We start from the raw sequence: 57,671 nt of genomic DNA on the forward strand, positions 1-57,671 counted from the left end.
TAATACCGCGTTTAATGCCCTGAAGTTCGTCGCCGGCACCGGAAATTTTCAATAATAAGAAAAAATCCACCATGCTGTGAACCGCAGTTTCGCTTTGTCCCACACCAACAGTTTCAATAATTATAGTATCAAAACCTGCCGCTTCGCACAAAATAATAGTTTCTCTTGTTTTGCGGGCAACACCGCCCAAATTTTCTCCAGAAGCACTGGGACGTATAAAAGCATTTTCATCTTTTACCAATTCTTCCATTCGGGTTTTATCACCCAAAATACTTCCATGCGAAATTGAACTGCTTGGATCAACGGCCAAAACCGCCACTTTTTTTCCTGCCTGGGTTAAATGTGTTCCAAAAGCTTCGATAAAAGTACTTTTACCAACTCCGGGAACTCCCGTAATTCCTATACGAATTGATTTATTGGAATGAGCAAGACAGCCGTTAATAATTTCTTGTGCTTTTTCAGCATGTTCAGGATTAGTGCTTTCTACTAAAGTAATCGCACGGCTCAAAGCAGTTCGGTTTCCTTCGAGAATTCCAGATATTAATTCCTGAGTTGTAGGCTGTTGTCTGCGTTTAAATTTAATTTGATTGATAGCCGAAACGTTGGTGATTTCGGGAGGTGAAATTCCAGCTTTTTCAGTTAAACTGCCGGCTTGTTTATTTAAATCTGACAAAACGCATTTTTTAGAATTGTAAAAGTACAGAAAACAAAAACAGTTTCAAAAAGTTAGTTTGCCACGAATTACACGAATTATCACTAATTTGTTATACTCAAAATGAGTAAAAATAAGTTTGCCGCGAATTCAAGAATTTTATTTTTAAAATCTTTGAGATTATTTTTTTCGAGTTAATTCGAATAATATCAGGATAAAGTATTAAAAATAAAATTCGTGAATTCGCGGAAAAAAACTTAGAATCTCAGAACCTTAGCAGCTTAGAATCTCTAAAGATTAATATCCAGCTGTAAATCTAACCTGGTGGTGTTTTGGATTTTCTACTTCGTCAGCAATTACAACTGCTAAATCTTCTACAGATAAAATACTTCTTTGTTCGTCGTTAAAAACTGGATTTTCTAAACCTAAACGGTATTTTCCTGTTCTGCCTGTTTTAGTTCCTGCGTGCATTTCAAAAGCAGGACTAAAGAATGCCCAGTCTAAATCTTTTTCTTCTTTAATAATATTTAAATAATGTCTTGCAGCATTGGCTCCAGGGAAAATTTCTTTTGGAAAATCTGGAGTATCAACCGCTTGTAAATCCGGAGCGACATATAAACTTCCAGCTCCGCCAATTGTAATAAAACGTTTTACGCCCGATTTTTTTACAGCTTCCTGAATTGCTTTTGATCCGTTTAAGAAATCATCATAAATATTAGGATTTGTCCAACCAGGATTATAAGCGTTTACAACAACATCATGTCCTTTTAAAACTTCTGCCAAAGCATCAACATTAAAAATATCGGCAGAAACCCATTTCGCGTTTGCTGTGTCTTTTGGAGTTCTTGCAATAGCAGTAATTTCATGTTTTCTGTCTGCTAATTCGTTTAAAATTGCTGAGCCAACAAATCCTGTAGCTCCAATAAGTGCGATTTTCATAATATATAAATTTATTTAGTAATAAAAAATGTTACAGTTTTGGTTAAAAAAATAGTTTTAAAATTGATTCGAAAAATCTTCCAATGAAATACCTTCCAGCTGTGCGCCCACTTTTTGGTTCATTTCGCTGTATAAAGCTTCTAAATGCTGATTGATGTTTTTTCCAACAGGGCAGTCAGGATTTGGCTGATTTTTAGCAAAACCTAAACCAATCGTTTCAAAAGTCATTTCGAATATTTGTTTTAAAGTCAGTTCAGCAGCGTTTACTGCCAATTTTGTACCGCCATTTTTCCCTTCTTTACTTTCTACAACATGATGTGCTTTTAAGTTGGCAATTTCTTTTCGAACCAAAACAGGATTTAAATTAATACTTCCCGCAATAAACTCCGATGACAAATAATCATTGGGAAATTTATGGAGCAAAGTAAGAATGTGAATCGTTATGGCAAATTTACCTGAAATCATACTGTAATAAAATATGTTACAAATTTACATCTTTTTGTAACACGAAATACTAATTTAACTATTTTTTTTGAAAAGAGTTATTAGTAATTAGTTAAAAGTGATTTGTAACTAATTGTTTGTGAGGTATAAAGTATGAGAGTTTATTTGAATTTAAAAATAAATTTGAATGACTATTTAGCAAATGTTATAGGTTTAACAAAAGAAAATCAGTAGTTACTATTTCGAAAACATGACTAATTACTATTCACTTTTCACTTCTCACTAAATGTAAATAGCTATTTTTGTGATGATCTTATAGTATGAACAACTTTCTTTTAATATTTCTATTTCTTTCGCTGGGTTTAGTTTTACAACATGTAAAACAATTTCCTACTCATATTTATAAGACACTCAATAAAATTGTTATTTATTTCTGTCTTCCGGCGATTACTTTATATCATATCCCAAAAATAAAATGGAGCAGCGAATTACTGTTTCCAATAGGAGCGGGCTGGATTACTTATATTGTGGCTTTTATTTTTTTCCATTTTTTAGGAAAAAGAAATGGCTGGTCTAATAAATTAATAGGATGTTTGATTTTGACAGCGGGATTAAGCAACAGCTCTTTTCTGGGTTATCCAATTATTGAAGCTTTGTTTGGAAAAAAAGGTTTGGAAACCGCCGTTTTGGTAGATCAGCCGGGGACTTTTGTGGTGGTTTCTACGCTTGGTGTTTTTACTGCTGCTTTTTATTCTAAAGGAAGTCCAGACGCATTAGGAATTTTCAAAAAGATAATTTTGTTTCCGCCTTTTATAATGTTCGTTTTAGCGTGTTTGATGAATATTTTCGATTATAATTTAAATGAAAATATCGAATCTGTGCTGCTTAAAATAGGAAGTCTTGTAACGCCTTTAGCGTTACTTTCTGTTGGTTTGCAATTGACTTTTGACCGAAAAAGCCAACATTGGAAATTTTTACGGCTGGGGCTTTTCTTTAAACTGCTTTTAATTCCTTTTATAATTTTTGTTCTGTATGTTTTTATTTTCAATCAGCATTCTGAAGTTATAAAAATCACGATTATGGAAACTGCAATGGCGCCCATGATTACAGGCGCAATCTTAGCTTCAACTTATGGTTTAAAACCAAAATTGAGCAGTATGATGATTGGTTTTGGAATTCCAATATCGTTTGTAACTCTTGCTTTTTGGTATTTTATTTTAAGCTTTATTTAGTTTAAAATAGTAATTACATCGAGAAAGTAGAATTTTAACTTTTTTTAAGAAAATCGATGTTTTCTATGTGCTTTTTTTGGTTAATTTTAGAGGAACTAAAAAAATATAAATTATGTCAACATTAAGATTAGGCGATATAGCACCAGATTTTCACGCAGAAACTACGCAGGGACCAATTAATTTTCATGAATGGTTAGGAGATTCCTGGGGTGTATTATTTTCGCATCCGGCAGATTTTACTCCGGTTTGTACTACTGAATTGGGAACTGTAGCCAATTATGTTCCTGAATTTACAAAAAGAAATACGAAGGTAATTGCTTTGAGTGTAGACGGATTAGATTCTCACAAAGAGTGGATTAAGGACATTAACGAAACTCAAAATACAGAAGTAAATTTTCCAATTATTGCAGATGAAGATAAAAAAGTAGCTAATTTATATGATATGCTTCACCCAAATGCAAGTGATAAATTTACAGTACGTTCTGTTTTTGTTATCGGACCAGATAAAAAAATCAAATTGACATTAACATATCCTGCTTCTACAGGAAGAAATTTTGACGAATTACTTCGTGTAATCGACAGTTTGCAATTAACAGCAAATTATAGTGTTGCAACTCCTGCCAACTGGAAAGATGGTGAAGATGTAGTTATTGCGCCTGCAATTCCAGACAGTGATATTCCGGCAAAATTCCCAAAAGGACACACACCAATTAAGCCTTATTTAAGATTAACACCGCAGCCAAATAAGTAAGCTTCTGAGTTTCTAAGATTCTAGCTTCTAAGTTTTTAAAAATTAAAAAAGCGCTGAGATTATAATTAATCTCAGCGCTTTTTATATAATTAATATTTTAACTGCTTCGTAAAAGCTTCGACTTTACTTAGCCTTTAATAACTAAAAACTTAGCATCTTAGAACCTTATCTGGAAGCTAACAAAGCCGTCATTCTTTTTTTATCTCCTACAACCCACAGAATATCGTTTTTTTCTAAAATTAAACTCGATTCCGGATTTAGGATACGATTTCCATTTCGTTCGATACCTACAACCATTCCGTTTGTTTTGGCTCTGAATTGTCCGATGCTTTTTTGAATAAATTCTTCCTGAGAAACTTCAAGCTGACGAAGTACAATGTCTGTTTCTTCGACTTTTCCGGGTGCTTCGGTTTCATTTTGATTGAGATATTTCGTGAACTCTACAATCTGTGCATCGGTACCAATTACGCAGATTTCATCTCCCGGAAATAGGCGTTCGGTTTTGGTAGGAATTGGGATCGTTACTTCGCCTCGTTTTATGTAGGCAATATTAATTCCTAACTGTTCACGGATTTTTAATTCTTCTAATGTTTTACCAACAAGATTAGATTCTTTTCCAATATCAAAAAATGACATGTGGCCATCCCACGGCATTAAATTGGCATATCTTCGGTCGATTTTTTTGTTTTCACGGTCGTTAAGGTTTTTCAAAAAGTGACTTTCAATTCTATGATATTGTTCGTTTAGTTTCTTTGGAAAAATCTGATACGCTCCAATGGCAATAATCAGGGCTACAAAAGCGACTAACGGCGAGAAGAAAATATTGAGTAAAAATCCAACAAAAAATAATCCAAGGCTCATTCTAATTAAAATAAGCATTAAAAGTGCACCGCGGTATTTACGTTCTTCCCAAAGAGATTCGACTTCATCAACCTTAACACGACGAAGCGAAAGCGCCCACAAAAAGGGAGCAATAACAATTAAAGTTAAAAGAGCAGCAAGAGTATTTCCAAATCGGGTATCGGCAACTAAAGGCGCTACAAATTTAGATGACAATAAAATAATAGCAGTAATAATAATAGTGTGCAGAATAATTTGTGTTATCGAAGATCGTAAAACTATCTGCCAGGTGCTGACAGATTTAATTGCCTGCGCATTCAAACTGTAACGGTTAATGTTTTTAACCCATTTTTTTGGCATTTTTGATTCCAAAAACAAGGCAAACGGTTCAGAGTATTTAATTAAAAATGGTGTTGTAAATGTTGTAACGGCCGAAACTGCTACAATAATTGGGTAAAGAAAATCGCTTGTTACTTTTAAAGTCATTCCCAGCGTTGCAATAATAAACGAGAACTCGCCAATTTGCGCTAAACTCATTCCGGTTTGAACAGACTGTTTTAATGGCTGTCCCGAAATTAAAGCGCCAAGTGAAGAACTGAATGCTTTTCCAAAAATGGTTAAAAGTGTAATTAAAGCAACCGGCAGGGCATAAGTAACCAATGTTTCCGGATTAATTAACATTCCCACAGATACAAAGAAAACGGCTCCGAATAAATCTTTTACAGGCTGAATTAAGTGTTCAATTTTTTCTGCCATGGTAGTTTCGGCAATAATCGATCCCATAATAAAAGCTCCTAAAGCTGGTGAAAATCCAACATTAGCGGCAAAAATGACCATCATTAAACACAAAGCAAGCGAAATTATTAAAAGCATTTCATCGGTTAAAAGATGTTTTGCCTTTTTTAAAATTGTTGGAATGATGAAGATTCCGCCTAAGAACCAAATGATTAAAAAGAAAACCAGTTTAAGAACAGATTGTAATAATTCGCCTCCGGAAACCTGATCGCTTACAGCAATAGTCGAAAGCAATACAAGCATTAAAATCGCAACGATATCTTCAACAATTAAGGCTCCAAATACAATCCCAACGAACTTTTTTCCCTTAACTCCCAATTCGTCAAAAGCGCGAATAATAATGGTTGTAGATGAAATAGAAAGCGTTGCGCCAAGAAAAATACTATCCATTTTTCCCCAGCCCATCCATTGGCCCACGCAATATCCAATAAGTGTCATGAATATAATCTGGGTTATGGCGGTGACGGAAGAAGTGCCTCCAACTTTCATTAGTTTCTTAAAGCTGAATTCGAGTCCCAAACTAAAAAGTAAAAATATAACCCCGATTTCTGCCCAGACTTCAACACTTTTCATGTCGGTTATAGAAGGGAAAAAATCAAAATGGTTTCCGGCTAAAAAACCTGCAATCAGGTAGCCTAAAACCAAAGGCTGTTTCATTTTTTTAAATAATAGAACGGCAATTCCGGCAGTCATCAGGATTAATCCCAAATCACTAATTAAGGGTTGTAAGTGGTGTGTACTTTCTGCAGCGGCATTTAAGGCAATCATAGAGTGGTATTTGTTTCAGGAGCGTAATCCAGCTTTTATTTCTTGTAAAATTCACCAAACCTCGGCTAAATAAAGTTTAGTGAAGTAATCTGGCTACTCCGGGTTAAAAAAAAAGCTATCTCGATAAAGATAGCTTTTTTTGACAAAATATTTTAGGTTTTCTTTAAATTCCTGTGTAATTACTAGGTGTTATTGCTAATAATTCGGTTTTAACAGCGTCAGAAACATCTAAAGTTGCAATAAAGTTGTGAATTGCATTTTTATCAATCGCTTCATTTGTTCTTGTTAAACCTTTTAGAGCTTCGTAAGGATTTGGATAAGCTTCGCGGCGTAAAATGGTCTGAATCGCCTCTGCAACAACTGCCCAGTTTTTCTCTAAATCTTCTGCAAATTTGTTTTCGTTTAAAAGTAATTTGTTTAACCCTTTTAGAGTAGCTTCAAAAGCAATAATCGTATGTCCCATTGGCACACCAACATTACGTAAAACAGTACTGTCAGTTAAATCACGCTGTAATCTTGAAATTGGAAGTTTTGCTGCTAAATGCTCAAAAATAGCATTTGCAATTCCTAAGTTTCCTTCAGAGTTTTCAAAATCAATTGGGTTTACTTTATGCGGCATTGCCGATGATCCAATTTCTCCGGCTTTAATTTTTTGTTTAAAGTAATCCATTGAAACATACGTCCAGATATCACGGTCTAAATCGATAATGATATTGTTGATTCTTTTTAAACCGTCAAAAAATGCTGCAAAATGATCGTAATGTTCAATTTGAGTTGTTGGAAACGAATGGTGTAAACCTAAATCAGTTTCAACAAATTTATCTCCAAATTTTTTCCAGTCAATCTGCGGGTATGCTACATGATGTGCGTTGAAGTTTCCTGTTGCACCGCCAAATTTAGCTGCAAACGGAATATTGAACAACAAACGCATCTGCTCTTCTAAACGCTCTACAAAAACAAGGATTTCTTTTCCTAAACGGGTAGGAGAAGCCGGTTGTCCGTGTGTACGTGCCAGCATTGGAATATCTTTCCATTCAACGCTTAATTCTTTTAATTTAGAAATGAAAGAAATCAGCGATGGCATATAAACCTGCTCAAAAGCTTCTTTTGTAGAAAGCGGAATTGCAGTATTGTTAATATCCTGAGAAGTTAATCCGAAGTGAATGAACTCTTTGTATTGAGATAAACCTAGTTTTTCAAAAGCATCTTTAATAAAATATTCAACTGCTTTTACGTCGTGATTCGTTACTTTCTCTGTTTCTTTAATCCAAAGCGCATCTTCTGTAGAGAAATTTTTATAGATATTTCTTAAACTTTCGAATAAACCAGAATCAATACCTTGTAACTGCGGTAAAGGAATTTCGCATAAAGCGATGAAATATTCAATTTCAACCAGTACGCGGTATTTTATTAAAGCTTCTTCTGAAAAGAAAGGTGCTAAATTTTGAGTTTTATTTCTATATCTTCCGTCAATTGGCGATATAGCATTCAATTCGTTTAGAGTAGTCATTGTTATGTTGTTTTTCGAAAGGTGCAAATATAAGTGATTGTTAAAACTTCTGAAAATTACTGAAGCGTTATTATGGTATAACTTGCAATTTAAATCATGGTTTTGAAGATTTTATCCCAAAAAGTAAAATAAAACCCAAAATTATGCGATTCATTTTTATGATGATCAGCATGAAACTTTGTAGTTGAAATCCATTTTGTGACGTAGCTTTTGTACCAAAACTGTGGAAAAAGATTTTTTTCTAAATGTCCAAAAACGCCGTACATCAAGTTTAAAAACAAATAAATAATTAAACTGATATAATTGAGTTGAAAAACAGAAATTAAAATGAGCCAGATAAAACCAAAACCTAAAGTTTCGATAGGATGAAGCACAAAAAGACTGTAAACACTTGTGTCTACATGTGTGTGATGCAGTTTATGAATAGGATAAAACCATTTTAATGTATGTGCCAGATAATGAAAACAGAACATAAAAAAGTCCATTAAAATAATCAGCAGCAAAGTATCGATTACAACAGAACTTAAAGTAGTAGAAAAATCAATTTTAATAATCTGCATTTGATACAATTCAAAACCCAAAAGTGTAATAAATATGTTGCAGATTAAACAAGCAATTACCCATTTTCGATCTTCTTTATTTAAAACGGTATTTTCCGGTTCAATTATTTTTCCAATTAAAACCGCCATTAGCAAAAGACTTATATTTTCTACAGAAAAAATAAACAGCTGCATAAGGAAGTTTAATTGCGATAATTGTTCCAGAAGGTTTTCTACGATCATGATAATTTTTCGAGTTCCAGTAATTTTGTTCTCATTTCGGCAACGCCTTCGGTTGCAGTTTTGGCAATAACTTCGACTTTGTTTCTAATATTTGGTATTGAAATAGGTTTTGGATCAATATAAAATAAAGGTGTTGTAGATGGCGTGTAGGAAATAAGTCCTGCGGCAGGATAAACCTGAAGCGAGGTTCCTATTACAGCAAAATAATCTGCAGTTTCGGTTATATCAATTGCTTCTTCCAGAGCCGGAACTTCTTCGCCAAACCACACAATATGCGGTCGTAACTGATGTCCGTTTTCGTCTAAATCTCCCGTTAGTAAATCATCTGTCCAGTCTAAAATTGCATTACGATTTCGTGTGCTTCTTACTTTTAAAAGTTCTCCATGCAAATGCAAAACTTTGGTGCTTCCGGCACGTTCGTGTAAATCGTCGACATTTTGAGTGACGATATAAACATCAAAATCTTTTTCTAATTCAGCCAGAATCTGGTGTCCTAAATTTGGACTTACTTCTTTTAACTGCTGGCGTCTTTTATTATAAAAATCTAAAACCAAATCCTGATTTTTGTGCCAGCCTTCGGGAGTTGCGACTTCCATTACGTCGTGGCCTTCCCACAATCCGTCGCTGTCACGAAATGTTTTAATACCGCTTTCGGCACTTATTCCGGCTCCGGTTAAAACCACAAGTTTCTTTTTCATTCGTATTTTAATTAAAAGATAAAAATAGTGATTTCAAAAATGTAAGACTTGCTTGCAGAGGTCTTTTTTTTAGAAGAATAAACCGTAATTCTACTTATTGCCCGGACTTTTTAAATTATTTAGTTTTAAACTCTGATTAAAGAAAAGAAAACTAAATGCTTTTAATACAATTTACAGGTTTATCTGGTTCGGGAAAAACGACATTGGCAGAAAATGTTCGGCAGTTATTAATTGAAAACAATTATAAAGTCGAAATAATTGACGGCGATGTTTACCGAAAAACGATTTGTAAAGATTTAGGATTTTCTAAAGAGGACCGATGCGAAAATGTTAGACGTCTTTTTAATGTGGGACAGCATTTTATAAAAGAAAATACAGTCGTTCTTATGTCTGTTATAAATCCGTATGAAAGTATTCGGAAGGAACTGCGTAATCATGAATTTGTACGGACTGTTTTTTTAGATTGTTCTGTAGCTAATTTAATTGAAAGAGATCCAAAAGGATTGTATAAAAAAGCATTACTTCCAGATGATAATCATAATAAAATTAAAAACTTTACAGGAATAAGCGACGTTTTTGAAATTCCTGAAAATGCGGATTTAACTCTTAAAACTGATTCTGAACCAGTGCAGTTTTCTACCCGTAAACTCTACGATTTTATTATTTCTAATATGTCATAAACCGTGTAAAAATTCGGTCTTTTTACGGTTTGTAAAATTTTGCTTATATATTCATTTTAAGTTCTTATAAATTATATATTTACAAGGCCAAAACCACTATAACAAATTTAATCCTCAGAGCCTATGAATCCTTCATCATGCCAGCTTCCGATTACTTTTTCAATCGAAAAATTACAAAATGATTTAGTGACCTGCGAAACTAATTTATGGACACCGCATTTTAATACAAACCGGTATGAAGGAAAATGGACAAGTGTTTCTTTGCGGTCGCAGTCGGGATTAGAAACAGATATTCTTTCTTTTCCTGATAAAGAATATAAAAATACTCCTTTGCTTGACAAATGCCCATATTTTAAAGAAATCATGGATTGGTTTCAATGCGAAAAAGAAGCCGTTCGATTACTGCGTTTAGGACCAGACAGCGAAATAAAAGAACATGTTGATAATGATACGTCGTATGAAGATGGTTTTTTTAGAATTCATGTTCCTATTATTACCAACTCTGAAGTCTTTTTTTATGTTGATAATAAACTGGTTCCTATGAAAATGGGCGAGTGCTGGTATGCTAATTTTCAGCTGCCTCATAGTGTAGAAAATAAAAGCCATGAACCAAGAATTCACCTAACATTAGACTGTATACGAAATGACTGGTCTGATAAATTATTTGCCGAAATGGGTTTTGATGTAAATTATGTGCCTGAAAAGACATATTCAGAAGAAATGAAACAGCAGATTATTGCTGAGCTCATGAAAAATCCAACAGAAATAAATGCAAAAATTATAGCAGATCTTCAATCAAAATAAATTCTATAAAAATGGAAAACTTACAGCATCCTCTTTCAAATTGGATTCCTTATAAATTAATAGAAAAAGATAATGAAGTTTATTTTGAATGGATTTATCTGTCTAATTTAAATTTTCTTGAGCCTTTTTTTGATGAAACGATGTCAAAATGCAGAAGCCACGAGTATAATTCAAAAAGAATGAAAGTCGTAAGTTCTGTCGAGAATGTAATTGAATGGGCAGACGAATTAGAATCTGTAGAATTAAAATCGCTGGTTTTTCATGTTTCGCGATGCGGGTCTACAATGCTGAGCCAGTCTCTGGCAACTTCATCAGAAAATATTATGATTTCTGAAGGGCCTGTTTTCGACCAGATTTTAAGAAGCGATAATTTTGGTTTAGATAAAAAAGCCACTCTCTTAAAATCAGTTTTAAAGTTTTTAGGACAAAAAAGATTTCCTGAACAAAAGAATTTGATTTTAAAACTCGACGCCTGGCATATTTTTAATGCCGGATATTTAAGAACTATTTTTCCCGATATTCCTTTCGGACTTTTGTATAGAAATCCGGTTGAGGTTTTAAAATCGCATCAAAAATTAATGGGAATGCATATGGTTCCTAATTTAATTCCGCCCACCGTTTTTGGAATCAGCGCTCAGGAAATCGAAGAAATAAGTTTTCAGCAGTACGGCGCTTTGGTTTTAGAAAAATATTTTAAAGGTTTTCTGGACTTTTACGAAACAGACCAAAATGTTATTCTTTTGAATTATAATGAAGGAATGAAAAATGTTATTGAAAATTTCATATCCTTTATTAATGTCGATTACGAAGTCAATGAACGTGAAAAAATGTTTGAGCGTTTAAAAAAACATTCTAAAAACGGAAATGTTGTTTTTGAAGGTGATTCGTTTAAGAAAGAAGCTCTCGAAATTGATTTTGCAAAAGTGAATCTCCTGCATGAAAAACTCAACAATGCTAAGCCAGAGTATTTAGAACACTGAAAATAACTTACAATTTTCTATCTGTTTATTTATATGTATTTTTGCGCCAAATAAATACAAAATGATTGATTTAGATTACCTAGCATTTTTAGAAAATATATTAACAGAGAACAGAAAAAGTAATTTTTTAAAGGTATTAGAAAACCGTACCAAACATTTTACCGTGGCGGTAGAAGATGTTTATCAAATGCATAATACGAGTGCTGTAATGCGCAGTTGTGAGGTTTTTGGAATTCAGGAATTAAATGTAATAGAACAGCGATTTGGTAAACGAATTGATAAAGAAATTGCTTTGGGCGCTCAAAAATGGGTAGACATTAACCGCTTTGATTCGGTTTCAGGGTGTTTATCTGATTTAAAAAGCAAGGGCTACCAAATTATTGCTACAACCCCGCACGAACAGGACTGCATGCTCGAAGATTTTGATATTTCTAAACCAAGTGCTTTATTTTTTGGTACAGAAAAAGAAGGTTTATCAAAAGAAATCATGGACAATGCCGATGGTTTCTTAAAAATACCTATGGTTGGTTTTACAGAAAGTTTAAATATTTCTGTTTCCGCAGCTATTATTATTCAAAGTTTAACCAACAGACTTAGAAGATCTGATATCGACTGGAAATTGTCTGAAGAAGAAATTCTTGTAAAACGTTTAGACTGGGCAAAAAACTCTATAAAAGATATTAAACGAATAGAAGCACGTTATTATCAGGATAATCCACAAGTTTAAAATTCAAAGCTGCTAAGATTCTGAGATACTAAGCTGTTAAGATAAAACGTAGAAGCTTAGAACCTTAGAATCTTAGCACCTCAAAACTATCTTTTCTTTAAAAACAAAATAAAACCTAAAATACTGACAATCAAAATACTCATCGCTGCCAAAACAGTTGAAAGGTCACGAATGTTTTTTCCTGCCCAGTCCATAAATAAGAATTTGTGCAAAAAGGCAAATGAATAACCCTCGACTTTGTCAGAATTTTTAATTACTGCAGCCAGTCTCGATGTTGATGTTTCGATAAAATAAGTTGTTTTCTCCGGAGTGTCATATGCAAGTTTTACAACCGGAAGTCTTTTGTTTACAAAGCCATATTCTCTGCTTTCAAAATCAGTTAAAACTTTTGATTCTAAAAGTTTCACATTTTCTAAATTTACTTCTTCCTCTTCATAAGAACCCATATCTATTTCGCAGCAAGCCAGTTTTGGAGCACCGCCTGTAAAATAATAAGCTAAGAATTCAGCATATTCAAGATCAAGCCCCGGAACAATTTGATTTGTAGAAGCGTTTATGTAAACAATTTCAGAATTTGAATTGTCTTTTTTCTTCCATTTCGAATCTGACTCTGCTATTTTAAATCTCCCTTTTTTCTTCTCTGTCAACTGACAACGGTAATAAATGGTGTCGTTAAACATTATAATTCCAATATTTTGGAAACGGCTCCAGTCTAAATTTAAATCTGTATTGGCAACCTTAGCAATGTCGCTAGTTTTAAATGTCGGTTCATAAACCATTTGCGACAATGTATACGGCGACCATTTTGTAGTAGCGTGATAAGCACCGCTAAAAGCAAAAGTCAAAGTAAAAAGAGAAATCCAAATCCCAATTTGACGATGGTATTTTCTCAATCCTTTTTTGGGCTGCAAATTGTCTGTTTTTTTGAATTGTTTCCATAACAAACCATAAATCAGAATTCCGCTCAAGGCAGAAAATCCAATTATTGTCAACAAAAAAATCATCGTAATAATTCGGATGCTATTGTTCGTAATCGCATCTATAAAAGACCAGTTATGAAAAGTATCAAAAAACCAGATAAAAGCCTGTCTCGAAGTCGGATTATAAGTTGCCAGTTTGCTTGAAGAAGTTTCTACATAAATTTCCATAGCATCAGGACGGTCAAAAGTCAATTTGTAAACGGGTAGATAACGATTTACATATTTGTATTGAGAAGTAAATTCGGTAACAACTTCACTTTGTTTCACAGGACTTTTTTGATCCTCCAGGAAATAACGAGAAAGCCATTCTGCATAAATCTGATCTCCATTTTCGAGTTTTTTTGCTGTCGAAGCATCAAAATACCACAGTTCGCCAAAAATGGTTTTTAACTGGTAATACGTTTTATTATTGAAAGTAACAATTCTAAAATTTTTGAATTGTGTTAATTCATTTTGCTTTAAAACTTCCTGAATCGAAAAATGCAATTGCGATTTATCAATAACCTGATTTTCCAGTTTATCATGAGCAATTTCCGGCTTGAAAAAGTGCGCCATAAACGGATGCGTTAAACCTGATAGTGTCCAGAAAATGACAGGAATAATCGTAATTAAACCAATAACACGATGCCATTTGTACATGTGCTGTTTGATTCTTTTGATAAATTTAGAATCCTTGTTTTTAGAAGTTTTTTTATTTTTTTCTTTACTCATAGTTGTTTTTTTTAAGCCACAGATTAAAAGATTTAAAATGATTTTTTTTAATTTTTTCGTTGATTCTTTAATCTGTGTTAATCATTTTAATCTGTGGCATAATTTTATTTTTTTAATGAAAAATTATATTGAATTCCAAATACAAAAGTTCTTGGAGCAGCAGCTGTATAAGTTGGCTGTGCGCCCGCTGTGTTTGCTCTCGAAACGTTATAAGCATATAATTTATCAGTCAGGTTCATGACATTTCCGTAAATCTCAATTTTTCTCCATTGATAACCCACTCGAGCATTAAATAAATTATATCCGTCATATTTTATCGTATTGATCTGATCCTGATAATAACTGCCAACAAGCTGCCATTCGATTGAAGTTCTTAGATTTGGAAGCCAGTTTGGATAATATGTTATTTCTGAGTTTCCGGACCATTTTGGCGCAGCAGGCATTTCTTTTCCATTTAAATTCTGAACCGGATCTGCAGGCTTGTCTGAAAGTTTAAAATCGATATAAGTATGCTGTGCGTAAGTGCCGCCTAAACGGAAATTGAATTGTTTTGACGGTCTGTAAGAAGCTCCAAACTCAATTCCTTTATGACGTGTTTCTCCGGCAGAACGATAATCGGTTGAATTATCTGCAAGTTTGATGTTTAATAACTCGTTTTTTCCTTCCATGTAATAAAAAGCATAATCGAAGTTTAGTTTATTTTCTAAGAAAGAAAACCATCCGCCTACTTCATAATTGTTAAAAGTTGCAGGTTCAAGATTATAATAAAAATCAGCCGGAACGCCGGTTGTTCCTCCCGTTCCGGGTTTAGTTCTAAAAATTGAAGTAATTCCCGGAGGTGCAAATCCCTGAGAATAATTTCCGTAAAAACCGGCAAATTCAACCGGATTATAATTGGCTCCAACTTTAAAAGTCGCTTTGTCATAAACTTTACTTCCCGAAGAAAGATCCAGTGCATTATCGTAATCCACTTTCATGTTGTCATAACGGCCTCCAACTGTTAAAACTAATTTTTCAAATGGATTAAAACTTATTTGTGCATAAGCAGCAGTGTTAAAAATATCAGCCGAATAATCTGCTAATTTAGTATCCGGATGTTCAGCGATAATTTCATAAGAATCAACAGTTTGTTTTCCTGCTTCTCCCGGATTCAAATTTGCTTTTAAATCAATTACATACGACCAATAGGTTACTGGAGAATAATCATATAAAGCTCCGGCAACAATTTTTGTATTCAGGAAATCAAATTTTTGAGTATGCTGGCCAATTGCTCCGTAACTTTTAAAGTTGTTAGAATTGACCTCGCCTTTTGCTGTTGTTGGGTTTGAAGTTGGACTCCATTTAATTCCGTACGATGGATTTTGTCCCAATTTATTATCACGCAAATAAGCGGTAATGTAACTGCTTGATTTGTCATTCCAGTCATGTTCAAGAGTTAACCGCGTTCTTAAAGCATCAGATTTTCTATAAGTAAAATCAGAAGAGCTTTTGTATGTTCTGTTGTTAAAAGCTTCTTCGTTAACCGTTCCGCTCATGTCCGAATAATATTTTCCGTACATTGTGCTGCTGATCAGTCTGGTTGAAGACGAAATATTATAATCGATTCTGGCATTCAGATTATCTTTATTATAATCAGAATGCGTCATCCAGCCATTTTCCTGAAGACTTGAAATTCCTGCAATATGAAAACCAACTTTTCCAATTGTTGCGCCGCCCGCTGCCTGAAATCTTCTGTAACCATAATTATCTGCCTGAACACCAAACTTAAATTCAGGATCAACAGGCGGTTTTAATGAAATTAAATTAATTGTTCCGCCCACAGCTTCAGGTCCGTATAAAGAAGAAACTGGACCTTTTACAACTTCAATACTCTGAAGGTTAAACTGATTTATTTCTAATAATGCATTGTGATTAAAGATTCCCATGGGACGAATTGGTAATCCATCTTCCAGATATAAATAATAAGCATTAGTAGTCATTGGCTGACGAATAGACATCATGTGCTGTTCGTTTCCTAAATTAACCATTAATACACCAGGAATTTTATTAACGATTTCGTAAACTGCAGTTGCTTTTGCTTCATGAATGGTTTTTGCCGTCAGTTTGCTAATTGCAACCGGAGTTTCTTTTCGCAAAGTAGCCGTACGATTTGCGGTAACAAAAATATTTTCAAGTTCCTGAGATTTGGTTGTGTCTTGCTTTGTTTTATTTTGTGCCAAAACACATTGTCCTATGATTAATAGGACGAAGTATATTTTTTTCATTTTAATTATATAAATTTTAAAAACTAGCCGATATTCTTTAGTTTAAACCAAAGAAGTTACTTTTCAGAATTGCTGAAAAGCGGAATTAAAATTTATATGAAGGATGGAGGATGAAAAATGGAATTTGAAACAGAAACAGGTTTTCCATTCAGAGAAGCAAAAAGTTTTACTTCAGTTTCAATTGGTGTTATTAATTTAAAATCAGCCAGCGTTGTATTTAAGATATAAATGACTTCTGCTTTTTCTTTTAGATTATCCTGCATTCTTTTTTCGTTGTCGGTGTATTTTTTTAAACTTTTCTGAAGTTCACAACGACCGTTACAACTATTAAAAACCATTTTACGTTGTACACAAATGGTTTTTGAAATCTCTTCCTGATTTAATTTGAAAGAAGTATAAACAAAGAAACTGCCAAAAGAGGGAACTAATAGCATACAGGAAAGAAATATGATTAAAAATCTTTTCAAGGAATTTCGTTGTTTAATAAATTTTAAAAGGATATAATTTAAGTATACGCAGTTTTATAATTAATGTAATATTTAAATTTTCCTGTTGGAATTTTAAATAGAAATCAATTTTTCTAAAAATAATTAATGCGTAAGTTTTTTTCATTGCGTATAATGCAATGAAAATTTATTTCAATTGGAATTGAAATACAAATTATATAAAATAGGATGGAGGGTGAAAAATAGTAATAGAAACCGATATAGGTTTCTCATCCAATGAAGTGAAGACTGCTGCTTTTGATTCGACTGGAACTACTAATTTGAAGTTATTTACAACTGTATTCTGGATATAAACAATCTCAGATTTCTCTTTTAGATTGTCCTGCATTTTCTTTTCGTTGTCAGCGTATTTTTTTAAGCTCTTTTGAAGTTCGCAACGTCCGTTACAAGTGTTAAAAACTTGTTTGCGCTGCACACAGATCGTTTTTACAATTTCGTCCTGATTGATTTTAAAAGAAGCATAAACAAAGAAATTGCCAAAAGATGGCACCATAAGGATACAAGAAAGTAATATGATAAAAATCTTCTTCAAGGATGGATTTCGTTGTTTCGAATGCAAAAGTACATTTTAATCGTTTTCAAATGTATTAAATCGTACTATTTTTTTAATTTTTAACCATTACTAAAAAAAGAAACCCGACAGGTTTTTAAAACTTGTCGGGTTTGATATATGTATTTGATTCAGTTTCAGAATAAAAACTGAAATCACAAACTAAAAATTATTAATTAACCAGAACCCAAGTCCCAGCTGCTAATAAACTTTCAGCTTTTTTGTATTTCATTGTTTCTGTTTTACCAGTAGCAACTTCCTGAACTGTTACAGTATCATTACGATTGATTTTTGGCATATCTCTCACGATAGTTTCAGTTACCTGACGTTGTTGCGTTTCTCCGGCTTCACGATTGATGTTTTCGCTGTTTGGAATTTCGTCTTTACTTAACTGTAAGTTTTCTTTTTGACGAACTTCTCTTGCTTCGTGGATTTCAGGAACGTTTTGAGCTGGTAAATCACCTTTAAATAAGAATGAAATAACTTCTTTGTTAACGTTGTCTAACATTCCTCTAAACAAGTTGAAAGCTTCTAATTTGTAAATAAGCAATGGATCTTTTTGCTCGTGAACTGCTAATTGAACTGACTGTTTCAATTCGTCCATTTTACGTAAGTGTTTTTTCCAAGCTTCATCAACAATCGAAAGTGTGATGTTTTTCTCAAAATCAGCAATTAATTGAGCGCCTTCGCTATCGTAAGCTTTTTTCAAGTCAGTAACCACATTTAAAGTTTTGATTCCGTCTGTAAATGGAACTACAATTCTTTCGAAATGGTTGTTTGGCTCTTCGTAAACTCCTTTGATGATTGGGAAAGCTTCTCTAGCGCTTCTTTCTGTTTTTTCAGTGTAGAATGCTAAAGCCTCTTTATACACTTTTCCAGTGATTTCAATATCTGATAATTTCGTGAAATCAGCATCAGAAATTGGAGATGTGATTCCGAAATAACGAATTAAATCAAATTCAAATCCTTTGAAATCATTTGTTACTTTATTATTGCTTACGATTAATTCGCAAGTATCATAAAGCATGTTTGCAATATCCAGTTTTAAACGCTCTCCAAACAATGCATGACGACGACGTTTGTAAACTACTTCACGCTGTGAGTTCATAACGTCATCATATTCTAATAAACGCTTACGAACACCAAAGTTGTTTTCTTCTACTTTTTTCTGAGCACGTTCGATAGATTTAGTCATCATAGAATGCTGAATAACTTCACCTTCTTTTAATCCCATTCTGTCCATTACTTTCGCAACTCTTTCAGAACCAAATAAACGCATTAAGTTATCTTCAAGAGAAACGTAGAACTGAGAACTTCCCGGATCTCCCTGACGACCAGAACGACCGCGTAACTGTCTGTCTACACGACGAGAATCATGACGCTCTGTACCCACGATTGCTAAACCTCCTGCAGCTTTTACTTCTGGAGATAATTTAATATCGGTACCACGACCAGCCATGTTTGTTGCAATTGTTACAACTCCGGCTTTACCAGCTTCTTCAACGATTTGTGCCTCTTGCTTGTGCATTTTAGCATTCAATACATTGTGTGTGATTCCTCTCATTTTAAGCATACGGCTTAATAATTCTGAAATCTCTACAGAAGTTGTTCCAATAAGAACTGGTCTTCCAGCTTGAGATAATTCTGTAACGTCTTCGATTACGGCATTGAATTTCTCACGTGTTGTTTTGTAGATATAATCTTCTTTATCAATTCTTGCAATGCCACGGTTTGTTGGAATTTCAACAACATCTAATTTATAAATCTGCCATAACTCTCCTGCTTCTGTCACAGCTGTACCGGTCATACCAGCCAGTTTGTTGTACATTCTGAAGTAATTCTGTAATGTAACTGTTGCAAAAGTTTGAGTTGCAGCTTCGATTTTTACGTTTTCTTTAGCCTCGATCGCTTGGTGAAGACCGTCAGAGTAACGACGTCCGTCCATGATACGACCAGTTTGCTCATCGACAATCATAATTTTGTTGTCCATGATAACGTACTCTACATCTTTTTCGAATAAAGCGTAAGCTTTTAAAAGCTGAGTAAGAGTGTGGATACGTTCGCTTTTTACACCAAAATCCTGAAATAATCTTTCTTTGGCTTCAGCTTCAGCATCTTTGTCTAATTTTTGTTTTTCAATCGCAGCGATTTCTGTTCCAATGTCTGGTAAAACGAAGAAATCAGCATCAGTATCACCAGAAAGGTATTTAATACCGTTATCTGTTAATTCAACCTGATTGTTTTTTTCTTCAATCACGAAATACAAAGCTTCATCCACTTTGTGCATTTCACGATTGTTGTCCTGCATATATTGATTTTCAGTTTTTTGAAGTAATTGTTTAATTCCTTCTTCACTTAAAAATTTAATTAATGCTTTATTTTTAGGTAAACTTCTGTAAGCTCTTAATAATTGGAAACCTCCATCTTTAGTGTTACCTTCTTTGATTAATCTTTTAGCTTCTGCTAAGAAACCATTCGCTAACTGACGCTGTTGTGCAACTAAGTTTTCGATTTTTGGCTTCAATTCATTAAATTCATGACGATCTCCCTGAGGAACTGGTCCAGAAATAATAAGCGGTGTTCTTGCATCATCAATTAATACAGAATCGACCTCGTCGACAATGGCAAAATTGTGTTTTCTTTGAACTAAATCACTAGGTGAGTGCGCCATGTTATCTCTTAAGTAGTCAAAACCAAACTCGTTGTTAGTTCCGTAAGTGATATCAGCATCGTAAGCTTTTTTTCTAGCTTCAGTACTTGGCTGATGGTTATCGATACAGTCTACAGATAAACCGTGGAATTCAAATAAAGGTGCTTTCCATGTACTGTCACGTTTTGCTAAGTAGTCATTCACCGTTACTAAGTGAACTCCGTTTCCTGTCAAAGCGTTTAAGTAAAGAGGAAGGGTAGCAACTAAAGTTTTACCTTCACCGGTTTGCATTTCGGCAACTTTACCTTCGTGTAGTACCATACCACCAATTAACTGAACATCGTAGTGAATCATGTCCCAAGTGATGTCTTTTCCTGCAGCATTCCATTTGTTAGCCCAAACTGCTTTTTCACCTTCAATTTGAATATATGGTTTTGTTGCAGAGAATTCGCGGTCTTTTGCAGTTGCGCTTACTTCAATATGAGCATTTTCTTTGAAGCGGCGAGCTGTTTCTTTTACAACAGAAAAAGCTTCCGGAAGAATTTCCAATAAAGTTTTCTCAGAGATTTCATAAGCTTCTTTTTCAAGAGCATCTATTGCATCATAAATATCTTCTCTTTTATCGATGTCTTCAATTTTTTCGACGTCGGCTTTAAGAGAAGCGATTTTAGCATCTTTATCTGCTCTTGCTTCTTTAATTCTTTCTTTAAAATATACGGTTCTTGCTCTTAATTCGTCGTGAGACAAACTCATTAAGCTCGTTTCGAAAGTTTTAATTTTGTTTAGGTAAGGCTGCAGGGCTTTTACGTCTTTTTGAGACTTATCGCCTACAAATACCTTAATGATGCTGTTTATGAAACTCATAATTATTGTATTTCTTTATTATATAATGTGTATTTGAACCAAAAAAAAAGTCTCTGTGATGAGACTTTTTCCTTTGGTTTATTTTTTAATATTCATCCTCATTCCAAAGATAATCTTCGTCTGTTGGATAATCAGGCCAAATTTCTTCCATTGATTCATATATCTCCCCTTCATCTTCGATTGACTGAAGGTTCTCTACTACTTCTAATGGAGCACCAGCTCTAATAGCGTAGTCAATAAGTTCGTCTTTGTTAGCAGGCCATGGCGCATCACTTAAATAAGATGCTAATTCTAATGTCCAATACATCTGTTATCTGTTTAGTTTGTGCAAAAATAAATTTTTTACTGAAAAAGACAAGTAAATTTTGATTTATTTTAATAAAATTTAAGAACGTCTCTTGTTAAATTCCAAAAATGAATTAAAAATTCTAATATTTAAATTCCAAATTCCAGCAATACAGCGGGAAATCGCATTAATTCAAATTTTAAATTCATTTACATAATTCGAAAGAATTTAATTTTTTTTCTTTGGAATTTGGGATTTCAAAAAATTGGAATTTAAAGAAAAATTTATTTCCTCGGAATCCACTTTACCTCCTCCGCTTTTAGGTCTGAGGACAACTTTCGTGCCAAGACAAAAAGGTAGTCAGAAAGTCGGTTTAAATACATAATTGCGATTTCCGGAACGTGTTCATTATGGCTTAAATGTACCGCTAATCGTTCGGCACGACGGCATACACAGCGCGCAATGTGACAATATGACACGGTTTGATGACCGCCTGGCAAAACAAAGTGCGTCATTTGCGGAAGACTTTCTTCCATTTTGTCTATTTCGTTTTCAAGCAATTCGATATCAGAATCGATAATTCCGAGGTTTTTTAAGCGTAGTTCGCCGTTTTTTAAAACTTCTTTTTCCTGAGGAGTTGCCAAAATGGCGCCTACTGTAAAAAGGCGATCCTGAATTTCTATTAAAATGGTTTTATAATGTGAATCCATTTCCTGATCGCGGATTAATCCAATGTGTGAATTAAGTTCATCAACAGTTCCGTAACTATCAATGCGAATATGATCTTTAGGAACACGTGTGCCTCCAAAAAGAGCCGTTGTTCCTTTATCACCTGTTTTGGTATATACTTTCATTTTTTTTAAGGTACTAAGTTGCTAAGATGCAAAGGGACTAAGGTTTTTTCTTTCTGAAATTAATTCGAAGAATTAATTTCAGAAAATCTAAAATCTAAAATCTAAAATCTAAAATCTAAAATCTAAAATCTAAAATCTAAAATCTAAAATCTAAAATCTAAAATCTAAAATCTAAAATCTAAAATCTAAAATCTAAAATCTAAAATCTAAAATCTAAAATTATTTACTTGTGTCGCTTTCAATTAAGCCGTCGCGTAAACGAATTATACGATGTGCATACGCTGCAATATCTTCTTCATGGGTTACCAGAATTACAGTGTTGCCTTGTGCATGAATATCGCCAAAAAGCTTCATGATTTCTACAGAAGTTTTACTGTCTAAGTTTCCTGTTGGTTCATCGGCCAAAATAATAGATGGTTTGTTTACCAATGCACGGGCAATGGCCACACGCTGACGCTGACCTCCTGATAACTGATTGGGCTGGTGATCCATTCTGTCGGCAAGATTTACCTGTTTTAAAACCTCAGTCGCTCTGGCATTTCTGTCGGATTTAGAATATCCGGCATAAATCATAGGTAATGCAACATTGTCTAATGCAGTTGTTCTTGGCAGCAAATTAAAAGTTTGAAAAACGAAACCAATTTCGGTATTTCTAATTCCGGCTAATTCGTCGTCTTTCATCTGGCTTACATCTTTTCCATTCAAAACATATCTTCCGGAAGTTGGCGTATCAAGACAGCCTAATAAATTCATTAAAGTTGATTTTCCAGACCCTGACGGCCCCATTAAAGCGACATATTCACCTTTGTTGATTTCTAAATTTATTCCTTTTAAAACATATACGGTTTCATTACCAAGTATAAAATTTCGTCGTATGTCTGTTATTTTAATTAATGGATCTGCCATTTTATTTTACAATTTTGGAATTAAAAGTACAAAACACTTTTCAATAAAAATGATAAGTAGTTTAGAATTGGATTTTGTTACAAAAGCTTTTTTATAGATGTATATTAAAATGGATACGTTTTTTATACCAGAAATGGTTATATGATTTTGAATTAATCTTGCATAATTGTCATTATTTTATGAGTTTTATAATTTTAAAATGTTTTTAATTTTAAAAACGTGATAATAATGTAATTTGTTCGAATAGGTATTTGGTAAATTTGATTAATCAATTAATTAAAACAATCAAGATTATGAAAAATATTAAAATAGCTGCGGCAGTTACACTACTAGTATTAGGTTTAACATCGTGTAAAGATGAAAAACAAGAAAAAGCTCAAAAAACAATCGACTCTTATGTAGCCTACGTCGATTCTGTAAAAAATGTATCTGCAGAAAATTTAAAAGCAGACTGGAAAGCGGTTGATGCTGAGTATGATAGAAGATCTCAGGAAGCCCAAACTGCATTAGCAGATCTTAAAGATAATTCGGCAGCAACAGAAAAAGTAAATGCCAGTAAAATTAAATATGAAGAATTTAAAAATGAGATGACCACCGTTTTTGCCCCTCCGGCGCCAAGTCCAAAACAACAATTAAGAGATGCTTTGTTTGGTGCAGGAAAAATTGGTGATGATATGAATTTTAGCTGGGTAAATGCTCAAAATATTCATAGTGTTTATCAGCAGTTCGTTCACACTGTAGAAAATAATAAGGATAAATATTCCAGAGAAGACTGGGATGAAGTTAAGCTGATGTATGAAGCTCTTGACAGCCGTAAAAATACAGTTGAAAAAGAAGGACTTACAGCAGAAGATAATAGAAAAATTGCAGGTTTAAAAGTGAAATTTGCGCCAATGTACACCGTTAACAGAATGGGTGCTAAATCTGAAGAGAATAAAGACGCTAAAAAATAGAATTTTAAACTGCGTTTGAAATAAAAAAGACGATCATTTTTGATCGTCTTTTTTTTATGTGTGAATGGTAAGATATTCTCATAAAATTTTAATATTAAAAATAATGTCAAAATCAAACGTTCCTACGGAACGTAAACCTTAATTAATATAATTTTTCTACCGACGAAATGTTCCTATGGAACAAAAAAAGTGTAAAGTTGATTTCTTAAATTTTAATAGCATTCCGTTGGGAATGTTTGACGGATGCAATTATTAAAAACGATATCAATAATCCAACGTTCCTACGGAACGTAAACCTCTAATGTCAATACGATTTTCTACCAACGAAATGTTCCTATGGAACAAAACAATATATAAATTGAAAAGAACTGTTTTAACCTTGTTTTATACTCGAATTGTAAAATGTTCCTTTTCCTGTTCGTATCTAAAAAATACAAAACCCCATTGAAAAGTATCAATTGTAACTTTAACCTTTGGATGATTTTTTATAATCTCCCAAGCTTCTTCCATTTCCGGTGACCAATGAATATCATCAAAAATCCAGACAGAATCATTATTAATGGTTGAAAGCAATGTTTCAAAATACGTTAAAGTTGCTTTTTTTGAATGATTTCCATCAAAATATATTAAATCGAAAACAGTAGAGTTTAAGTTTTCAGAAATTAAGAAAGATTCAAATTCAGAAATTATACTTTCAACATTTTTGCAGTCAAATTTGTTTAATTGATTTTTGGCTGTGCCTCCAGTTTGCGGACAGCCTTCAATTGTAATTACGTTTGCATTTGTATTTCCTAGTGCTAGGGCAGAAGTAGCCAAACCTAATGAAGTTCCAATTTCCAGAATATTTTTTGGCTTAAAATATTGCGTTACGCGAAATAGTAGTTCGGCACGTTTTGGTGAAATTCCAGCCGTTTGGGCTATTTTTGAAATTTGTCTTTTATTTGATTTAAAGACTTTTGAACCCGCACCGAAATCTGTTACTTCAATAAAATTTTTGTTTTCAAGAAGTGACTTTCTGTAATTTTTCAGGATTTGATATTCTGGTTTAGGCTTTTTATCGTAAAAACATTTCGTTAGTAGATTAAAAACAAATGGTGAGTGAACACCGTGTTCGTTTGTAGAATTCCAAAGAAAATTTAAATACGATTTGATTTGAAAAAACATGCTGACTTATTACGGATAATCTTAATTAACAGAAACTAATTTTATATCAAATATAAGCACAGATCCGCCTGGAACAGCTTTGACACCCTTGCTTCCGTATCCTAAATGTGCAGGAACGAAAAGCATGCCTTCTCCTCCTGGTTTAAAAAATGGAATTCCTTCTTTCCAGCCTGGTATAAGATTTTTTAAAGCAAACGAAACTCCTTCTTGATTTTCGTCAAAAACTTTACCATTGGTAAAATATCCTTTATAAATAACTGTAACTGTAGAATCAATTGTTGGATGATCGCCTTCACCCTCTTTTGTAATTATATAGTGTAAACCAGATTCTGTTCTTTGCGCTGTTAAATTATTTTGTGCCAGATAATCGACAATTTCTTTCTCATTCTGCGCAGTAAAATCTTTTACTTCATCTTTGTCTCCAGAGCAGGAAATAAAAAGTGTAATGGCTATAACTAGTAAGGCGTAAATAATGTTTTTCATTTTTTATATTTTTAAAATGACTTCTATATTTTGTTTCACAGAGATTCTCAAAGAAAAAAACGCAAAGATTGACAAAAAATTTCAAGCTGGTTTTTGGCGACTTTGAGACTAAAAACTGAGACTAAAAACTTAAAAAAAAGATTACCCTTCAATCTTAGCAGAAAGCTCAAACCAGCGTTCTTCTTTTGTGTCAATTTTGTTAATTATATTTTGAAGCTCATTTGCTTTCTTTTCAATATCGGCATCGGCTACTTTTCCGTCAGAGAATAGTTGTTCGATTTTTGCTTTTTCTATTTCTAAATCTTTAATTTCTCGTTCGATTTTTTGATATTCTTTTTGCTCGTTAAAACTAAGATTTCCAGTTGGATTGTTTTGTTTCCAATCTTTTTTTTCTGCTTTGTTTTCTTCTTTTTGAGTAACATCAGCACTATCTTCATAAGCGCGGAAATCAGAATAGTTTCCAGGGAAATTTTCGATTTCGCCTTCTCCTCTAAAAACAAACAAATGATCAACAATTTTATCCATAAAGTAGCGATCGTGCGATACCACTAATAAACATCCCGGATAATCTAAAAGAAAACTTTCGAGAACGTTAAGTGTTACAATATCTAAATCGTTTGTTGGCTCATCTAGAATTAAAAAGTTTGGGTTTTGAATTAAAACTGTACATAAATACAAACGTTTTAATTCGCCTCCGCTTAATTTTTCGACATAATCGTATTGTTTTTTGGCATCAAAAAGAAAGCGCTCTAATAATTGCGAGGCTGAAATGATTTTCCCTTTTGTAAGCGGAATATATTCTCCATATTCTTTAATGATGTCAATAACACGCTGTCCCGGTTTTGGATTAATTCCTGATTGTGTGTAATAACCCACTTTTATGGTATCTCCTTTTACAACGCGGCCACTATCCGGCGGAATTGTTCCTGTTAAAAGATTTAAGAAAGTTGATTTTCCGGTTCCGTTTTTACCAATAATCCCAATTCTTTCGCCACGCTGAAAATCAAAACTAAAGTTGTCCAGAATAACTTTGTCTTTAAATTTTTTAGAAAGTTTATGAAGCTCAATAATTTTGCTTCCCATTCTTTCCATATTAATTTCAAGCTCGACTTTATTTTCTTTACGTCGGCTTTGTGCTTTTTCCTTAATAATGTAAAAATCGTCCTGACGTGATTTAGATTTGGTTGTTCGCGCTTTTGGCTGGCGGCGCATCCATTCTAATTCTTTTACAAATAAGTTTTTAGCTTTGTCAATGCTCGCATTTTCAGAAGTAATTCTTTCTTCTTTTTTCTGTAAATAATACGAATAATTCCCTTTGTATTGATATAATTTTCCGTTGTCTAATTCGATGATTTCGTTGCACACACGTTCAAGAAAGAAACGGTCGTGAGTTACCATGAACAACGTTATGTTTTCTTTAGCGAAGTAACTTTCAAGCCATTCAATCATTTCAAGATCTAAATGGTTGGTTGGCTCATCCAAAATCAATAAATCCGGACGATTGATAAGAATTATCGCTAATGAAAGACGTTTTTTCTGTCCTCCAGAAAGATTTTTTACTTTTAGTTTAAAATCTTCCAGTTTTAATTTAAAGAGAATTTGCTTGTACTGCGTTTCAAAATCCCATGCGTTATGCTGATCCATAGCGTCAAAAGCTTTTTGATACGCTTCTTCATCAGCAGGATTTTCTAAAGCTTTTTCGTAGGCTTCAATTACTTTAAGTGTTTCATTATCTGAAGCAAAAATACTTTCTTCAATTGTAAGTTCGTCCTGAAGATTGTTGTCCTGCGAAAGAAATGCCATTCTAATGCCTTTTCGTAAAACAACTTGTCCGGTGTCTGGTTCTTCTAAACCATTAATAATACTCATTATGGTTGTTTTACCAGAGCCGTTTTTGGCAATAAAAGCGATTTTTTGATCTTTATTGATTCCAAAAGAAATGTTGTCAAAAAGGACTCTTTCGCCAAATGACTTCGATATATTTTCTACAGATAAGTAATTCACTTTGTAATTATATGTTATAAATTATGAGTTATGAATGTTTTGTAAACATAACTTTTTTTGCAAAAGTAACGCATATCTTCCGATTTACGAATTATTTATGGAGATACAAATCCAGCACAGAGTTTAAGTCTAAATAATGAATTTGCTGCGGATTATTTAAAATCGGTTTTCGAACCAATGATTCATTGGTAATAAAATAATGAATGCCGTCTTTTGTCGTAATTCCTTCTATTTGGTGAAACGGAAGTTTTAAATCAATTTTTCGTTTATTCCCGGATAAAAAATCATGGTTTTTAAAATCATATAAAAGATAAAGAAATGTTTTTCCGGTTTTTGAATAACCACATAACGAGATTAATTTTTTCTTTTCTAAATATACCGCGCCTGTAACTAAGCCATCTGTGGCTAAAGTATTTTTGAACTGCGCAATTTTATTTCCTGATTTGTTGGGCAGAACATAAACATTGGTTTTAGATGATTTCCATTGTTTGCTGAACAAATAAATACTGTCTTTAGAAACAATAAAAGCTTCGCAGTCAAAATTTGTAGTGTTTGGTTTTTGCGCCAATAAATCAGTTTGGTCAGAATAGCTGAAAGAAATTTTTTCAATAACGGGATTTTCTTCTAAAAACGATTTTTTTTCGATTTTTAAGATATTTAAATCCGTTCGGTTTCCTTTTGCATTGTTTCCAAAATCACCAATATACAAGTACAAACTATCTTGCGAAATTTCTTCCCAGTCGTGGTTTATAACATTTTTTAGAACAATTTTCTTTTTTATTTTCCCTAAAGAATCTAAACCATAAATCGTGGTGTCGTGATCATCATTATGTGTCCAAAGCAAATTATCGAAAGCAGTTAAACCCGAAGTTTCTTTTACAGAATCACTAAGCTTTGCAGAATATTCTGGTTTTAGTTTTAGATTTCTATAAATGCAGCTTCCGTTATTTTCTGCTGCATCTGGATTATAATTTTTAGAAAGCGGATCTGTACAGCCTGAAATCTGTGCCTGAACGGAAAAGAATGAAAGAAGAAAAAAGAATAGAATCCGCGGCATTTTGAATTTTAAATTTTGGTTAAGATAAAAGTAAATTTTTAAACATTAGACAAAAAAATAAGATTATTAATATAATTAAAATGTTATTTTGCAGCTGCAAGTTTAAGTTAAACTGAGTTTCCCCCCAAATATGAAAATTTTAGAAGAACTATCCCGTTTTAGAATGTCCCGATATTTCAAACTTTTGTTTGTATGCTGGGATATTATTTTACTGAATACAGCGATAGTGCTTTCTGCGCTGGCCAGATTTGGAAGTTTGGATGAACTTTTAATAAAAGAAGAACGAACAGTTTCTGTTGTTGCCAATTTAATTTGGATAGGATTATTGCTTAATAAAGATTCGTATCGAATGATTCGTATTGAACGAATCGAATCTATTTTAGGGAGAACTATCAGAAAACTGGTTATTCATGCCTCTCTGATTTCAATTTTTGTAGTTTATTTAAAATTCTCAGACATTTCGAGACTTAGACTGTTGTATTTTTATTTGTTCTTTTTTGTTATTTTGTTGATTTCCCGTTACATATCGATGAAAGTTCTAAAAGAAATCAGAGCAAAAGGATATAATTTCAGGAAAATTATTATCGTTGGCGCAAATGAAACCGGCGAAAGAATGCGAAAAATACTGGCTAAGGATCTTACTTACGGCTATAAATTTTTAGGTTTTTTTGATGAAAAAGCAGATTCTGTATTTTCAGATCAGTTAATTGGCGGTTTTGATGAAATTCAGGATTTTATCGTAGAAAAAGGAGTCGACGAAATGTATGTCGCCCTGCATATTGATGATATTGCTGTAATCAATAAGCTTGTAAAAATCTGCGAACAAAATATGGTAAGAATTAAGTTTGTTCCTGATTTTCAGTTATATACTAAATCAAGTAAAGTTGAAATTACATTTTACGAAAATACGCCGGTTTTAATGCTGCGCCGTGAACCTTTAGAGTTTGTAACCAATAAATTAGTTAAAAAAGCATTTGATGTTTGTTTTTCGGCTTTAGTAATTCTGCTCATATTTCCGTGGTTATTTCCCATTGTAATGCTTATAATAAAGCTAGAATCGCCGGGGCCGATTTTCTTTAGACAGAAACGTTCCGGACGAGATAACCGACCTTTTGTTTGTTTAAAATTCAGAAGTATGTATGTTAACGATCTTGCACATGATAAACAAGCAGGAAAAGGAGACAACCGTGTAACGAAATTTGGAGCTTTTATTCGAAAAACCAGTATTGACGAACTGCCGCAGTTTTTTAATGTATTTTGGGGCGATATGTCGGTTGTTGGTCCAAGACCCCACATGATTAATCTTGCAAAAGAATACAGTGAATTGATTAATAATTACTTAGTTCGTCAGTTTGCAAAACCCGGAATCACAGGCTGGGCGCAGGTAAATGGTTACCGCGGCGAAACAAAAGAACTGTCTGATATGGAGAACAGAGTTGAATATGATATTTGGTATATCGAAAATTGGAGTTTACTACTCGATATTAAAATCATCGTAAGAACGATCATAAACGTTGTTAAAGGCGAAGAAAATGCCTATTAGAATTTAAAAAACGCATTATTTGCAATAACTTCTTTTAAACTCGCAGCAGAATCTGATTTGATTTTTTGATGCAAGGCTTCAATATGCTGACTGTGATGTACATCTGTTCCTGTAAAATCATACATTCCTTTTTTTAATAAAAGCTCTGCGGTTTTAGCAATTTCACTTCCGTAATATCCAACTACAGCCAGTAAATTAAGCTGAAATAAGCAGCCTGATTTTTTCAGCTTTTCATATTCTCCAAAATTTTTATGAAAATAAGTATATCTTTCCGGATGTGCCAAAACAGGAATATAACCTGCAAGCTGAATATCAAAAATAGTTTTATATAAGTTTAAAGGCGCGCTTAAATACGATATTTCAACTAAAATATAATTGTCTTTTAAGGTTAAGAGCTTTTCTGTTTTTATGTGATTCTCAAACCAATCGTCCATAAAATATTCAGCAGCTGCTTTAAATGGAATACTAATGTTTTCATCTTTTAATAAGTCTGCAGTTTCTTTTTGATTGCTCAAAATATCCTGCTCAGAATTGTTCCATACATAATGATTAATATGCGGAGTGGTAACAAATTGAGAAATTCCCAATTCCTGAAAAGCCTTTACCAGTTTTGTAGTCTTTTTAATGGTGTTGGCGCCGTCGTCAATTCCCGGAAGCAAATGCGAATGAATATCAACATAATGTCCCGCTAAAAGATCTTTTAAAAATGGTTTTGATTTAAAAAATGCTAACATGCGGCAAAAGTAAAGAATTGATCTTGTTTTTATTTGTGCTTTTACAATTTACTTTAAAATAAAAAATGTAACAATGTAACAACATTTCATAATTATATTATATTTGATAAAAAAGTAATATTTTATGAAAATTAACGAGAATTTGTATAATCAAAGGATTATTTCGATTGACGCTTTGCGCGGAATTACCATTTTTGTAATGATATTTGTAAACGAACTGGCAAGTATACAAAATGTGCCGCAATGGATGAAACACATGCCCGCAGATGCCGATGCGATGACCTTTGTCGATTTAGTTTTCCCAGCCTTTTTATTCATAGTCGGAATGTCGGTTCCATTTGCTTTTAATGCCAGATTAATAAAAGGCGACAGCCCAAAAGTAATCTGGACACATACTTTAAAACGTGCATTGGCCTTACTTATAATTGGCGTTTATATGGTTAACTCAAGTGAAGGTTTCGATTCTTCAAAAATGATAATTGCGCCTGCTGTTTGGGGATTTTTGGCTTATTTAATGCCAATTCCTATTTGGAATAAATATCCTAAAGATTTTTCAACCGGACTTAAATATGTGCTGCAATATGGCGGTATGCTGGTTTTAGTTGCACTTTATTTTTTATATGTTCAGGAAGGAACAGGCAAAACAGGATTTACACCGCAATGGTGGGGAATTCTGGGGTTAATTGGCTGGGCATATCTTATTTCGGTAATTTACTATTGGCTGGTTTCCGGCAGATTGTGGGCTATGATTTTATTTTTGATAATTTGTGTTGCTGCAAATTCGGCTAATTTAACTCAGGGTTTAGTACTTCCGGGATGGCTTAGTTTTATTGCCGGACATTTAACCCATGCTACTTTAGTAACCGCAGGAATCGTAATTTCATTATTATTTTTTGATAGAAAAATCGATAACAAAATCAACTGGCCTGTAATTGGATTTATTGTTCTGTTTTTTGCTGTTGGATTTTTCTTAAGACCGTATTACGGAATTTCAAAAATACACGGAACACCATCGTGGACTTTGCTGTCAGCAGGAATCTGTACCATACTTTTTTACTTTTTGTATTGGTTAATGGAAGTTAAAAAACAAACCAAATGGAGTGAGTTTTTTATGCCCGCAGCGGCAAATCCGTTATTGATTTATATTTTACCGGGTGTTATTTATTATTTCTGCAAAGCGATAAATCTTCATATTATTCCGGGATATTTTAGAGTAGGAGTTCCGGGAATTTTATGGGCGTTAGTGTTCTCGATTATAATGCTGTATGTTATGAAGATCTTTAATAAGTACAAAATTCAGCTGCATCTTTAAGATTAACCGCAAAGCACGCTATGATTTACGCAATCCCGATAGTTATCGGGAGCAAAGTTTTTTTAAATTAAGCTTTGCGAACTTTGTGTTTTTATAAAGTTCATTATTAAATAAATTAGCGTGCTTTGCGGTTAAACTATTACAAAACAGAAAACTTAAAAAGTAACAGATTTTATCTCTAAAACCGTTCCCGAAACCGGATTGTAATTCACAAAATTGAATTTGCAGAGATTGTGAATATCTAAAGTTTTTCCGTTTGGATTTCCGTCCTGTTTAAAATCTGTCCACGGAATTTTTATTGTTGTAAATTTTTCAGAAGATACAGGCAGATCAACTCTTGGGTGAGAACCTCCGTGTATGCATCCCGTTCCTTCCGGATTTCCTTCCCGAGCCTGTAGTTTTATTAAGTGAGAAGATTTGTAAGTAATGCTGAGGTATTTTGAATGAGACAAATTTGTAGGCATTCCATCATTTGAACCAGACTCTGTTAGCATTACATTTAGTTCAATTTCTCCCGTTGGATTATCTTTTGCAGTAACTTTAATCATACCTTTTTCTTTTCGGATTCTATTAATAGTTTCCTGATTTTCTAATGTCGGACCGGCAATATGCCAGGTTGAGCTTTTTACAAGATCAATGTTTTTGTCGTGAAATTCTTCTGCGGAAGCAAAAGCCAATAATATTGAGATAACAAGGAAGAAACCAAATAAAACCAAAATTTTGTTTTTCATCGAAAAAGGAGTTTTTATTTCAATCAAAAATAGAATTTTCTTTTTTATTATTTTAAAAAGACTTCTATTCTGAATAAAATTTTAAATTTGTAAGATATTGTTTTTGAAAAACTTACGCTATGAAAAATGCAAAACTTCTATTGGGTTTATTTTTCTTTTTTCAAATGCATTACGGCTATTGTCAAAACGATTCTGTTTCAAAAAATAAAAAAGATATTCTGGATGTTTTATACAGGGTTTTTCATAAAAACGATTCTCTGCGAAAAAATCAGGATAAAAAAATAGCATTTTCATTACTTCCCGTTCCTATAGATGCAGATAAAAATACTGGATTGGTGGTTTCCTTTTTAACTACCTTTTATTTAGGAGACAGCAATACTACTAAAATGTCTCAGGTTTCTTTTTCTCCTTATTTTAGTTTTACCAAACAATACGTTTTTCCTGTTCAAAGCTATATTTATACAAAAGACAATGATTGGAATTTTATAGGAGATTATCGGTATATGATTTATCCGCAAGATACGTATGGATTGGGCGGGCATAATACAGATAAAAAAATGTCTACTCTCGATTATCAGCAATGGCGCTTTTATCAGTTTGCGACCAGAAGAGTAATTGGTAATTTTCGTCTTGGGCTGGGATTTTTATTCGATAATTATCAAAACATATCTGAAGACTCTTATATTGATGAACAAACCGATTATGTGAAATATATGAATGGTGATTTTTCAGATGAAACTTCTTTTGGAATTGCTATTCAGGGACTTTACGATTCCAGAGAAAACAATGTAAATCCCGAACAAGGTTTATATGTAGAAGCTGATTACCGAATTAATACCAGCGGTGTGGAGGGTAAAAAATGGAAATCTATTTATTTTGATGCCCGAAAATACCATTCGTTTAGTAAATATAAACACAGAGTTTTGGCTTACAGAGCTTTTTATTGGTCGACTTTTGGCGGAAAACCGCATTATCTTGATCTGCCAAGTATAGGCTGGGACCGCGACGGAAGAACCGGACGAGGTTTTACCCGCAACAGATTTCGAAGCAACGCCTTGATTTATTTTGAAACCGAATACAGAACCGACATTTCTAAAAACGGATTTTGGGGCGCCGTATTTTTTACGAATATTTCATCGGTTTCTAATTTAGAGACATATCAATTTAAAAAGTGGAATCCGGCTGTTGGAACCGGACTTCGTATAAAATGGAACAAGAAAAACAACAGTAATTTAATTCTCGATTACGGAATTAGTAAAAACGACTGGTCGCTTCGTTTAGGTTTAGCCGAAAATTTCTAACTTTCCCCCAAATCAAATTTTAAATTTTTCAATGCAGTTATCGGTTATTATTCTTAATTATAATGTGCGTTACTTTCTGGAACAATGCGTTTTAAGTGTTCAGGAAGCAATTGCAGATCTTGATGCCGAAATTATTGTAGTCGATAATAATTCGTCTGACGACAGCTGTTTTATGATGAAAACCCGATTTCCGGAAGTAAAACTCATTGAAAACACAGAAAATTTTGGTTTTCCAAAAGGAAATAATATTGGAGTTGAACAAGCATCAGGAAAATATATCTGTATTCTAAATCCCGATACCGTTGTAGCCGAAGATACTTTTACTAAAATTTTGGCTTTCGCCGAAGAAAAACAAAATCTGGGAATTATTGGTTGTAAATTAATTGACGGAACAGGGGATTTTCTGCCAGAAAGTAAACGCGGTATTCCAACGCCTTGGGTTGCTTTTACCAAAATTTTCGGATTGTATAAATTGTTTCCAAAATCAAAACTTTTTAACCGCTATTATGCACAGCATTTAAACGAAAACCAAACCGGCAAAGTCGATATTCTGGTAGGTGCTTTTATGTTTCTGGAAAAAGATTTGTACCAAAAATTAAATGGTTTCGATGAAGAATGTTTTATGTATGCAGATGATATTGATTTATCGTATCGCGCACTTCTGTTGAAAAAAGATAATTTTTACTTTCATGAAACCACCGTTTTACATTATAAAGGAGAAAGTACAATTAAAGATGAATTATATATGAAGCGCTTTCAGGAAGCCATGAATTTCTTCTATCAAAAACATTTTAAAAAGTCCTGGTTCTTTAGTTTTTTTATTCAAACCGGTTCTTTGGTTTTTTCATTTGTAAAAATGTTTCAGGGAAAACCAAAAGAAAATCCATTGCCGGAAAGTTATATTTTGTACTCTAAAAATGCGAATTTGTTTGAAAAACTGGCTTCGATTTTAGAAAATAAAGTTAGTTTTTTAGATTTCAAAGAGGAAAAAATGGTAAATTCGTGCCTGATTTTAAAGGGTAAAAAGACAGAGATCATTTTGGATAATCACTATGTTTCATTCAAAAAATGTATCAAAATCATAGAAACTCTTAAAGATAAGAACATTACTTTTAAGATTTTCCCTAAAAGAGCAGGTTACATTATTGGAAGTAATTCCAGAAATGGCCGGGGGCAAATCAGAAAAATTAAGTAAAAATTATATTAAGTGTAATTTATATTTAAAAATTTCAGTAATTTCGCAATCAGAAAATCAAAATCACCCTTTAGAATAACAATATGGCAAGATTTGAATTAAAGCTTCCTAAAATGGGAGAGAGCGTCGCTGAAGCAACCATTACCAACTGGTTGAAAGAAGTGGGAGACAAAATTGAAGCTGATGAAGCTGTACTGGAAATTGCAACTGATAAAGTTGACAGCGAAGTACCAAGTGAAGTATCAGGAATTTTAGTTGAACAATTATTTGGCAAAGATGATTTAGTTCAGGTAGGGCAGACTATTGCAATTATCGAAACAGAAGGCGGTGATGCACCTGCTGCAACTCCATCTGCAGAAGTTGCTGCGCCGGCAGAAGCAGTAGAGATTGAAAAAACAATCGAAGCAGTAAAAGAATCTGCTGCGACTCCGCAGGATTTTTCAGGATCTGAAAAATTCTTTTCACCTTTAGTAAAAAATATTGCAAAAGAAGAAGGTGTTTCTGTTGCTGAATTAGATAATATTCAAGGTTCAGGTAAAGACGGACGTGTTACAAAAGACGATATCTTAAAATATATTGAAGACCGCAAATCTGGCGCTGTACAAGCTCCGAAAGAGGTTGAAGAAGCTCCAAAGCCTGTTGTTGAAACTCCAAAAGCAGTGCAGACTCCAGAACCTGTGGTTCAAAAAAGCCAGCAGGCAGTTCCGGTTTCTGTAAATGGAGGCGACGAAATCATCGAAATGGACAGAATGCGTAAACTGATTTCAGGTTACATGACGGCTTCTGTGCAGACTTCTGCTCACGTTCAGTCGTTTATAGAAGTTGATGTAACGAATATTGTAAAATGGAGAGATAAAGTTAAAACGGCTTTCGAAAAAAGAGAAGGCGAGAAGCTTACTTTTACTCCAATTATGATGGAAGCAGTAGCAAAAGCTTTAAAAGATTTCCCTGGAATGAATATTTCTGTAGATGGTGATTATATCATCAAAAAGAAAAACATCAATTTAGGAATGGCGGCAGCGCTGCCAAACGGAAATTTAATTGTTCCTGTAATTAAAAATGCAGATCAATTAAACCTTGTTGGAATGGCAAAAGCGGTTAACGATTTAGGAAACCGTGCAAAAGCCGGAAAACTAAAACCAGACGATACTCAGGGCGGAACTTATACCGTTACGAACGTAGGAACTTTTGGAAGTGTTTTTGGAACGCCGATTATTAATCAGCCGCAAGTTGGAATTTTAGCTCTTGGAGCAATTCGTAAAGTACCGGCAGTTATTGAAACTCCAGAAGGTGATTTCATTGGAATCCGTCAAAAAATGTTCTTATCGCACTCTTACGATCACAGAGTTGTTGATGGTGCATTAGGAGGAAGTTTTGTGAAAAGAGTAGCAGAATATTTAGAAGCTTTTGATATAGACAGAGACTTTTAATAGAATCTAAATAATAAATTGAGACCCGAAAAAATGAAATCGTTTTTTCGGGTTTTTCTTTTTCTAATAAAAACCGTTTGATATTTTATTTGAATGTTTTTTTAAGGTTAAAATTTTAAAAATACCCTTATTTTGGACAAAAAAATAGAATTTGGGGCGGAAAATTCGCCTTTTAAAATTACATTTGTATTTCTTATAAAAATTAAAAATGGAATTAAAACTTAACAAACCAATCTGCTTTTTTGATCTTGAAACAACTGGAATTGATATTGGTAAAGATAGAATAGTAGAAATTTCGATATTTAAAGTTTTTCCAAACGGAAATAAAGAAAGTAAAACCTGGCTGGTTAATCCAACAATTCCAATTCCTCCGCAAACTACAGCAGTTCATGGTATCACTGATGAAAAAGTGGCAAATGAGCCTACTTTTGCAGAACTGGCGCATCAGGTTCATAATATGATAAAAGATAGTGATTTGGGAGGTTTTAATTCAGATCGTTTTGATATTCCTTTGCTGGCAGAAGAACTGCTTCGCGCCGGAGTTGATTTTGATATGAAAAACAAAGTTTCGGTAGATGTGCAGACTATTTTTCATAAAATGGAAGAACGTACCTTAAGTGCGGCTTTGAAATTTTACTGCGGAAAAAGCTTAGATAATGCGCACTCTGCAGAAGCAGATACAATGGCGACTTATGAAATTCTAAAAGCCCAGTTAGATCGCTATCCTGAACTGGAAAACGATATGAAATCATTGTCTGAATTTACAACTCGTAAAAAGATTGCTGATTTTGCCGGAATGATCGCTTTTGATAAAGATGATGAAGAAATTTTTACTTTTGGAAAACACAAAGGAGCAAAAGTTTTAAAAGTTCTGGAAACAGAGCCGGGGTATTTCAGCTGGATTCAAAATGCTGATTTTCCATTGTATACCAAAAAAGTTTTGACAGGAATTAAATTAAGAAAATTAAATACGAAGTAAGTATTCAGTGTTCAGTTTTTAGTGTTCAGTTTTTGAATGCTAAGTTTTGCTGAACACTAAAAGCTGAGAACTGAACACTAAAAAAGAATGAAGATTATCTGTATCGGTAGAAATTATACCAATCATATCGAAGAGTTAAAAAACGAGCGTCCAGATGAGCCGGTTGTTTTTATGAAACCGGATTCGGCAGTTTTGTTGAAGCAGCATCCGTTTGTAATTCCGGAATTTTCTGAAGAAGTTCATCACGAATTAGAAATAATTGTGAAAATTAACAAGGTTGGAAAATATATTGAACCTAAATTCGCTCATAAATATTACGATGATATAAGTGTAGGTATCGATTTTACTGCCAGAGATTTACAGGATAAATTAAAAGCAAAAGGACTTCCTTGGGAAAAAGCAAAAGCTTTTGACGGTTCTGCAGTTATCGGAGATTTTTTACCAAAAAGTGATTTTCTTTCGTTAGAAAACCTTACGTTTGAGCTCAAAAATAATTCAGAAACAGTTCAAAAAGGAAATACAAGTTTGATGCTTTGGAAAATTGATGAGCTGATTTCATACGTATCGCAGTTTTTTACCCTGAAAATTGGAGATATTATTTTTACAGGAACGCCTGCGGGTGTTGCGCCGGTTAAACCAAATGATGTTTTGGAAGGCTTTTTAGAAGATAAAAAATTATTCAGAATACAAGTAAAATAATGGCTTTAAAGTATAATCTTTCGAAAGTGTATGCGCTTTCAGACAATGACCCCGAATTCGTAAATGAAATTCTTAAACTTTTTGTTACAGAAGTTCCTGAAGATTTAAAAGAAATCAAAGAAGGAATCAAGAAAAAGGATCATAAATATGCTTATTCATATGCACATAAAATCAAACCTACATTAGATTTAATGGGTTTGAATGTGGCATTTGAAGAAATTCTTCAGGTTGAAGCATGGACAAAAGCAGAAGGAAAGAAAAAAGATATTATCGAGACTTTTAAAAGTATAAAAGTACAGGTTAAAGAAGCGATTAAAGAAATTAAGAAGGACTTTGATCTATAAAATAAAAGCAATCCTGCTTTAATTCAAAGCGGGTTGTTTTATGTTTTTTATTTAATCTTATTTTTAAGGTATTTTACTTCATTACAACAAAAGGTTTTTCTTTTGTTTTCTGCCTCAAATCATTTCCCTGCCCTACTTCATAATACACTTATAGATTTATAAGTAAAATTTTTTACAATATGAAAGCAACAATAGTTACCATTGGAGATGAAATTTTAATTGGTCAAATCGTAGACACAAATTCAAATTTTATAGCTAAAGAGCTGGATAGAATTGGCGTCGAAACTTATGAAATGATTTCAATAAGTGATGACAAACAGCATATTTTAAATACTTTTTCGAAATTACAAAACAAAGTTGATGTTGTAATTGTTACAGGAGGTTTAGGCCCGACAAAAGACGATGTTACAAAGAAAACTTTTTGTGAATATTTTGATGATGAACTGGTTGTAAATCCTGAAGTTCTGGCGCATGTAACAGAACTGATAGAAGGATTTTACAAAAGACCTATTTCGCAGTTAAATAAAGATCAGGCGCTTGTTCCTTCAAAATGTACTGTTCTTCCCAATAAAATGGGAACAGCTCCGGGTATGTGGATGAAAAAAGAAAATACCGTTTTTGTTTCGCTTCCGGGAGTTCCGTATGAAATGAAATATTTGGTAGAAAACGAGATAATTCCAAAAATTGTAAAAGAATATAAGCGTCCTTATATTATTCATAAAACTATTTTAACCTACGGACAAGGCGAAAGTTTAGTCGCAGAACGTATTGAAAACTGGGAAAATAATCTTCCTGAATTTATCAAACTTGCTTATCTGCCAAATCCCGGACGCGTACGTCTGCGTATGACAGCCCGCGGAACAGATAAAGAAGTTCTGGAAAAAGCAATTGAAGAAAACGTTCAGTCCCTTGATGCTATAATTCATGATATTATAGTAGGTTATGAAGAAAATGAAACCATCGAAACGGTAGTTGGGAAATTGCTTGCTAAACAAAATAAAACGGTTTCAACCGCAGAAAGCTGTACAGGAGGAAAAGTAGCATCACTTTTAGCATCTGTTCAGGGAGCTTCGGCTTATTTTAAAGGAAGTGTGGTTTCGTATGCAACAGAAGCAAAAGTTAATGTTTTAGGTGTGCCGCAGGATTTAGTAGATCAATTTACAGTTGTTAGTGCCGAGGTTGCGAAAGCTATGGCTTTGAATGTGAAAGATTTACTAAAAACCGACTATGCTATAGCAACTACAGGCAATGCGGGTCCGTCGAAAGGAGATTCAGATGCCGAAATTGGAACTGTTTTTATCGCTTTGGCAACACCAAACGGAGTAATTGCAGAAGAATTTAACTTTGGTCAGCCTCGTGAAAAAGTGATTGATAGAGCGACTATTAAGAGTTTAGAGATATTGCAAAAAGAAATTTTAAAAATTGTGCAATAATTTTTTGCTACAATGGTTTATTTTTCTTTTCTTTGCACCCTGATTTTGAATAACGATAAAAGATAAGTATAATGTCAAGAGTTTGTGACCTTACAGGTAAAAGAGCGATGGTAGGAAATAACGTTTCTCACGCTATGAACAAAACTAAGAGAAAGTTTTCTGTAAACTTAGTTAAAAAGCGTTTTTATCTTCCAGAAGAAGATAGATGGATTACTCTTAGAGTAGCAGCATCTACGATAAAAACAATTAATAAAAATGGAATCACTGCCGTTTTGAAAAAAGCGCAGTCAGAAGGATTTATCAAATAATCTTTTCCTAAATAAATATATAGCAAGATGGCAAAGAAAGGTAATAGAATCCAAGTAATTTTAGAATGTACTGAGCACAAAACTTCTGGTGTTCCGGGAACTTCTAGATATATTACAACTAAGAACAAAAAAAATACTCCAGATAGATTAGAGATTAAAAAATTTAATCCAATCTTAAAAAGAGTAACTGTTCACAAAGAAATTAAGTAATAATTAGAGATTTTGATAAAATCTCAAATGGTTTTTCATTTGAAGATTTATTGAATTCCAAAACATTTGAATCATGGCAAAGAAAACCGTAGCATCGTTACAAACATCTTCTAAGAGATTATCAAAAGCCATCAAAATGGTAAAATCTCCAAAAACTGGTGCATATATATTCGTTGAATCTATTATGGCTCCTGAATTAGTTGATGAATTCTTGAAAAAGAAATAATTACAAAATACAATATATAGAAAAGCTGCTTTCTTTCGGAAGTAGCTTTTTTATTTTTATATTTGTTTAAAATTTTGTAGAAACACCACAAATTGTGTTTTTTTTAAACATTTGTTCCCGCCATACTCTTTATCTTTACCTGTCTAAAGAAGCCAGGCAAAGGATATCGATCCTGTCGGGGTTAAATTAAACACAAAAGGCATTCTATAAACATCAGGATTGATTCTAAACCTTAAAAAGAAACAATCTAAAACTAACAATAAATAAAAAATGAGTTTTTTTAAAAAATTATTCTCTACCGAAAAAAAAGAGACTTTAGATAAAGGTCTTGAAAAAACAAAAACTACTTTTTTCTCTAAGTTAAGCAAAGCCGTTGCTGGAAAATCTAAAGTCGATGATGATGTTTTAGATAATCTTGAAGAAGTTTTGGTAGGTTCAGATGTTGGAGTAAACACAACATTGAAAATCATCGAAAGAATCGAAAAACGCGTTGCAGAAGATAAATATTTAGGAACAGAAGAACTAAACCAGATTCTTCGTGATGAAATTGGCGGTTTATTATCTGAAACTAATACCGGAGAAGCAACAGAATTTGAAATTCCAAAGGATAAAAAGCCTTATGTTTTAATGGTTGTAGGTGTAAACGGAGTTGGAAAAACGACTACAATTGGTAAATTAGCTTATCAGTTTAAAAAAGCAGGACACAAAGTAGTTTTAGGTGCTGCAGATACTTTCCGTGCTGCTGCTATCGATCAGCTGCAAGTTTGGGCAGATCGAGTAGATGTGCCAATCGTAAGACAAAATATGGGAAGCGATCCGGCTTCTGTAGCTTTTGATACGCTGCAGTCTGCTGTGGCTCAAAATGCTGATGTTGTTATTATTGATACTGCTGGTCGTTTACATAACAAAATCAATTTGATGAACGAACTTTCTAAAGTAAAACGTGTTATGCAGAAAGTGGTTGCAGATGCGCCTCATGATGTACTTTTAGTTTTAGATGGCTCTACAGGTCAAAATGCTTTTGAACAGGCAAAACAATTTACTGCAGCGACAGAAGTAACTTCATTAGCTGTTACCAAACTTGACGGAACTGCAAAAGGCGGTGTTGTAATTGGTATTTCTGATCAGTTTCAAATTCCTGTAAAATATATTGGTGTAGGCGAAGGGATTGAAGATTTGCAAGTCTTTAATAAATATGAATTCGTAGACAGTTTCTTTAAATAATTAATAATGAGTTTTTCTTCTTTTAAAAATATTACACCGCTTACGTTTTATTTTGCAAGCGTTGTATGCTTTGTTTTAGCAAATGTTAGCAGAGATAAAAGTCTTTCTTTTTACTATATTTTATTAGTTCTGGGATTAGGTTTTTTCTTTATGGGAATCTTAAAAAGATTACGTACTAAGCGATAAAATATCGTTTTCAAAAAAAGAAGCCGGGATTTTAAATTTAAAATCCCGGCTTTATATTTTTAATTAATCTTTATTGATACAAAGTGCTGATTTTCTCCCATAAAACTTTATCAAAATCAGATAATGCGAGATTAACATTGTCAGCAGCATCTCCCATTCTAATTACAACCATGTTTTTGCTTGGAATAACGTATATTTTCTGATCATTTTTTCCTAGAGCCATAAACATATCTGTTGGCCCAGTAGGAATAATACTTCCTTGAAATGTAAGCTGCGATTGTGGTAAATGATAACTTGCTTTTCCGTTAAGCCACCATAAATAACCGTATCCTAAATTAATGTTTTGAGAAGTAGTTGTTGCTTCGTTAAAATAAGCTTCATTAAGAATTACATTATTATCCCATTTTCCTTTATTCAGCATTAATAATCCAAAACGTGCCATGCTTCTTGTAGTGCTGGTATAAACGCTGTTTACGCCAAGTTGTACCCAAGTTCCGTTCATGCCGATTTTGTCTCTTAATTTGTTGTTGAAATAGTTTTCCCAGCTTTGACTGCTTGCTTTTGCAACAACGTCTTGTAGCTTTACATACACATTATGATACGCCCATCTGGTTCCGGCGTCGGCTTTGTATTTTAAACTGGCAGGATCAACATCGTCGGTAGTGTCGTCAAGTCCGGATGTCATGGATAGTAAATGCTTGCAGGTAATTAGGTTTTCCTGCGCGAGAGTTTCGCTGGTCCAGCCTGTTCCTAAATACTGGGAAACTTTGTTGTTTATGTTTAGTAAGCTTTCTTGCTGTGCAATTCCCGTAACTGTTGAAGTTAATGTTTTTCCGGCACTTGCCCAATACCAGTTTGTTGAAGCGGTGTGACCGTTAAAATAGTTTTCCATTACAATTTTGCCGTTAACTAAAATCATAAAAGATTTGGAATTTTTAAGCTCCAGATAATCTAAAAGCGGCTGAACGGCACTTTGATTCCATTTTAAATCTGCTATTGATTTTGTTTCCCAGACTGGACCGGTTAAGGGCGGAAAATACATGCTTTCTTGTGCAGGAGGCAGATCTGGTTGTGGATTGTCTTTACTGCAGCTTATTACAAATAAAGCTGTCAGAATTACAGAAATTGTTTTGGTCATGGTTTTTAGTTTTTTGGTTTGGGGTTTGATCAAAAATATATAAAATAGTTTAACGGGTTTTATGATTTTTTTGTTTCTTTTAAATGATATAAAGTTACCTTTGTAATTCACTAAATTTTCTTTTGAAAACGGAATCTAGCCCTGATGGGAGCGGCATCCTTTTTCTGGCTTCTTTAGACAGAAAAAGATACAGCGGACAGCAGGAATAAGCTCCTTATTAATGTTATAATTATTATGAAAAACACTTTTATGATTTTGGTTTTATCGCTTTTGTTTGTAAGCTGTAAACAGGAAATAAAACCAGCAGATATTGCGAAACTAAATGGTTACTGGGAAATAGAAAAGGTGGTTTTTGATAAAGGTGAAGACAAGGTTTATGGTATGAACGAAAACTTTGATTATTTTCAGATTAAAGGAACTAAAGGCACCCGAACAAAAGTAATGGCACAGCTTGACGGGACTTTTTTGACAACTGATACTTTTGAAAATGTATCGGTGAGATTTACGGATAAAGGAACTTTTTTAGATTATAAAACGGATTATGCAAAATGGAGCGAGGAATTAATTTCTATTTCAGACGATCAGTTTGTGGTAAAAAATGACCAGAATAAAGAATATCATTATAAAAAAGCAGGACCAATAAATTTGTTGAAAGATGGCGAAAAGACTAAATAACGAAAGTACAATAAGTGCTGTTTTACAGCAGATTATTCAGGTAAATAAGTTACAACCCGGAATGGATCAAATTGACGTGCGCGATGCATGGAAGCAATTAATGGGAAGCGGTGTAAATACTTATACACGAAATGTTGTTTTAAAAGGAAGCACGCTGTATGTTGAATTGGGTTCTGCAGTTTTGAGAGAAGAATTAAGCCACGGAAAATCAAAAATTGTAAAAATGATTAATGAAGAATTGGGGCGTGATGTGGTGAAAGATGTGATTTTGAGATAAGCTTCTAAGGGGCAGAGTTTCTAAGATTCTAAGTTTATATAAAAATAAAAACCACTTCAAAAGAAGTGGTTTTTTTATGCTTTACTGTCACTGAAAACTGTGACTGAAAACTAATATTAGAATTGCTCTCTTCCTGCGAAATGGAATGCAGATTCGATAGCTGCGTTTTCGTCGCTGTCAGATCCGTGAACTGCATTTTCTCCAATAGAAGTTGCGTATGCTTTACGAATAGTTCCTTCAGCAGCTTCAGCTGGATTTGTAGCTCCAATTAAAGTTCTGAAATCTTCTACTGCGTTGTCTTTTTCTAAAATTGCAGCAACAATTGGTCCGCGTGACATAAATTCAACTAATTCTCCGTAGAAAGGTCTTTCTGCGTGAACTGCGTAAAATGCTTTTGCATCAGCTACAGTTAATTGAGTTAATTTTAATGAAACGATTTTGAAACCACCATTTGTGATCATTGCTAAGATATTCCCGATGTGTCCGTTTGCAACAGCATCTGGTTTAATCATTGTAAAAGTTCTATTTGTTGCCATTTCTTATTTTATTAAATTTTGTGCAAAAGTAGACTTTTTTTATGAATTGATTTTAATAAATTCATAATTAAAACACTGTAGAATGATGTTTTGGGTAAGAAAGTGATTTTTGGACCAAATTGTGACACATAGAAATGCATCTTTACAATATTGGCTTAAAAATTATACTTTAAAAATTAATTTATTTCTGTAGAATATCCATAAAATAAATGTCCAGATGCACACATAAACCAATGCTCCGGCAAGTGAAGCCGTCATTGGATTACTAAAAAACGGTGCGATCCAGAATCCATATAAATAATTCAATAAATTAATTTTTTCTGATGGATTATGAGGATTTTGAAATTCGATCATTACCAAAGCCTGAGGAATAATCTGCGAGGTAAAAAAAACAATCATTGGGTTTACGCCCCAAATTAAAAATGGTTTAAATCCTTTTTTATAATCGGCTATATCAATTACATAATATAAAATTGTTAGAAATACGGTAGCTAATCCTGTGGTGTATAACACATAACTGCTTGTCCAGAGTGATTTATTGATAGGAAAAACAAGATCCCAAATTAATCCAAAAAAGATTAAAATTGTGCCAATAATTCCCATTTTCTGTGCTTTTTGAATTTTAATTGTATCGGCTAATAAAAGCTGACCAATTAATAAACCTATAATTCCGTTTACGATTGAAGGAATTGTGCTTAAAATTCCTTCCGGATCCCATGTTACGGTGCCTCGATACATATGTCCTTTTAATAAAACACTGTCAACCCAGGCAGAAAGATTTGTGCCTTTATCCAGATTTGCTTCTCCAATTCCGGGAACGGGAATTAAAGTCATTACAGCCCAGTATCCTAATAATAAAACTGCTCCGGTTATGATTTGGGTTTTCTGTGATGTTTTTAAATATAAAAGAGAAACTACGAAATAAACAATAGCAATTCGTTGTAAAACTCCCGGAAGCCTTACATCGCTGTAAGCTTCTATACCACTGTAAGCCAGAAACAAGTATATAAACAGAATCGAGAATGCAAATATGTTTTTGACTTTTGAACTAAAACTGCCCATTAAAGCGTAACCAACTGCAATAGTTATAGCTAAACGTCCAATTAAAAGCGGAATGCCTTCAAGTCCAAATAACTGGATTTTTCCAAAAAAGTTGAAGAAAATCCCAAGGCAAAACATTCGTAAGGAACGAATCAGGATTTTGTTAAAAGTAGTGTCGTCATAAAATTTGTCAGGCATTGCCAGCGGAACGGCAACTCCCATTATAAAGACAAAAAAAGGAAAAACTAAATCAGTTGGTGTGCATCCGTTCCAGTCTGCGTGGAGCAGCGGCGGATAAACATTGCCCCAGTCTCCGGGATTGTTGACAATTGTCATTAATAAAATTGTGAGTCCACGAAAGACGTCTAGCGAAATTAAGCGTTCTTTTACCATTGGTTTTGGGTAAATGGGTTAGTTAATAATTTTAATAATCGCTATTTGGTTTATGTGAGCAATAATCCAGAGAAGAGAGGTGGTTATTTGTTTCTCGTTAATTATTACTTTATTTTTTGCCTCGAATTACCTGAATTTACACAAATTTCACAGTGTAAAAAACAAATAAGAATTTGTAAAAATTCGTGTAATTCGCGGCTATTTTTTTATATCGTTATAATGTTAAAATTCATTTCTAATGGTTTTAGTTTCTGCATTAAAAGCGGTACTAATTGCTCGCCTTTTTCCAAATAAAACTCAGAAAAATTGCTTTGACGCTCTTGTAAACTATTGTTAGGGAACAATTCGCATTGTAAATCTACAACACGCTGTAACTCGTTGCTTAGTTTTCTTTTTTGTGCTTTTAATAAACGTTTTTCTAAATTTTCTAAACCTTTAACCTGCTTAACTTCCTGAGCTTTTACAGCTCCGGAAAATGATTTATCTGTTTGGTCTGCTAATTCGTAAAGATATTTAAATTGGGTTTTTAAAGTCTCTTTTTGAGCAGATAAATCAATAGGGAAAGCCGAAATTTTATGTGTAATCGTATTTACAAGATTTTCCTGTTTTGTAAATAAATCTTTCCAGCTTAAGTTTAGATTGTCTGCTTTTTTAGCTTGTTTTTCGGTTGCTAAAAGAACAGAATTACGAACTAAAAGCATTGGAAAAGTAATTTTTACGGCATCAAAAAATGACTTTAATTCCAGCCAGTAAGCAATTTCTCCGCCTCCGCCAATGTAGCATAAGTTTGGAAGGATTATTTCCTGATAAAGCGGACGCATAATTACATTTGGACTGAATTTTTCAGGATTGCTGTTTAATAACTGCAGTATTTCTTCTTTAGAAAATGAAATCTTGGTATTGTTTACAAAGTATTTATCATTTTCAAAAATGATTCTTTCACGCAGATTATCTTCGATATAAAACAAATTAATCTCGCGAGGATTTACCTGAACAGTATATTCTTTTAAATCTTCGATTGTTTTTTGAACAGTGTGAAATGAAGTCTGTTTCTCTAATTCTTCTTTTACATACGGAATAAATGCCTGTTTTAAATTCGAATCATCGGCATCAATAATCACTAAACCGTAATTAGCAAATAAACCATTTGCAAGAAAACGAGTAGCATCGGCCAGATTATCATGTTTTAAATAAGCATCTTCAAAAAGTTTTTTCAAGGTATTGGCATTCGTACTTGAACCTAATTCTAAAGAATAAATTTCAAAGAATTCAGCAAGACCTTCAGTTGAAAGTCTTCCTACAGGGCCGTTACTTTCTTTGTTCCATCTGAATTTTTTTCCTTTAAAATTAAAATAATTTATTTCTTCGAAATCATGATCTTCAGTAGCCATCCAATATACAGGCACGAAATTGTGCGTTGGATATTTCGTTTTTAACTCTTTGGTTAAATTAATTGTCGAAATGATTTTATATAAGAAATACAACGGTCCGCTGAATAAATTAAGCTGATGTCCGGTTGTAATTGTAAAAGTATTTTCGTGTGCTAAAAGCTCAATATTTTGTTTTGTAGAATCCGAAATTTCGATGTTTTGATACTGCTTTCTTAAAGTTTCAACCAGCGCAATTCTGTTTTTATTATCAAAATTTGCGGCTTTTTCTTCAATCTGCTTTTCGAAGTTTTCTAAAGTAGGAAAATGGCTGTACAGCGGTTTTAATTCTGATTTCTGATCTAAATAATCTTGTATCAATTTAGAGAAATATCCTGAAGTTTGGTAGCTGATACAGTCGGTAGGCATAATTTTAAATTTATTTTTGACAGCTGTAAATTTAATGAAAATATACAGTTAAAAACCGTTTTAACGAATGCTTAAGATTTGTTTTTTATTTCTTGCTGTAAAGTTCCTCTAATCAGTTTTTTAGTTTTGAATGAATTGTTGTTTTAAGAAATGTAAAATATATGAAATTTGTTAAAATTGCAAAGATGTTTTAAAACTAATGATTCGAAATCTGAATTATTAATAATGAAACTATATTTTTGTAATCAAAAAAAAGATATATCTATTTTACATGGAAACGAACCCGAAAAAAAAGAACTCTTTAAAACATGTTCTTTTTGGAAGCCTTATTGGCACCACAATTGAATTTTTTGACTTCTATATTTATGCCAATGCAGCTGTATTGGTTTTTCCTCAATTATTTTTTCCGAGTTCAGATTCGACAATGGCAACTCTGGAATCGCTGGCAACTTTTTCAATTGCCTTTTTATCGCGTCCGTTAGGTTCTGCTTTTTTTGGACATTACGGAGATAAAATCGGTCGTAAATTTACTCTTGTAGCCGCTTTGCTTACTATGGGAATTTCGACTGTAACTATAGGTTTTCTGCCAAGTTACGCCAGTATTGGTGTTGCTGCGCCTTTATTATTAATGCTCTGCCGATTTGGACAAGGTGTTGGTTTAGGAGGAGAATGGGGAGGAGCCGTTTTGCTGGCTATTGAAAATGCACCGCCGCATAAACGTGCCTGGTACGGAATGTTCCCGCAATTAGGAGCGCCAATTGGATTGTTACTTTCGGGAGGAACTTTTCTTTTGTTAACTGATTCTATGAGCAATGAAGATTTTATGGATTACGGATGGAGAATTCCATTTATTGCCAGTGCTCTTTTAGTAATTGTAGGTTTTTATATTCGTACCAAAATTACCGAAACACCTTCATTTGAAAATGCTAAAAAACATGAAGAAGAGGTAAAAGTTCCTTTTTTAGAACTTGTAAAATCATATAAAAACCAGCTTATTTTTGGAACATTTGCTGCCATTACAACCTTTTTGGTTTTTTACCTGATGACAGTATTTACATTAAGCTGGGCAACATCTGATTTAGGAATTGTAAAAAGAGACGGATTATTGATTCAGTTATTCTCAGTATTGTTTTTTGCTGTTTTTATTCCTGTTTCGGCTGTAGTGGCAGATAAAATAGGGCGTCGTAAAATGCTTATTTTGGCAACAGCAGCTATTGCGGTTTTTGGATTTTTCTTTTCATTCTTTTTGAGCACCGGAAATATTGCATTAGTTACCACTTTTGCTTGTATAGGAATGGCTTTAATGGGATTTACTTACGGACCTCTGGGGACTTTTTTATCAGAGTTGTTTCCAACAAATGTTCGTTATTCGGGAGCGTCATTAACCTTTAATATGGCAGGAATTCTTGGAGCTGCTTTTGCGCCAATGATTGCTATTTGGCTTGCTAAAACTTATGATGTAAGTTATGTTGGTTTTTATTTAGTTGCAGCTGCCAGTATTTCTTTAATATCATTTTTGGTAATCAGCAAAGACGAACACAAGTTTTAAAATCTTATTTATATATATCTAAAAGGAGCAATTAAAATAATTGCTCCTTTTTTTTCGCTATAGTAGTTGTACAATAATTTACTGGTATTTAAAAGACAAAGGAAGAAAATTCTTTGCGAACCTTTTATATTCTACATGTGGTCTTTGCAGAAAAAAGTTTCAATAAATCTTTTCTCTAAAAGTCCTTTATATCCTGTATTTTTGCAAAAAAATAATTCCTTTTGAAAACGAAACTATTTGTAATCACACCGCCTTTTACACAGCTTAATACGCCATATCCGGCGACAGCTTATATTAAAGGCTTTTTAAATACTAAAAATATCGAATCGGTTCAGGCTGATTTGGGTATTGATGTGATTTTGGAATTGTTTTCGAAAAAAGGATTGCAGGATTTGTTTGAGGTTTCAACTTTGGATAATGAGATTTCCGATAATTCAAAGCGTATTTTTGCTTTGCAGGATGAATACATTAAAACGATCGATTCTGTAATTCAGTTTTTGCAGGGAAAAAATCCAACTTTGGCATTACAGATTTGTCAGGAAGATTTTCTGCCCGAAGCTTCTCGTTTTGCACAACTGGAAGAGCTTGACTGGGCTTTTGGATCAATGGGAACCCAGGATAAAGCGAAGCATTTGGCGACTTTATATCTCGAAGATATTTCGGATTTTATTGTAGAATGTGTCGATGAAAATTTTGGTTTCAGCCGATATGCCGAACGTTTAGGACGAAGCGCCAATTCGTTTGATGAATTGTACGAAGCTTTACAGCAAAAACCGACTTATATCGACTCGATTTTGATTTCACTTTTAAAAGCTAAAATCGAAGCTGTAAAACCCACTTTTTTTTTAATTTCTGTTCCTTTTCCGGGTAATTTATACAGCGCGTTTCGATGTGCACAATGGGTAAAACAAAATCATCCCGAAATTAAAATTTCAATGGGAGGCGGTTTTCCTAATACAGAATTGCGTTCGCTTTCTGATAAACGTGTTTTCGAGTTTTTCGATTTTATCACTTTAGATGATGGAGAAGTGCCAATTGAAGAATTAATATTCAATTTAGAAAATCCGGATTATAATAATTACAAAAGAACTTTTCTTTTAGAAAATGGAGAAGTAGTTTATAAAAATAATTCCTTAAAACACGATTACAAACAGTCACAGGTTGGAACTCCGGATTATTCTGATCTGCCTTTGGATAAATATATTTCGGTTATTGAAATTGTAAATCCAATGCACAGAATGTGGAGCGACGGACGCTGGAATAAACTCACAATGGCTCACGGCTGTTATTGGGGAAAATGTACGTTTTGCGATATTTCATTAGATTATATTAAAGTTTACGAACCCGTTGCGGCAAGTCTGCTTTGTGATCGAATGGAAGAATTAATCGAGCAGACAGGGCAAAACGGATTCCATTTTGTAGACGAAGCAGCACCGCCGGCTTTAATGCGCGCTCTGGCTCTTGAAATTTTAAAAAGAAAACTGGCTGTAACATGGTGGACCAACATTCGATTTGAAAAAAGCTTTTCAAAAGATTTATGTCTTCTCCTAAAAGCTTCTGGCTGTATTGCCGTTTCTGGAGGTTTAGAAGTAGCTTCAGACCGATTATTAAAATTAATTGATAAAGGTGTTACAGTTGAACAAGTTGCAAAAGTAACCCGAAATTTTACCGAAGCTGGAATTATGGTTCATGCGTATTTAATGTACGGATATCCTACGCAGACAATTCAGGAAACGATTGATAGTCTTGAAATGGTTCGTCAGTTGTTTGAAGCAGGAGTTTTGCAGTCTGGGTTTTGGCATCAATTTGCTTTAACGGCACATAGTCCGGTTGGTTTATATCCGGAACAATTTGGCGTGACCAAAAAAACAGAAGCGATAGGAACTTTTGCCAATAATGATATTGAATACAGTGATTCTACAGGAATAAATCACGATAAATTTAGTTTCGGATTAAAGAAATCACTTTTTAATTTCATGCACGGAATTTGTTTTGATTATGAACTCCAGGAATGGTTTGATTTTAAAATCCCTAAAACCAAAATTCATCCGGATTTTATTTTCAATGCGCTTGAAGAACAAAATAATTTCAACACAAAACCAAATGCAAAAGTAGTCTGGCTTGGCGGAAAACCTTTTGCCGAAAGTTTTACAAAATCAAAAAAAGGCAGAAGCTGGGAAATGATGTCGCTCACTTTTCATGATAAAAAAGAAAGTTTTACGCTTCAAACCAGCAAAGAAGAAGGGGAATGGCTCACTGAAATACTGAACAAAATTTCAATTTCAAATCCTAAAAATTATACTTTTCAGGAAGTGAAAAATGATTTTGAAACTTCGCTTGAAGATTTTGAATTGTTCTGGTACTCAAAACCAGTAAATACATTGCGTGAATTTGGACTGCTTGTTTTATAAATATTCAACACTCGTTCCGTCACTTGGAATTGCGGTTTTATATAAAAGATTATTTTCTGTCAAAGCTCTTCGTAACTCGTCGCGGGTTGTAGGGCAGTGATTTAAAGCTTCGAGATGATTGGCAAAAACTTTTCCGGGAGCAAGAGCGGTAAATTTCAAAATATCATTCATACGCATCAGTAACGGCTGGCCAATATCGAGTCTAGCAGTACCGCAGGCAACGGTTGCAATATCGGGTTTTAATTCAATTAAAGCTCGCTGTACATCATCTGTAAAAATGGTGTCTGAACTTATGTAAATTGATTTTTCATTGGTAAGTTCAATATAAAACCCCATTACATTTCCCATTAATTTTGCTATAAAACCATAACCGTGAACTGCCGGAATACCTATAATTCTTCCTCCTAAAAAAGGCTGCGGTTCCCAGTAATTTAAAACCTGAATAATATTAAGTCCTCTTAAGGAAAGCGATTTTTCGTCTTTAACGCTGCAAATAACCGGAACGCTTTTTCTTCTTAAAAAAACTTCGCCCGCCTTATCAATATGATCCGGATGCAGGTGCGTAATTAAACAATGTGTTACTCTGCTCAAAATATCTCTGCTGTTTTTTGGCAGAGCTACCAGAGGATTTCTTTTGGGCTTGTATCGAAAAATGGTAAAAGGCGCAATTGTTTTTCTTTTTCCTAACATGGGATCAACCAGAATAACATGCTCTTCTGTTTCAATTACCAATGTGGCATTTCGCAAATGATGTATTTTCATATCTGGGTAAATTAGAACTTAAAAATACAAAGATTTTCGAAAATCTATTTACAGATTTTTCTTTATTTTTAACAGAATTGTTAATATTTATTCTACAGAAAAACGAAACCCAATTCCGTGCAGGTTTTCAATAGAAATACCTTTTTCTGCAGATAGTATTTTTCGAAGACGCGAAATAAAAACATCCAGACTTCTTCCCATAAAATAATCATCGGTTCCCCAAAGTGCAGTTAAAATTTGTTCTCTTTTTAAAACCAGGTTTTTATTATCTATAAAAAGCTTTAATAATTCGGCTTCGCGCTGTGTAAGGCCTACTTTTTCTTCTTCATTAAAAAGAATAAAATTTTTGGTGTCAAATTGGTATTTCCCAATTTCATAAATAGATTTTTCAATCTTATTGTTTTTCTGAGAGCGTTTTAGAAAAATTTCAATTTTAAGAATCAATTCTTCAATGCTGAAAGGTTTTACCAAATAATCATCGGCACCCAGACGAAGTCCTTTTATACGGTCTTCTTTTAAAGTTTTTGCCGAAAGAAAAATAATAGGCACATCAGTATCAATTTTTCGTACTTCTTCTGCCAGTTCAAAACCATCCATTTTTGGCATCATAATGTCAAAAATACAAATGTCAAAATCTTCATTTTTAAAAGTTTCCAGTCCGGATTTTCCGTTTGTACAGTGAATAACTTCATAATTATTCTGCTCCAGATTATCTTTGGTTAAAAATGCCAGAGTTTCATCGTCTTCGGTGTAAAGTATTTTGAAGTTTTTCATTTTTTATAAGGAATTAACAAAGTTATAGTAACTCCGTTTTCAGAATTATTTTCAGCTTTAATTTTCCAGTTCTGTAAACTGCAGATTTCTTTAACGTAATATAATCCAAGCCCAAAACCATTTACTTCATTACTCTTTTCGTTTTGAACGCGGTAAAATTTATCAAATATAAAAGATAATTTTTTAGAAGAAATACCAATTCCGTTATCAATAAATTCTAATTTCAAGGTAGAATTTTCTTCTGAAATTCTAATCGTAATTTCCGGTTTTTTATTGCAGTATTTTATTGCGTTATCTAAGAGATTGTAAACCAAATTGGCAAAATGAAAGACATCCGTTTCTAATAGATATTCTTTCGTCGCACTTTCAATTTTAATAACCGCTTCGGGACATTTTAACTGAATATTTTCAATGGCTTCTTCAATTATTGGAATAATTAAAACATTTTCTTTTTTTAATTCTAAAGGTGTATGATCTGATTTAGCAACACTTAATATTTTTTCGACATGATGATTTAGTTTGTTTCCTTGATTTACAATGATTTCAGCATAAGTGTGCAGTTTTTTATTTTCCTTAATCAGGTTTTGTTCACTTAAATATTTTGATGCAATTAAAATAGAAGAAAGCGGTGTTTTAAATTCATGCGTCATATTATTAATGAAATCCCTTTGCAGTTCAGAATATTTTTTTTGCTGCAAAAGAGTAAAAATCGAATAAACGTAAATCAATAAAATTAAGATTAAAGCAATTGAAAGAATAAACCAAAATCGCATCGAACTGAACAAATAAGTTGTTTCGTTAGGAAAACGAACAGCAAAATAATACACAAGATTCTTGTGCTTAGGGAAATGCACATTCTTTTTACATTCTGATTTCTTTTTGGATAAAGAAATATAATCGCCATAAATCATTTCGTCGCTCTGGCAATTGTACATCGCATATTCAAAATCAGTCGTAATATTCATTTTTTTGAATTCTGTCTGAAGGTAAAATTCCAGAATATCCGGTTCAAATTCATTATCGACATTTACGATATAATAATCATTGGCAATTTTTTGCACAGGATTTTGCGCGGGAAGTTCATGATTAGTTCCTTCATATAATTTTTTCGCTACTTCCAGAAGTGCGATATGTGCTTTTTGGCTCAGCTTTTTTTGTTCGATTGTAAAAGCTTCTTTTGTCCACAGCAATTGCGCGACCAGAATGCTTATAATAGCCACCAGCCCCAGAACTATAATACTATTGAGTTTATTGATTTTCAAGAAAACAGACTTTTGAGAGTGTAATATTAATCAAAAATATACTTATAAATGCCGATTAACAAGTCATTAACAAACATTTGAAACCGGTTAACAGCGGTTTCTTTTTGTCTGAATTAACTTTGTAATATCAAATTAGAACTTTAAACCATTTAATATATTTAACTATGAAAATCATTAAAATCTCCATGCTTGCTTTAGCCCTAGGGCTAATGTCTTTTTCGGCAATTGCTCCTGTAAAATCAATTGTAAACGAAAGTGAAATTGAAGTAACAACAGAATCAACTATTGTTTGGAAAGCCGAAACAATTGATGTTGGACAAATTCCGCAGGGAACTCCAAAAGCTATTGTTTACGAATTTAAAAACACAGGAAAAACAGCTGTTGTAATTACACAAGTTCAGGGTTCATGCGGTTGTACAGCAACTGATTATACAAAAGAGCCAATTCAGCCGGGTAAATCTGCAAAAGTAACAGCAACTTACAATGCAGCTAACAAAGGAGCATTTACAAAAACAGTTACTGTAACAACAAGTGCAGAAACGGCTCCAAAAATCCTTACTTTAAAAGGTACTGTTATCTAAAAAGTTTTAAATAGGTTGGTTATATCGTGAAGCTCCGGATATGTAATGTATCTGGAGCTTTTTTTATGTCTTAATTTGATGTTTTTTTATTTTTTAAGTCACTTTGTATTTATCAAAACTTTTCTACTTTTATCAAAAAAAATAGTATGAAAATTTGGTGTTCATTTATCGCTTTTGTGTTTCTGTTTTTAGCAGTTTCCTGTAAAGGAGATAAAAAAGAAGAAAATCAAAAGAAAGAAAAGGCCGTGGTGCCGGAACTTAGACTTGTAATAGATACTACCGCTATTGCGGGTTTTTATGAAACCTATCCTAAATTGAAAAGTTTTGAGGATGAGGTAAAATCTTTATATCAAAAGAAAAAATACACACAGTTATGGCTTGATAACAAAGGTGTAGTCGAATTTGGAAATACTTTATACAATAAATATAAAGGTCTTGAAGATGAAGGTTTAAGAGCAAACTTCCCGTACAAAGAAATCAATGCCGTTTTTGAAGGAAGTGCCGATAATAAACTTTCAAAAATCAATACAGATTTAATGATAACAAATTTGTATTTCTATTATGCCGAAAAAGTTTACCGCGGATTTGATGAAAAAACTTCAATTTCGTTAGAATGGCTTCTGCCGAGAAAAAAACTCAATTATCAGGTTTTTAGTGATTCTCTTTTTGAAAAATCGACTATAAACGATGATAAAAAAAGTAAAATGTTCAGCCAGTACTACAAACTGCGTGATGCTCTTCGTAAATATAGGGAAATTGAGAAAAATGGCGGCTGGAAAACTATTGAAATTGATGATACTTATAAGAGTTTAAAATTAGGAGATTCTTCTGCGGTTGTTTCTCAAATTAGAGAAAGACTTTTTGTAACTAAAGATATTCAGGAAGATAACAAAAGTGCCGTTTGTGATTCTGTTTTAATAGCGTCGTTAAAAAACTATGAACTGCATCATGGTTTTACACCAAAAAATACAATTCTGAAAGAACATATTAACGATTTAAATATTCCGGTTTCTGAAAGAATTAAAACCATAATTGCCAATATGGAGCGTTGCCGCTGGATTGACCCCGCGCTTGAAAAAGGCAAACAATATATTGAGGTTAATATTCCTGAGTTTAAATTGTATTTAATTCGCGACGGAAAAATTGCATTTACGTCTCCGGTTGTTGTGGGGAAAGCCATGACAAAAACTGTTATTTTCAGCGGTACGATGAGCAATATTGTTTTTAGTCCGTATTGGAATGTACCGCCAAGTATTATTGCAGCAGAAATAAAGCCCGGAATGGCAAAAAACAAAAACTATCTGGCTCAAAAAAATCTTGAATGGAATAATGGCGCAGTTCGTCAGCTTCCCGGAAAAAACAATTCACTTGGTCTTGTAAAGTTTTTGTTCCCTAATTCAAGTAATATCTATTTGCACGATACACCATCAAAAAGTTTGTTTGAAAGAGAAAGCAGAGCCTTTAGCCACGGTTGTGTTCGCGTAGCAAAACCCCGCGAACTGGCAATTGAAATATTAAAAGAAGATCCAAAATGGACTCCTGAACGTATAGACAAAGCCATGCATGCAGGAAAAGAAAGCTGGTACACAGTAAAAAAGAAATTTCCGGTTTATATAGGATATTTTACTGCTTGGGTCGACAGAGAAGGCCAGTTAAATTTCTATAAAGATATTTACAGCAGAGACGAAAGTTTAATAAAACTTTTGACAGAAGAATAGTGTAATAAATGCCACAGATTAAAAAGATTAATCTGTGTAAATCTTTTTAATCTGTGGCTTTAAAAAAAA

At 33.4% G+C, this 57,671-nt stretch carries 54 protein-coding genes (1 of these 54 only partly in view); 26 read left to right on the plus strand and 28 right to left on the minus strand.

Features of this window, described 5'->3' with window-relative positions; genetic code table 11:
* The 3 genes from meaB to ABD859_RS16435 form a co-directional block, all read right to left on the minus strand.
* A protein-coding gene (meaB, locus tag ABD859_RS16425) for a methylmalonyl Co-A mutase-associated GTPase MeaB (protein WP_345145679.1) crosses the window boundary here: on the minus strand, positions 1 to 673 show its 5' portion. Its footprint begins 419 nt before the window's first position; the window shows 673 of its 1,092 coding nt (coding positions 1–673); the start codon lies at positions 671 to 673; its stop codon lies off the left edge, out of view.
* Positions 674 to 949: 276 nt separating this feature from the next.
* A complete protein-coding gene (locus ABD859_RS16430) occupies positions 950 to 1,591 on the minus strand; it encodes an NAD(P)-dependent oxidoreductase (protein WP_345145680.1) in 642 nt (213 codons plus the stop codon).
* Between the two features lie 57 nt (positions 1,592 to 1,648).
* On the minus strand, positions 1,649 to 2,056 hold the full coding sequence (locus ABD859_RS16435) for an RrF2 family transcriptional regulator (RefSeq protein WP_345145681.1): 408 nt from the start codon (positions 2,054 to 2,056) through the stop codon (positions 1,649 to 1,651).
* Between the two features lie 299 nt (positions 2,057 to 2,355).
* Here ABD859_RS16435 and ABD859_RS16440 point away from each other — a divergent pair, with 299 nt between their 5' ends.
* Complete coding sequence (locus ABD859_RS16440; protein ID WP_345145682.1) at positions 2,356 to 3,267, plus strand: AEC family transporter; 912 nt, start codon at positions 2,356 to 2,358, stop codon at positions 3,265 to 3,267.
* Between the two features lie 112 nt (positions 3,268 to 3,379).
* On the plus strand, positions 3,380 to 4,018 hold the full coding sequence (locus tag ABD859_RS16445; protein WP_073408764.1) for a peroxiredoxin: 639 nt from the start codon (positions 3,380 to 3,382) through the stop codon (positions 4,016 to 4,018).
* A gap of 165 nt (positions 4,019 to 4,183) precedes the next feature.
* On the opposite strand, the gene ABD859_RS16450 is transcribed toward ABD859_RS16445, so the two are convergent.
* The 4 genes from ABD859_RS16450 to ABD859_RS16465 all read right to left on the minus strand — a co-directional run bounded on the left by ABD859_RS16450 (position 4,184) and on the right by ABD859_RS16465 (position 9,411).
* Positions 4,184 to 6,421 carry a cation:proton antiporter domain-containing protein gene (locus tag ABD859_RS16450; protein ID WP_345145683.1) on the minus strand — a complete coding sequence of 746 codons (2,238 nt, stop codon included), beginning with the start codon at positions 6,419 to 6,421 and terminating at the stop codon, positions 4,184 to 4,186.
* Positions 6,422 to 6,584: 163 nt separating this feature from the next.
* Entirely contained in the window at positions 6,585 to 7,931 is a 1,347-nt protein-coding gene (gene purB / locus ABD859_RS16455) for an adenylosuccinate lyase (RefSeq protein ID WP_345145684.1), read from the minus strand.
* Positions 7,932 to 8,020: 89 nt separating this feature from the next.
* Positions 8,021 to 8,713, minus strand: coding sequence for a sterol desaturase family protein (locus tag ABD859_RS16460; RefSeq protein WP_345145685.1), 693 nt, complete (start codon positions 8,711 to 8,713; stop codon positions 8,021 to 8,023).
* The gene (locus tag ABD859_RS16465) at positions 8,710 to 9,411 is read right to left on the minus strand and encodes an SIR2 family NAD-dependent protein deacylase (protein ID WP_345145686.1); all 702 of its coding nucleotides are present in this window, start codon (positions 9,409 to 9,411) and stop codon (positions 8,710 to 8,712) included. The genes ABD859_RS16460 and ABD859_RS16465 overlap by 4 nt, the downstream gene beginning before the upstream one ends.
* 155 nt (positions 9,412 to 9,566) lie before the next feature.
* On the opposite strand from ABD859_RS16465, the gene cysC reads away from it, so the two are divergent.
* The 4 genes from cysC to ABD859_RS16485 all read left to right on the plus strand — a co-directional run bounded on the left by cysC (position 9,567) and on the right by ABD859_RS16485 (position 12,602).
* Positions 9,567 to 10,091, plus strand: coding sequence for an adenylyl-sulfate kinase (cysC, locus tag ABD859_RS16470; RefSeq protein WP_345145687.1), 525 nt, complete (start codon positions 9,567 to 9,569; stop codon positions 10,089 to 10,091).
* A gap of 123 nt (positions 10,092 to 10,214) precedes the next feature.
* On the plus strand, positions 10,215 to 10,895 hold the full coding sequence (locus ABD859_RS16475; protein ID WP_345145688.1) for an aspartyl/asparaginyl beta-hydroxylase domain-containing protein: 681 nt from the start codon (positions 10,215 to 10,217) through the stop codon (positions 10,893 to 10,895).
* 11 nt (positions 10,896 to 10,906) lie between these two features.
* Positions 10,907 to 11,875, plus strand: a complete 969-nt coding sequence (locus ABD859_RS16480) for a sulfotransferase family protein (RefSeq protein ID WP_345145689.1) — start codon at positions 10,907 to 10,909, stop codon at positions 11,873 to 11,875.
* A 61-nt stretch (positions 11,876 to 11,936) separates the two neighbouring features.
* Positions 11,937 to 12,602: a TrmH family RNA methyltransferase gene (locus tag ABD859_RS16485; RefSeq protein WP_345145690.1), complete on the plus strand. Its 666-nt coding sequence runs from the start codon at positions 11,937 to 11,939 to the stop codon at positions 12,600 to 12,602.
* Positions 12,603 to 12,688: 86 nt separating this feature from the next.
* Here ABD859_RS16485 and ABD859_RS16490 read toward each other — a convergent pair whose 3' ends face one another.
* From ABD859_RS16490 to ABD859_RS16525, 8 genes are all read right to left on the minus strand, one after another.
* Positions 12,689 to 14,293: a PepSY domain-containing protein gene (locus ABD859_RS16490; protein WP_345145691.1), complete on the minus strand. Its 1,605-nt coding sequence runs from the start codon at positions 14,291 to 14,293 to the stop codon at positions 12,689 to 12,691.
* Between the two features lie 104 nt (positions 14,294 to 14,397).
* A complete protein-coding gene (locus ABD859_RS16495) occupies positions 14,398 to 16,557 on the minus strand; it encodes a TonB-dependent receptor (RefSeq protein ID WP_345145692.1) in 2,160 nt (719 codons plus the stop codon).
* 92 nt (positions 16,558 to 16,649) lie between these two features.
* Positions 16,650 to 16,991: a hypothetical protein gene (locus ABD859_RS16500; protein WP_345145693.1), complete on the minus strand. Its 342-nt coding sequence runs from the start codon at positions 16,989 to 16,991 to the stop codon at positions 16,650 to 16,652.
* 226 nt (positions 16,992 to 17,217) lie between these two features.
* Positions 17,218 to 17,595: a hypothetical protein gene (locus ABD859_RS16505; protein ID WP_345145694.1), complete on the minus strand. Its 378-nt coding sequence runs from the start codon at positions 17,593 to 17,595 to the stop codon at positions 17,218 to 17,220.
* A gap of 190 nt (positions 17,596 to 17,785) precedes the next feature.
* Positions 17,786 to 21,127 (minus strand): preprotein translocase subunit SecA, encoded by a 3,342-nt coding sequence (secA, locus tag ABD859_RS16510; protein WP_345145695.1) that lies wholly within the window; start codon positions 21,125 to 21,127, stop codon positions 17,786 to 17,788.
* A gap of 85 nt (positions 21,128 to 21,212) precedes the next feature.
* Positions 21,213 to 21,434 carry a DUF2795 domain-containing protein gene (locus ABD859_RS16515; RefSeq protein ID WP_007138072.1) on the minus strand — a complete coding sequence of 74 codons (222 nt, stop codon included), beginning with the start codon at positions 21,432 to 21,434 and terminating at the stop codon, positions 21,213 to 21,215.
* A 263-nt stretch (positions 21,435 to 21,697) separates the two neighbouring features.
* Entirely contained in the window at positions 21,698 to 22,267 is a 570-nt protein-coding gene (locus ABD859_RS16520) for a cob(I)yrinic acid a,c-diamide adenosyltransferase (RefSeq protein ID WP_345145696.1), read from the minus strand.
* Positions 22,268 to 22,486: 219 nt separating this feature from the next.
* Positions 22,487 to 23,173, minus strand: a complete 687-nt coding sequence (locus ABD859_RS16525; protein WP_345145697.1) for an ABC transporter ATP-binding protein — start codon at positions 23,171 to 23,173, stop codon at positions 22,487 to 22,489.
* 293 nt (positions 23,174 to 23,466) lie between these two features.
* Between ABD859_RS16525 and ABD859_RS16530 the strand changes: the two genes are divergently transcribed.
* The gene (locus ABD859_RS16530; RefSeq protein WP_345145698.1) at positions 23,467 to 24,126 is read left to right on the plus strand and encodes a DUF6565 domain-containing protein; all 660 of its coding nucleotides are present in this window, start codon (positions 23,467 to 23,469) and stop codon (positions 24,124 to 24,126) included.
* A 384-nt stretch (positions 24,127 to 24,510) separates the two neighbouring features.
* Here the strand turns inward: ABD859_RS16530 and ABD859_RS16535 are convergent, their stop codons facing one another.
* The 4 genes from ABD859_RS16535 to ABD859_RS16550 form a co-directional block, all read right to left on the minus strand.
* Complete coding sequence (locus ABD859_RS16535) at positions 24,511 to 25,290, minus strand: O-methyltransferase (RefSeq protein WP_345145699.1); 780 nt, start codon at positions 25,288 to 25,290, stop codon at positions 24,511 to 24,513.
* A 21-nt stretch (positions 25,291 to 25,311) separates the two neighbouring features.
* The gene (locus ABD859_RS16540; protein WP_345145700.1) at positions 25,312 to 25,773 is read right to left on the minus strand and encodes an FKBP-type peptidyl-prolyl cis-trans isomerase; all 462 of its coding nucleotides are present in this window, start codon (positions 25,771 to 25,773) and stop codon (positions 25,312 to 25,314) included.
* A gap of 141 nt (positions 25,774 to 25,914) precedes the next feature.
* Entirely contained in the window at positions 25,915 to 27,777 is a 1,863-nt protein-coding gene (locus ABD859_RS16545; protein WP_345145701.1) for an ABC-F family ATP-binding cassette domain-containing protein, read from the minus strand.
* A gap of 91 nt (positions 27,778 to 27,868) precedes the next feature.
* Positions 27,869 to 28,834, minus strand: coding sequence for a T9SS C-terminal target domain-containing protein (locus ABD859_RS16550; protein WP_345145702.1), 966 nt, complete (start codon positions 28,832 to 28,834; stop codon positions 27,869 to 27,871).
* Between the two features lie 130 nt (positions 28,835 to 28,964).
* Here ABD859_RS16550 and ABD859_RS16555 point away from each other — a divergent pair, with 130 nt between their 5' ends.
* The gene (locus ABD859_RS16555; RefSeq protein ID WP_345145703.1) at positions 28,965 to 30,377 is read left to right on the plus strand and encodes an undecaprenyl-phosphate glucose phosphotransferase; all 1,413 of its coding nucleotides are present in this window, start codon (positions 28,965 to 28,967) and stop codon (positions 30,375 to 30,377) included.
* On the opposite strand, the gene ABD859_RS16560 is transcribed toward ABD859_RS16555, so the two are convergent.
* Complete coding sequence (locus tag ABD859_RS16560) at positions 30,374 to 31,111, minus strand: tyrosine-protein phosphatase (RefSeq protein ID WP_345145704.1); 738 nt, start codon at positions 31,109 to 31,111, stop codon at positions 30,374 to 30,376. The two genes, ABD859_RS16555 and ABD859_RS16560, sit on opposite strands and share 4 nt — an antisense overlap.
* A gap of 124 nt (positions 31,112 to 31,235) precedes the next feature.
* Here ABD859_RS16560 and ABD859_RS16565 point away from each other — a divergent pair, with 124 nt between their 5' ends.
* Positions 31,236 to 32,423, plus strand: coding sequence for a DUF5009 domain-containing protein (locus ABD859_RS16565; RefSeq protein WP_345145705.1), 1,188 nt, complete (start codon positions 31,236 to 31,238; stop codon positions 32,421 to 32,423).
* Positions 32,424 to 32,578: 155 nt separating this feature from the next.
* Here ABD859_RS16565 and ABD859_RS16570 read toward each other — a convergent pair whose 3' ends face one another.
* On the minus strand, positions 32,579 to 33,154 hold the full coding sequence (locus ABD859_RS16570) for a hypothetical protein (protein WP_345145706.1): 576 nt from the start codon (positions 33,152 to 33,154) through the stop codon (positions 32,579 to 32,581).
* 119 nt (positions 33,155 to 33,273) lie between these two features.
* On the opposite strand from ABD859_RS16570, the gene ABD859_RS16575 reads away from it, so the two are divergent.
* From ABD859_RS16575 to ftsY, 11 genes are all read left to right on the plus strand, one after another.
* Positions 33,274 to 34,455 (plus strand): BamA/TamA family outer membrane protein, encoded by a 1,182-nt coding sequence (locus tag ABD859_RS16575; protein ID WP_345145707.1) that lies wholly within the window; start codon positions 33,274 to 33,276, stop codon positions 34,453 to 34,455.
* A gap of 31 nt (positions 34,456 to 34,486) precedes the next feature.
* On the plus strand, positions 34,487 to 35,650 hold the full coding sequence (locus ABD859_RS16580) for a glycosyltransferase family 2 protein (RefSeq protein ID WP_345145708.1): 1,164 nt from the start codon (positions 34,487 to 34,489) through the stop codon (positions 35,648 to 35,650).
* An 83-nt stretch (positions 35,651 to 35,733) separates the two neighbouring features.
* Positions 35,734 to 37,080 (plus strand): dihydrolipoamide acetyltransferase family protein, encoded by a 1,347-nt coding sequence (locus ABD859_RS16585; RefSeq protein ID WP_345145709.1) that lies wholly within the window; start codon positions 35,734 to 35,736, stop codon positions 37,078 to 37,080.
* 208 nt (positions 37,081 to 37,288) lie between these two features.
* Positions 37,289 to 38,059: an exonuclease domain-containing protein gene (locus tag ABD859_RS16590; protein ID WP_345145710.1), complete on the plus strand. Its 771-nt coding sequence runs from the start codon at positions 37,289 to 37,291 to the stop codon at positions 38,057 to 38,059.
* An 87-nt stretch (positions 38,060 to 38,146) separates the two neighbouring features.
* Complete coding sequence (locus ABD859_RS16595; protein ID WP_345145711.1) at positions 38,147 to 38,758, plus strand: fumarylacetoacetate hydrolase family protein; 612 nt, start codon at positions 38,147 to 38,149, stop codon at positions 38,756 to 38,758.
* Entirely contained in the window at positions 38,758 to 39,102 is a 345-nt protein-coding gene (locus ABD859_RS16600) for an Hpt domain-containing protein (RefSeq protein WP_345145712.1), read from the plus strand. Before ABD859_RS16595 ends, ABD859_RS16600 begins: the two co-directional genes overlap by 1 nt.
* A 179-nt stretch (positions 39,103 to 39,281) precedes the next feature.
* Complete coding sequence (locus tag ABD859_RS16605; protein ID WP_345145713.1) at positions 39,282 to 40,535, plus strand: competence/damage-inducible protein A; 1,254 nt, start codon at positions 39,282 to 39,284, stop codon at positions 40,533 to 40,535.
* A gap of 71 nt (positions 40,536 to 40,606) precedes the next feature.
* Positions 40,607 to 40,843 (plus strand): 50S ribosomal protein L28, encoded by a 237-nt coding sequence (gene rpmB, locus ABD859_RS16610; protein ID WP_008468080.1) that lies wholly within the window; start codon positions 40,607 to 40,609, stop codon positions 40,841 to 40,843.
* A gap of 27 nt (positions 40,844 to 40,870) precedes the next feature.
* Positions 40,871 to 41,053 (plus strand): 50S ribosomal protein L33, encoded by a 183-nt coding sequence (gene rpmG / locus ABD859_RS16615; protein WP_008253902.1) that lies wholly within the window; start codon positions 40,871 to 40,873, stop codon positions 41,051 to 41,053.
* Between the two features lie 73 nt (positions 41,054 to 41,126).
* Positions 41,127 to 41,279 carry a DUF4295 domain-containing protein gene (locus tag ABD859_RS16620; RefSeq protein ID WP_012026946.1) on the plus strand — a complete coding sequence of 51 codons (153 nt, stop codon included), beginning with the start codon at positions 41,127 to 41,129 and terminating at the stop codon, positions 41,277 to 41,279.
* Between the two features lie 270 nt (positions 41,280 to 41,549).
* Positions 41,550 to 42,503, plus strand: coding sequence for a signal recognition particle-docking protein FtsY (gene ftsY, locus ABD859_RS16625; protein WP_345145714.1), 954 nt, complete (start codon positions 41,550 to 41,552; stop codon positions 42,501 to 42,503).
* A gap of 256 nt (positions 42,504 to 42,759) precedes the next feature.
* On the opposite strand, the gene ABD859_RS16630 is transcribed toward ftsY, so the two are convergent.
* Positions 42,760 to 43,827, minus strand: coding sequence for a serine hydrolase domain-containing protein (locus ABD859_RS16630; RefSeq protein WP_345145715.1), 1,068 nt, complete (start codon positions 43,825 to 43,827; stop codon positions 42,760 to 42,762).
* A gap of 234 nt (positions 43,828 to 44,061) precedes the next feature.
* On the opposite strand from ABD859_RS16630, the gene ABD859_RS16635 reads away from it, so the two are divergent.
* Both ABD859_RS16635 and ABD859_RS16640 read left to right on the plus strand, forming a co-directional pair.
* Positions 44,062 to 44,502: a hypothetical protein gene (locus ABD859_RS16635; protein WP_345145716.1), complete on the plus strand. Its 441-nt coding sequence runs from the start codon at positions 44,062 to 44,064 to the stop codon at positions 44,500 to 44,502.
* Positions 44,483 to 44,779, plus strand: coding sequence for a DciA family protein (locus ABD859_RS16640; RefSeq protein WP_345145717.1), 297 nt, complete (start codon positions 44,483 to 44,485; stop codon positions 44,777 to 44,779). The genes ABD859_RS16635 and ABD859_RS16640 overlap by 20 nt, the downstream gene beginning before the upstream one ends.
* Positions 44,780 to 44,895: 116 nt before the next feature.
* On the opposite strand, the gene ABD859_RS16645 is transcribed toward ABD859_RS16640, so the two are convergent.
* From ABD859_RS16645 to bshC, 3 genes are all read right to left on the minus strand, one after another.
* Positions 44,896 to 45,315, minus strand: coding sequence for a nucleoside-diphosphate kinase (locus ABD859_RS16645; RefSeq protein ID WP_012026941.1), 420 nt, complete (start codon positions 45,313 to 45,315; stop codon positions 44,896 to 44,898).
* 162 nt (positions 45,316 to 45,477) lie between these two features.
* A complete protein-coding gene (locus ABD859_RS16650; RefSeq protein WP_345145718.1) occupies positions 45,478 to 46,749 on the minus strand; it encodes an acyltransferase family protein in 1,272 nt (423 codons plus the stop codon).
* Between the two features lie 206 nt (positions 46,750 to 46,955).
* A complete protein-coding gene (bshC, locus tag ABD859_RS16655; RefSeq protein WP_345145719.1) occupies positions 46,956 to 48,545 on the minus strand; it encodes a bacillithiol biosynthesis cysteine-adding enzyme BshC in 1,590 nt (529 codons plus the stop codon).
* 271 nt (positions 48,546 to 48,816) lie between these two features.
* Here bshC and ABD859_RS16660 point away from each other — a divergent pair, with 271 nt between their 5' ends.
* Entirely contained in the window at positions 48,817 to 50,094 is a 1,278-nt protein-coding gene (locus ABD859_RS16660) for an MFS transporter (protein WP_345145720.1), read from the plus strand.
* Positions 50,095 to 50,315: 221 nt separating this feature from the next.
* Positions 50,316 to 52,505, plus strand: a complete 2,190-nt coding sequence (locus tag ABD859_RS16665) for a B12-binding domain-containing radical SAM protein (RefSeq protein ID WP_345145721.1) — start codon at positions 50,316 to 50,318, stop codon at positions 52,503 to 52,505.
* On the opposite strand, the gene ABD859_RS16670 is transcribed toward ABD859_RS16665, so the two are convergent.
* From ABD859_RS16670 to ABD859_RS16680, 3 genes are all read right to left on the minus strand, one after another.
* Entirely contained in the window at positions 52,500 to 53,267 is a 768-nt protein-coding gene (locus ABD859_RS16670; protein ID WP_345145722.1) for an MBL fold metallo-hydrolase, read from the minus strand. The two genes, ABD859_RS16665 and ABD859_RS16670, sit on opposite strands and share 6 nt — an antisense overlap.
* Before the next feature lie 87 nt (positions 53,268 to 53,354).
* Positions 53,355 to 54,041, minus strand: coding sequence for a response regulator transcription factor (locus ABD859_RS16675; RefSeq protein ID WP_345145723.1), 687 nt, complete (start codon positions 54,039 to 54,041; stop codon positions 53,355 to 53,357).
* Complete coding sequence (locus ABD859_RS16680) at positions 54,038 to 55,303, minus strand: sensor histidine kinase (RefSeq protein ID WP_345145724.1); 1,266 nt, start codon at positions 55,301 to 55,303, stop codon at positions 54,038 to 54,040. The genes ABD859_RS16675 and ABD859_RS16680 overlap by 4 nt, the downstream gene beginning before the upstream one ends.
* A gap of 164 nt (positions 55,304 to 55,467) precedes the next feature.
* Here ABD859_RS16680 and ABD859_RS16685 point away from each other — a divergent pair, with 164 nt between their 5' ends.
* A complete protein-coding gene (locus tag ABD859_RS16685) occupies positions 55,468 to 55,884 on the plus strand; it encodes a DUF1573 domain-containing protein (RefSeq protein ID WP_345145725.1) in 417 nt (138 codons plus the stop codon).
* A gap of 146 nt (positions 55,885 to 56,030) precedes the next feature.
* Positions 56,031 to 57,602: a L,D-transpeptidase family protein gene (locus ABD859_RS16690; protein ID WP_345145726.1), complete on the plus strand. Its 1,572-nt coding sequence runs from the start codon at positions 56,031 to 56,033 to the stop codon at positions 57,600 to 57,602.
* Positions 57,603 to 57,671: the final 69 nt, after the last annotated feature.

Origin of the sequence: Flavobacterium ginsengiterrae (genome assembly GCF_039539785.1) — a bacterium.
Lineage (GTDB): Bacteria > Bacteroidota > Bacteroidia > Flavobacteriales > Flavobacteriaceae > Flavobacterium > Flavobacterium ginsengiterrae.

What these genes read in the sequence shown, in the direction of transcription:
- ABD859_RS16430 (WP_345145680.1), bottom strand. Translation starts at nt 1,591, where the DNA reads ATGAAAATCGCACTTATTGGAGCTACAGGATTTGTTGGCTCAGCAATT.
- ABD859_RS16435 (WP_345145681.1), bottom strand. Translation starts at nt 2,056, where the DNA reads ATGATTTCAGGTAAATTTGCCATAACGATTCACATTCTTACTTTGCTC.
- ABD859_RS16440 (WP_345145682.1), top strand. Translation starts at nt 2,356, where the DNA reads ATGAACAACTTTCTTTTAATATTTCTATTTCTTTCGCTGGGTTTAGTT.
- ABD859_RS16445 (WP_073408764.1), top strand. Translation starts at nt 3,380, where the DNA reads ATGTCAACATTAAGATTAGGCGATATAGCACCAGATTTTCACGCAGAA.
- ABD859_RS16450 (WP_345145683.1), bottom strand. Translation starts at nt 6,421, where the DNA reads ATGATTGCCTTAAATGCCGCTGCAGAAAGTACACACCACTTACAACCC.
- purB (WP_345145684.1), bottom strand. Translation starts at nt 7,931, where the DNA reads ATGACTACTCTAAACGAATTGAATGCTATATCGCCAATTGACGGAAGA.
- ABD859_RS16460 (WP_345145685.1), bottom strand. Translation starts at nt 8,713, where the DNA reads ATGATCGTAGAAAACCTTCTGGAACAATTATCGCAATTAAACTTCCTT.
- ABD859_RS16465 (WP_345145686.1), bottom strand. Translation starts at nt 9,411, where the DNA reads ATGAAAAAGAAACTTGTGGTTTTAACCGGAGCCGGAATAAGTGCCGAA.
- cysC (WP_345145687.1), top strand. Translation starts at nt 9,567, where the DNA reads ATGCTTTTAATACAATTTACAGGTTTATCTGGTTCGGGAAAAACGACA.
- ABD859_RS16475 (WP_345145688.1), top strand. Translation starts at nt 10,215, where the DNA reads ATGAATCCTTCATCATGCCAGCTTCCGATTACTTTTTCAATCGAAAAA.
- ABD859_RS16480 (WP_345145689.1), top strand. Translation starts at nt 10,907, where the DNA reads ATGGAAAACTTACAGCATCCTCTTTCAAATTGGATTCCTTATAAATTA.
- ABD859_RS16485 (WP_345145690.1), top strand. Translation starts at nt 11,937, where the DNA reads ATGATTGATTTAGATTACCTAGCATTTTTAGAAAATATATTAACAGAG.
- ABD859_RS16490 (WP_345145691.1), bottom strand. Translation starts at nt 14,293, where the DNA reads ATGAGTAAAGAAAAAAATAAAAAAACTTCTAAAAACAAGGATTCTAAA.
- ABD859_RS16495 (WP_345145692.1), bottom strand. Translation starts at nt 16,557, where the DNA reads ATGAAAAAAATATACTTCGTCCTATTAATCATAGGACAATGTGTTTTG.
- ABD859_RS16500 (WP_345145693.1), bottom strand. Translation starts at nt 16,991, where the DNA reads ATGCTATTAGTTCCCTCTTTTGGCAGTTTCTTTGTTTATACTTCTTTC.
- secA (WP_345145695.1), bottom strand. Translation starts at nt 21,127, where the DNA reads ATGAGTTTCATAAACAGCATCATTAAGGTATTTGTAGGCGATAAGTCT.
- ABD859_RS16515 (WP_007138072.1), bottom strand. Translation starts at nt 21,434, where the DNA reads ATGTATTGGACATTAGAATTAGCATCTTATTTAAGTGATGCGCCATGG.
- ABD859_RS16520 (WP_345145696.1), bottom strand. Translation starts at nt 22,267, where the DNA reads ATGAAAGTATATACCAAAACAGGTGATAAAGGAACAACGGCTCTTTTT.
- ABD859_RS16525 (WP_345145697.1), bottom strand. Translation starts at nt 23,173, where the DNA reads ATGGCAGATCCATTAATTAAAATAACAGACATACGACGAAATTTTATA.
- ABD859_RS16530 (WP_345145698.1), top strand. Translation starts at nt 23,467, where the DNA reads ATGAAAAATATTAAAATAGCTGCGGCAGTTACACTACTAGTATTAGGT.
- ABD859_RS16535 (WP_345145699.1), bottom strand. Translation starts at nt 25,290, where the DNA reads ATGTTTTTTCAAATCAAATCGTATTTAAATTTTCTTTGGAATTCTACA.
- ABD859_RS16540 (WP_345145700.1), bottom strand. Translation starts at nt 25,773, where the DNA reads ATGAAAAACATTATTTACGCCTTACTAGTTATAGCCATTACACTTTTT.
- ABD859_RS16550 (WP_345145702.1), bottom strand. Translation starts at nt 28,834, where the DNA reads ATGCCGCGGATTCTATTCTTTTTTCTTCTTTCATTCTTTTCCGTTCAG.
- ABD859_RS16555 (WP_345145703.1), top strand. Translation starts at nt 28,965, where the DNA reads ATGAAAATTTTAGAAGAACTATCCCGTTTTAGAATGTCCCGATATTTC.
- ABD859_RS16560 (WP_345145704.1), bottom strand. Translation starts at nt 31,111, where the DNA reads ATGTTAGCATTTTTTAAATCAAAACCATTTTTAAAAGATCTTTTAGCG.
- ABD859_RS16565 (WP_345145705.1), top strand. Translation starts at nt 31,236, where the DNA reads ATGAAAATTAACGAGAATTTGTATAATCAAAGGATTATTTCGATTGAC.
- ABD859_RS16570 (WP_345145706.1), bottom strand. Translation starts at nt 33,154, where the DNA reads ATGAAAAACAAAATTTTGGTTTTATTTGGTTTCTTCCTTGTTATCTCA.
- ABD859_RS16575 (WP_345145707.1), top strand. Translation starts at nt 33,274, where the DNA reads ATGAAAAATGCAAAACTTCTATTGGGTTTATTTTTCTTTTTTCAAATG.
- ABD859_RS16580 (WP_345145708.1), top strand. Translation starts at nt 34,487, where the DNA reads ATGCAGTTATCGGTTATTATTCTTAATTATAATGTGCGTTACTTTCTG.
- ABD859_RS16585 (WP_345145709.1), top strand. Translation starts at nt 35,734, where the DNA reads ATGGCAAGATTTGAATTAAAGCTTCCTAAAATGGGAGAGAGCGTCGCT.
- ABD859_RS16590 (WP_345145710.1), top strand. Translation starts at nt 37,289, where the DNA reads ATGGAATTAAAACTTAACAAACCAATCTGCTTTTTTGATCTTGAAACA.
- ABD859_RS16595 (WP_345145711.1), top strand. Translation starts at nt 38,147, where the DNA reads ATGAAGATTATCTGTATCGGTAGAAATTATACCAATCATATCGAAGAG.
- ABD859_RS16600 (WP_345145712.1), top strand. Translation starts at nt 38,758, where the DNA reads ATGGCTTTAAAGTATAATCTTTCGAAAGTGTATGCGCTTTCAGACAAT.
- ABD859_RS16605 (WP_345145713.1), top strand. Translation starts at nt 39,282, where the DNA reads ATGAAAGCAACAATAGTTACCATTGGAGATGAAATTTTAATTGGTCAA.
- rpmB (WP_008468080.1), top strand. Translation starts at nt 40,607, where the DNA reads ATGTCAAGAGTTTGTGACCTTACAGGTAAAAGAGCGATGGTAGGAAAT.
- rpmG (WP_008253902.1), top strand. Translation starts at nt 40,871, where the DNA reads ATGGCAAAGAAAGGTAATAGAATCCAAGTAATTTTAGAATGTACTGAG.
- ABD859_RS16620 (WP_012026946.1), top strand. Translation starts at nt 41,127, where the DNA reads ATGGCAAAGAAAACCGTAGCATCGTTACAAACATCTTCTAAGAGATTA.
- ftsY (WP_345145714.1), top strand. Translation starts at nt 41,550, where the DNA reads ATGAGTTTTTTTAAAAAATTATTCTCTACCGAAAAAAAAGAGACTTTA.
- ABD859_RS16630 (WP_345145715.1), bottom strand. Translation starts at nt 43,827, where the DNA reads ATGACCAAAACAATTTCTGTAATTCTGACAGCTTTATTTGTAATAAGC.
- ABD859_RS16635 (WP_345145716.1), top strand. Translation starts at nt 44,062, where the DNA reads ATGAAAAACACTTTTATGATTTTGGTTTTATCGCTTTTGTTTGTAAGC.
- ABD859_RS16640 (WP_345145717.1), top strand. Translation starts at nt 44,483, where the DNA reads ATGGCGAAAAGACTAAATAACGAAAGTACAATAAGTGCTGTTTTACAG.
- ABD859_RS16645 (WP_012026941.1), bottom strand. Translation starts at nt 45,315, where the DNA reads ATGGCAACAAATAGAACTTTTACAATGATTAAACCAGATGCTGTTGCA.
- ABD859_RS16650 (WP_345145718.1), bottom strand. Translation starts at nt 46,749, where the DNA reads ATGGTAAAAGAACGCTTAATTTCGCTAGACGTCTTTCGTGGACTCACA.
- bshC (WP_345145719.1), bottom strand. Translation starts at nt 48,545, where the DNA reads ATGCCTACCGACTGTATCAGCTACCAAACTTCAGGATATTTCTCTAAA.
- ABD859_RS16660 (WP_345145720.1), top strand. Translation starts at nt 48,817, where the DNA reads ATGGAAACGAACCCGAAAAAAAAGAACTCTTTAAAACATGTTCTTTTT.
- ABD859_RS16670 (WP_345145722.1), bottom strand. Translation starts at nt 53,267, where the DNA reads ATGAAAATACATCATTTGCGAAATGCCACATTGGTAATTGAAACAGAA.
- ABD859_RS16675 (WP_345145723.1), bottom strand. Translation starts at nt 54,041, where the DNA reads ATGAAAAACTTCAAAATACTTTACACCGAAGACGATGAAACTCTGGCA.
- ABD859_RS16685 (WP_345145725.1), top strand. Translation starts at nt 55,468, where the DNA reads ATGAAAATCATTAAAATCTCCATGCTTGCTTTAGCCCTAGGGCTAATG.
- ABD859_RS16690 (WP_345145726.1), top strand. Translation starts at nt 56,031, where the DNA reads ATGAAAATTTGGTGTTCATTTATCGCTTTTGTGTTTCTGTTTTTAGCA.